The 57,671-nt window shown below is 70.8% G+C and carries 44 protein-coding genes (2 of these 44 cut by a window edge); 28 read left to right on the top strand and 16 right to left on the bottom strand.

Translation table 11 applies throughout. The annotated features are described in order from the left end of the window. The 5 genes from G6O68_RS11685 to G6O68_RS11665 form a co-directional block, all read left to right on the top strand. A protein-coding gene (locus G6O68_RS11685) for a peptidylprolyl isomerase (protein WP_165247855.1) crosses the window boundary here: on the top strand, positions 1–556 show its end. Its footprint begins 1,247 nt before the window's first position; 556 of the gene's 1,803 nt are visible here — the last part of the coding sequence; its start codon lies off the left edge, out of view; it ends in the stop codon at positions 554–556. A 172-nt stretch (positions 557–728) separates the two neighbouring features. Beyond that, positions 729–1,055, top strand: coding sequence for a hypothetical protein (locus tag G6O68_RS11680; protein ID WP_206108074.1), 327 nt, complete (start codon positions 729–731; stop codon positions 1,053–1,055). A gap of 36 nt (positions 1,056–1,091) precedes the next feature. Further along, positions 1,092–3,950: a hypothetical protein gene (locus tag G6O68_RS11675; protein ID WP_165247853.1), complete on the top strand. Its 2,859-nt coding sequence runs from the start codon at positions 1,092–1,094 to the stop codon at positions 3,948–3,950. A 131-nt stretch (positions 3,951–4,081) separates the two neighbouring features. Continuing rightward, positions 4,082–5,419 (top strand): phosphomethylpyrimidine synthase ThiC, encoded by a 1,338-nt coding sequence (gene thiC, locus G6O68_RS11670; RefSeq protein ID WP_165247851.1) that lies wholly within the window; start codon positions 4,082–4,084, stop codon positions 5,417–5,419. A gap of 142 nt (positions 5,420–5,561) precedes the next feature. Further along, positions 5,562–7,007 (top strand): glycoside hydrolase family 140 protein, encoded by a 1,446-nt coding sequence (locus tag G6O68_RS11665; RefSeq protein ID WP_165247849.1) that lies wholly within the window; start codon positions 5,562–5,564, stop codon positions 7,005–7,007. A 61-nt stretch (positions 7,008–7,068) separates the two neighbouring features. On the opposite strand, the gene G6O68_RS11660 is transcribed toward G6O68_RS11665, so the two are convergent. The 10 genes from G6O68_RS11660 to G6O68_RS11615 form a co-directional block, all read right to left on the bottom strand. Further along, the gene (locus G6O68_RS11660; protein ID WP_165247847.1) at positions 7,069–8,496 is read right to left on the bottom strand and encodes a neutral/alkaline non-lysosomal ceramidase N-terminal domain-containing protein; all 1,428 of its coding nucleotides are present in this window, start codon (positions 8,494–8,496) and stop codon (positions 7,069–7,071) included. Between the two features lie 49 nt (positions 8,497–8,545). Continuing rightward, positions 8,546–9,715, bottom strand: coding sequence for an ATP-binding cassette domain-containing protein (locus G6O68_RS11655; protein WP_165247844.1), 1,170 nt, complete (start codon positions 9,713–9,715; stop codon positions 8,546–8,548). Positions 9,716–9,739: 24 nt separating this feature from the next. Beyond that, positions 9,740–10,909, bottom strand: coding sequence for an ABC transporter permease DevC (gene devC / locus G6O68_RS11650; RefSeq protein WP_165247842.1), 1,170 nt, complete (start codon positions 10,907–10,909; stop codon positions 9,740–9,742). Positions 10,910–10,976: 67 nt separating this feature from the next. After that, a complete protein-coding gene (locus tag G6O68_RS11645) occupies positions 10,977–12,230 on the bottom strand; it encodes an FtsX-like permease family protein (RefSeq protein WP_165247840.1) in 1,254 nt (417 codons plus the stop codon). Then, positions 12,230–13,318, bottom strand: a complete 1,089-nt coding sequence (locus G6O68_RS11640) for an HlyD family efflux transporter periplasmic adaptor subunit (protein WP_165247838.1) — start codon at positions 13,316–13,318, stop codon at positions 12,230–12,232. Before G6O68_RS11640 ends, G6O68_RS11645 begins: the two co-directional genes overlap by 1 nt. A 246-nt stretch (positions 13,319–13,564) precedes the next feature. Further along, positions 13,565–14,317 (bottom strand): gamma-glutamyl-gamma-aminobutyrate hydrolase family protein, encoded by a 753-nt coding sequence (locus G6O68_RS11635; protein ID WP_165247835.1) that lies wholly within the window; start codon positions 14,315–14,317, stop codon positions 13,565–13,567. Positions 14,318–14,875: 558 nt separating this feature from the next. Continuing rightward, positions 14,876–16,669: a cytochrome b N-terminal domain-containing protein gene (locus G6O68_RS11630; protein ID WP_240911134.1), complete on the bottom strand. Its 1,794-nt coding sequence runs from the start codon at positions 16,667–16,669 to the stop codon at positions 14,876–14,878. Beyond that, a complete protein-coding gene (locus tag G6O68_RS11625; RefSeq protein ID WP_165247833.1) occupies positions 16,662–17,198 on the bottom strand; it encodes a QcrA and Rieske domain-containing protein in 537 nt (178 codons plus the stop codon). The genes G6O68_RS11630 and G6O68_RS11625 overlap by 8 nt, the downstream gene beginning before the upstream one ends. Before the next feature lie 190 nt (positions 17,199–17,388). Continuing rightward, positions 17,389–18,393, bottom strand: a complete 1,005-nt coding sequence (locus G6O68_RS11620) for a DHH family phosphoesterase (protein WP_165247831.1) — start codon at positions 18,391–18,393, stop codon at positions 17,389–17,391. Positions 18,394–18,453: 60 nt separating this feature from the next. Further along, positions 18,454–19,437, bottom strand: coding sequence for an SDR family NAD(P)-dependent oxidoreductase (locus tag G6O68_RS11615; protein ID WP_165247828.1), 984 nt, complete (start codon positions 19,435–19,437; stop codon positions 18,454–18,456). A 351-nt stretch (positions 19,438–19,788) separates the two neighbouring features. Between G6O68_RS11615 and G6O68_RS11610 the strand changes: the two genes are divergently transcribed. Beyond that, positions 19,789–20,952 carry a hypothetical protein gene (locus tag G6O68_RS11610; RefSeq protein WP_165247826.1) on the top strand — a complete coding sequence of 388 codons (1,164 nt, stop codon included), beginning with the start codon at positions 19,789–19,791 and terminating at the stop codon, positions 20,950–20,952. A gap of 123 nt (positions 20,953–21,075) precedes the next feature. On the opposite strand, the gene G6O68_RS11605 is transcribed toward G6O68_RS11610, so the two are convergent. Beyond that, complete coding sequence (locus G6O68_RS11605) at positions 21,076–21,507, bottom strand: hypothetical protein (RefSeq protein WP_165247824.1); 432 nt, start codon at positions 21,505–21,507, stop codon at positions 21,076–21,078. 551 nt (positions 21,508–22,058) lie between these two features. On the opposite strand from G6O68_RS11605, the gene G6O68_RS11600 reads away from it, so the two are divergent. The 4 genes from G6O68_RS11600 (at position 22,059) to G6O68_RS11585 (ending at position 27,847) form a co-directional block, all read left to right on the top strand. Continuing rightward, complete coding sequence (locus G6O68_RS11600; protein ID WP_165247822.1) at positions 22,059–23,801, top strand: hypothetical protein; 1,743 nt, start codon at positions 22,059–22,061, stop codon at positions 23,799–23,801. A gap of 398 nt (positions 23,802–24,199) precedes the next feature. Next, positions 24,200–25,138, top strand: a complete 939-nt coding sequence (locus G6O68_RS11595; protein ID WP_165247820.1) for a hypothetical protein — start codon at positions 24,200–24,202, stop codon at positions 25,136–25,138. Between the two features lie 82 nt (positions 25,139–25,220). Next, the gene (locus tag G6O68_RS11590; protein WP_165247818.1) at positions 25,221–26,363 is read left to right on the top strand and encodes a S1C family serine protease; all 1,143 of its coding nucleotides are present in this window, start codon (positions 25,221–25,223) and stop codon (positions 26,361–26,363) included. Between the two features lie 74 nt (positions 26,364–26,437). Then, the gene (locus tag G6O68_RS11585; protein WP_165247816.1) at positions 26,438–27,847 is read left to right on the top strand and encodes a sigma-54-dependent transcriptional regulator; all 1,410 of its coding nucleotides are present in this window, start codon (positions 26,438–26,440) and stop codon (positions 27,845–27,847) included. Positions 27,848–27,910: 63 nt separating this feature from the next. On the opposite strand, the gene G6O68_RS11580 is transcribed toward G6O68_RS11585, so the two are convergent. The 3 genes from G6O68_RS11580 to G6O68_RS11570 form a co-directional block, all read right to left on the bottom strand. Further along, positions 27,911–28,537, bottom strand: coding sequence for a PEP-CTERM sorting domain-containing protein (locus tag G6O68_RS11580; protein ID WP_165247814.1), 627 nt, complete (start codon positions 28,535–28,537; stop codon positions 27,911–27,913). Between the two features lie 110 nt (positions 28,538–28,647). Beyond that, positions 28,648–31,449, bottom strand: a complete 2,802-nt coding sequence (locus tag G6O68_RS11575) for a S8 family peptidase (RefSeq protein ID WP_165247812.1) — start codon at positions 31,447–31,449, stop codon at positions 28,648–28,650. Positions 31,450–31,876: 427 nt separating this feature from the next. Further along, positions 31,877–33,193, bottom strand: coding sequence for a hypothetical protein (locus tag G6O68_RS11570; RefSeq protein WP_240911133.1), 1,317 nt, complete (start codon positions 33,191–33,193; stop codon positions 31,877–31,879). Between the two features lie 183 nt (positions 33,194–33,376). Between G6O68_RS11570 and G6O68_RS11565 the strand changes: the two genes are divergently transcribed. The 3 genes from G6O68_RS11565 (at position 33,377) to G6O68_RS11555 (ending at position 37,998) form a co-directional block, all read left to right on the top strand. Then, the gene (locus G6O68_RS11565) at positions 33,377–35,359 is read left to right on the top strand and encodes a M28 family peptidase (RefSeq protein WP_240911132.1); all 1,983 of its coding nucleotides are present in this window, start codon (positions 33,377–33,379) and stop codon (positions 35,357–35,359) included. Positions 35,360–35,638: 279 nt separating this feature from the next. Next, complete coding sequence (locus G6O68_RS11560) at positions 35,639–36,895, top strand: hypothetical protein (RefSeq protein WP_165247810.1); 1,257 nt, start codon at positions 35,639–35,641, stop codon at positions 36,893–36,895. Then, complete coding sequence (locus tag G6O68_RS11555; protein ID WP_165247808.1) at positions 36,892–37,998, top strand: ABC transporter ATP-binding protein; 1,107 nt, start codon at positions 36,892–36,894, stop codon at positions 37,996–37,998. The genes G6O68_RS11560 and G6O68_RS11555 overlap by 4 nt, the downstream gene beginning before the upstream one ends. Before the next feature lie 11 nt (positions 37,999–38,009). Here the strand turns inward: G6O68_RS11555 and G6O68_RS11550 are convergent, their stop codons facing one another. Beyond that, positions 38,010–39,017, bottom strand: coding sequence for a zinc-dependent alcohol dehydrogenase family protein (locus G6O68_RS11550; RefSeq protein ID WP_165247806.1), 1,008 nt, complete (start codon positions 39,015–39,017; stop codon positions 38,010–38,012). A gap of 198 nt (positions 39,018–39,215) precedes the next feature. Here G6O68_RS11550 and G6O68_RS11545 point away from each other — a divergent pair, with 198 nt between their 5' ends. From G6O68_RS11545 to G6O68_RS11475, 15 genes are all read left to right on the top strand, one after another. After that, positions 39,216–40,922, top strand: coding sequence for a hypothetical protein (locus G6O68_RS11545; RefSeq protein WP_165247804.1), 1,707 nt, complete (start codon positions 39,216–39,218; stop codon positions 40,920–40,922). Between the two features lie 127 nt (positions 40,923–41,049). Next, positions 41,050–42,216 (top strand): glutamine-hydrolyzing carbamoyl-phosphate synthase small subunit, encoded by a 1,167-nt coding sequence (gene carA, locus G6O68_RS11540; RefSeq protein WP_165247802.1) that lies wholly within the window; start codon positions 41,050–41,052, stop codon positions 42,214–42,216. Between the two features lie 112 nt (positions 42,217–42,328). Further along, positions 42,329–43,624 carry an adenylosuccinate synthase gene (locus G6O68_RS11535; protein ID WP_165247800.1) on the top strand — a complete coding sequence of 432 codons (1,296 nt, stop codon included), beginning with the start codon at positions 42,329–42,331 and terminating at the stop codon, positions 43,622–43,624. A gap of 94 nt (positions 43,625–43,718) precedes the next feature. After that, positions 43,719–44,531 (top strand): isoprenyl transferase, encoded by an 813-nt coding sequence (locus G6O68_RS11530; RefSeq protein ID WP_165247798.1) that lies wholly within the window; start codon positions 43,719–43,721, stop codon positions 44,529–44,531. A gap of 99 nt (positions 44,532–44,630) precedes the next feature. Continuing rightward, the gene (locus G6O68_RS11525) at positions 44,631–45,542 is read left to right on the top strand and encodes a phosphatidate cytidylyltransferase (protein WP_165247796.1); all 912 of its coding nucleotides are present in this window, start codon (positions 44,631–44,633) and stop codon (positions 45,540–45,542) included. Between the two features lie 145 nt (positions 45,543–45,687). Beyond that, positions 45,688–46,719 carry a PhoH family protein gene (locus G6O68_RS11520; protein ID WP_165247794.1) on the top strand — a complete coding sequence of 344 codons (1,032 nt, stop codon included), beginning with the start codon at positions 45,688–45,690 and terminating at the stop codon, positions 46,717–46,719. A 161-nt stretch (positions 46,720–46,880) separates the two neighbouring features. Next, positions 46,881–49,121: an HD family phosphohydrolase gene (locus G6O68_RS11515; RefSeq protein ID WP_165247792.1), complete on the top strand. Its 2,241-nt coding sequence runs from the start codon at positions 46,881–46,883 to the stop codon at positions 49,119–49,121. Positions 49,122–49,123: 2 nt separating this feature from the next. Next, a complete protein-coding gene (ybeY, locus tag G6O68_RS11510) occupies positions 49,124–49,651 on the top strand; it encodes an rRNA maturation RNase YbeY (protein WP_165247790.1) in 528 nt (175 codons plus the stop codon). Positions 49,652–49,676: 25 nt separating this feature from the next. Then, positions 49,677–50,969: a hemolysin family protein gene (locus G6O68_RS11505; protein ID WP_165247788.1), complete on the top strand. Its 1,293-nt coding sequence runs from the start codon at positions 49,677–49,679 to the stop codon at positions 50,967–50,969. A 217-nt stretch (positions 50,970–51,186) separates the two neighbouring features. Then, the gene (gene recO, locus G6O68_RS11500; protein WP_165247786.1) at positions 51,187–51,930 is read left to right on the top strand and encodes a DNA repair protein RecO; all 744 of its coding nucleotides are present in this window, start codon (positions 51,187–51,189) and stop codon (positions 51,928–51,930) included. Positions 51,931–52,003: 73 nt separating this feature from the next. Continuing rightward, positions 52,004–53,326: a tetratricopeptide repeat protein gene (locus G6O68_RS11495; protein ID WP_240911131.1), complete on the top strand. Its 1,323-nt coding sequence runs from the start codon at positions 52,004–52,006 to the stop codon at positions 53,324–53,326. Between the two features lie 89 nt (positions 53,327–53,415). Then, positions 53,416–53,979: an LPS assembly lipoprotein LptE gene (gene lptE, locus G6O68_RS11490; RefSeq protein WP_240911130.1), complete on the top strand. Its 564-nt coding sequence runs from the start codon at positions 53,416–53,418 to the stop codon at positions 53,977–53,979. A 26-nt stretch (positions 53,980–54,005) separates the two neighbouring features. Next, a complete protein-coding gene (gene folP / locus G6O68_RS11485; RefSeq protein WP_240911129.1) occupies positions 54,006–54,860 on the top strand; it encodes a dihydropteroate synthase in 855 nt (284 codons plus the stop codon). Then, positions 54,850–56,166: a glutamate-5-semialdehyde dehydrogenase gene (locus G6O68_RS11480; RefSeq protein WP_165247784.1), complete on the top strand. Its 1,317-nt coding sequence runs from the start codon at positions 54,850–54,852 to the stop codon at positions 56,164–56,166. Before folP ends, G6O68_RS11480 begins: the two co-directional genes overlap by 11 nt. A gap of 145 nt (positions 56,167–56,311) precedes the next feature. Beyond that, positions 56,312–56,914 carry a hypothetical protein gene (locus G6O68_RS11475; RefSeq protein WP_165247782.1) on the top strand — a complete coding sequence of 201 codons (603 nt, stop codon included), beginning with the start codon at positions 56,312–56,314 and terminating at the stop codon, positions 56,912–56,914. Positions 56,915–56,990: 76 nt separating this feature from the next. Here the strand turns inward: G6O68_RS11475 and G6O68_RS11470 are convergent, their stop codons facing one another. After that, positions 56,991–57,671, bottom strand: the 3' portion of a protein-coding gene (locus G6O68_RS11470) for a YfbK domain-containing protein (RefSeq protein WP_165247780.1). Its footprint extends 1,941 nt past the window's final position; 681 of the gene's 2,622 nt are visible here — the last part of the coding sequence; the start codon falls outside the window, past its right edge; the stop codon is at positions 56,991–56,993.

Genomic DNA, 57,671 nt, shown 5'->3' with positions numbered 1-57,671 from the left:
CGGGAAGGTCGCCGTCGGCCTGCCCGAGATGCTCGCCTACTACAACAAGCACGTCAACGACAAGGAGAACCACCGCACCGCCGCCATCGTCTGGCGCGAGATCCTCGTCGAGAAGGGCCGCCACGCCACCGAGGCCGAGGCCCGCGCCAAGATCGACGCGCTCCGAGCCCGCCTCGACAAGGGCGAGGATTTCGCCGCCCTCGCCGCCGCCGAGAGCGAAGGTCCCAGCCGGGTCAAGGCCGACGGCGGCCTGATGGAAACCGCCCCGGGGAGCTACGTCGTGGCCGCCGTGAACCAGGCCATCGAGACCCTCCCGCTCGGTGCCGTCAGCGGCGTCATCGAAGGCCCGACGAGCTTCCACGTCGTCCGCGTCGAATCCCGACGCTCCGCGGGCCCGGCCTCGTTCGCCGAGCTGCAGGACGAGATCCGCAAGACGCTGGAGAACGAGAAGTCCGGACAGGAACGCCAGGCCCTCATCGCCCAGATCCGCAAGAAGACGTTCATCACCACCATCTTCGACGGCACCGAGAGCGACCCCCGCAAGCTCGCCCGCTGAGCCCGCCCCCGCCCCCCCGCCCGCCTCGGCCGTCGTCCTCTCCGCCGACGCCCGATCCCCCGCATCCCCATCCCTCCCGCCGGTCGCCGTTGCCCTGCAAGTCCCGGGCGGGTATCGTGTCGCCGGCCTCGGATCGAAGGTCGAGCCGAACCGCAAGGGGAGTCCCGCTCGGATGGAGCCGCCCAGACGCTTCCGCTATCGGCCGGTCTGCTCCGCGCCCGGATGTCGGGAGCCGGCCGTCTACAAGATCGCCGCTCCCTGGAGCGACGGCCCCCGACGCGAGCTGAAGAACTACGGCCTGGCCTGCGCGATCCACCGCGACGCCCAGCTGGCGCGAGGCCGGTCCCACCGCGACGGCCTGAAGCTCGAGGTCGGCGAATCCATGGGCGACGTCCGCCTGTTCCGCCTCGACCCCGACCGACGCGACACGGAACTCGACTGCGTCGGCGACGAGGCCCCCCCGGAGCCCGCCGACGTCCCGCCGACCGCCCCCGCCTGATCGAAGCCCTGCGACGGAACCCGGAGAACTTCAAGGATGACGTTCCGACCGCCCCGCCCCCTCCTGCTCCCGCTGGCGATCGCGCTCGTCCTTGTCGCGAGGACCGCGGCGCCCGCCGCCGAGCCACCGCTGGGCCCCGTCCATCTCCCCAGGGAATGGCAGGACCGATTCTGGGCGACGCCCCAGGCCCAGACGCTCCTGAATCTCTGCCCGAGGCAACTCGCCGATCTCGTCCCGGTGCAGTCGGGCCTGAAGTTCTGCGCCTGCCCGGCCTGCGGCGCCCCCGAGCGGAGCGACCCCCTGGCCTGGTCGATCGAGAAGCCGAAGGACGTCGAATGCCGCAGGTGCAAGGAGACCTTCCCCAACCCCGCCTACCCGCTCCCCAACAAGGCCGACGGGCTGATCCCGACCGAGAAGGTCGAGGTGCTCCCGGGCGTCTGGCACATGTACCCCTACCACCCGGTCGTAGTGGAGAAGGCCGAGTACGCCGACGAGCGGCTCTACATCAACGCCAAATGCGACTACGAGGCCCGCGCCTACCTCTCGAAGGCCGCCCTCTACGCGGCCGTCCGCTGGCATGAGCAGGAGCCCGCCGAGCGCGATCCCTTCCTCCCCCAGATGGCCGCCGTCATCCTCCTTCGGTTCGCCCAGGTCTATCCCCAGTACGCGATGCACACCGACCAGCCGGGGGTCGCCAAGCAGTTCCAGCCCGCCCGCGTGCCCCCCCCGTACCGCCGAGGATTCCAGACCGGCAAGTGGGAGTGGAACGGCAGCCTGGAAACCCCGATGAACCTGATCCTGGCCTACAGCCTGATCCGCGACGCCGCCGACTGGGCCGAGGCCGGACGCCTGCTGGACTGCGCAGACCCCAGGCGCGTGATCGAGGACGACTTCTTCCTGGCCTCGGCCGAGCTGGCGAGCCGCCAGCCGGACGACTTCACGGAGGAGTCGCTGCACGTCTACCGCGGGCTCCTCGGCGTCGGCCGGCTCGTGGGGAACGAGGTCATGGTCCGCGAGGCCCTCTCCCGCGTCGACGAGTTCACCCGCCGGGGCTTCTACCACGACGGCTTCTGGCGGACCGCCGACGTCGTCGGCCACCGTCGCGTGCTCGGCCTGCTCGACGGCTGGATCGACGGCCTGGCGGCCGGCCGGCCGGCCCTGGGCGGCGGACGCGAGGCGGACGCGACGGCCGGCAAGGCCGCGCTCCCCATGATCGACCTGGCCCGCGCCGCCGCCTCCGCGGTCCCCTCGCGGCCCGCGGACCGCGACGTCCAGCGCGTCTCCTGGCCCGTGGAGACCGGCTACGAATCGAGCCGGCGGCCGATGCTGCTGGGGGGCGCGGGCCTCGCCCTGCTCTCCGTCGGCGAGGGGCCCCGATCGCTCGACGTGGAGCTGCGAGGCCCCGACGGCCTGACCGACCGCCGCTCGGCGCGGCTCGCGTTCCGGCTGAGCGCGGGGGGCGTCCCGCTGATCGACGACCTCGACGAGCGGCCCCCCACGGCCAACGGCTGGGACCTGGCGACCGCGAGCCACAACACGGTGGTCGTCGACGGCCTCAACCAGCGCGAGACGCCCCAGGCGGCCCGCATCCCCACCCTCGGCAGCGACTTCAAGTTCTTCGCCGCCGACCCCGACTTCCAGGTGGTCACCGCCTCCGACCGCTACGCCTATCCGATCTCCACCAGCCGATACCGCCAGACCGTCCTGGTGAGCGGGTCGGCCGACCGCCGCTTCGCGATCTCGATCTTCGAGGTCGACGGCGGCCTCCAGCACGACCAGATCTTCCACGCATCGGCCGGCGTGGGGGCGTCGTGGCGGCCGCTGGGCCGCTCCTCCCCCGCGGCGGGGAGCCTGCTCCCCCCCTCGATCGCCTTCCTCCCCAAGGCCCGGCCCGAGGAAGGGCGTTGGTTCGTGCAGTCTTACGGCGAATTCCGGCCCCGCCTCCAGGCCGCCGTCTCGGGGCCGACGCAGGTCGAGCTCGGCGTGTCGAAGCCCGCGTCGGACGCCCAGCTCGCGAGCCTCGGCGGCCCCGGTGCGGCGGGCCAGGCCCCCGCGCTCAGGCTCCACGTGCTGGGCGACTCGCCGTCGACGCTCATCACGGCCGACTCCGCCGACGCCCCCGAGGCCCCGGGCGAGGCGTCGACGGCGACGCGCTCCAGCCTGATCGTCCGCCGCCGCTCCGAGGCCGGCGACGGCCTGCGCACGGTCTTCGTCACCGTGTTCGAGCCGATCGAGCCGGGCGTCGCCCCGCTGGACCGGGTCGGCCGAGTCGAGTCGATCGGCGAGGCCGTCGTGCTCCTGATCGACTCGCCCCACGGGTCCGAGCACCTGATCTTCAACAGGACGGCCGGCACGACCATCCGGGTCCAGCTCGCGAACGGCCGGTACGTCTCGACCGACGGCCTGGCCGTGCGGATCCGGGGCGACGAGGTCGTCCTGGCGGGCGGCAGCTTCGCGGAGGCGGCGGGCAAGCTCGTGTCTCACAAGAGCGTCCGCGGCGCGATCACCGAGGCGACGCGAGGCGTCGGCGAGCGGGGCCGTGGCTGGTTCCTGACGCCCGACAAGCTCCCCGAGGGCCTGGCGGTCGCCGGCCGCACGCTGTTCGTCGAGCACGGCGACGGCGGCGTCCACGCGTGGACCCTGGACTCGATCGAGCCGACCCCCGAGGGGACGCGGCTCCACGTCCGCGAGGAGCCCGGATTCCGCATCGACCCCGCGACCGGCTCGGCCGAGTATTACCAGTATCCCCTCACGACGAGCCCGGGCCCGCACAAGTTCCGCCTGGCCCAGATGTCGCGGAGCCCCCGCGAATCGGTCGGCGGCATCCCCAGGCCGGCCCTCGGCGCGACGGCGCGGCGGACCGGCCCGACCGGTCGTCGAACCGCCGAGAATTGACCGCGAGCTGGACGCCGGTCTACGATGGGAGGAGCCCCGTCACCCGGCTGGGACGGGTGCCCCAGCAGACCTGACTCGGACCGACCGGCCCCCGGGATCGCGACCGAGTGATTCGGAGAGGACCTTGTACGATGACGCAGATTGAACTGGCGCGACAGGGCGTCGTTTCCCCCGAGATGGAGCACGTCGCGCGGCGCGAGGGGCTCGACGCCGAGACGGTCCGCTCGGAAGTCGCCCGGGGGCGGATGATCATCCCGGCCAACACGGTCCACCTGGGGCTGGGCCTGGAGCCGATGGCCATCGGCATCAAGGCGAAGTGCAAGATCAACGCCAACATCGGCAACTCGGCCGTCACCTCCGACGTCGAGAACGAATTGGCCAAGCTCAAGCTGGCCGTCGACCTCGGCGCCGACACGGTGATGGACCTCTCCACCGGCGGTCGCATCGACGACATCCGCCGGGCCATCATCCAGGCCAGCCCCGTCCCCATCGGCACCGTTCCGATGTACCAGGCGATCCAGCAGGTCAAGAAGGTCGAGGACCTGACGGCCGACGACCTGCTGGCGATGGTCGAGCACCAGGCGAAGCAGGGGGTGGACTACATGACCCTGCACGTCGGCATCCTCCGCGACTACATCCCGCTGACGGCGCACCGCCTGACCGGCATCGTGTCGCGCGGCGGTTCGCTGATGGCCCAGTGGATGATCGCCCACAACAAGGAAAACCCGCTCTACACCCACTTCGACGACCTCTGCGACATCATGCGGCAGTACGACGTCTCGTTCAGCCTGGGCGACAGCCTCCGCCCCGGCTCGCTGGCCGACGCCTCCGACGCAGCCCAGTTCGCCGAGCTGAAGACGCTGGGCGACCTGACCCGCCGCGCCTGGGAGCGGGGCTGCCAGGTCATGGTCGAGGGCCCGGGGCACATCCCGATGGACCAGATCGCCATGAACATGGAGAAGCAGGCCGTCGAGTGCAGCGAAGCCCCCTTCTACGTCCTCGGCCCGCTCGTGACCGACATCGCGCCGGGCTACGACCACATCACCTCGGCCATCGGCGCGGCGCTCGCCGGCTGGCACGGCGCGAGCATGCTCTGCTACGTCACCCCCAAGGAGCACCTGGGCCTGCCCGAGGTCGAGGACGTCCGCCAGGGGGTCGTCGCCTACAAGATCGCGGCCCACGCCGCCGACCTGGCCCGCCACCGCCCCGGCGCCCGCGACCGCGACGACGCCCTCTCCAGGGCCCGCTACAGCTTCGACTGGGAGGAGCAGTTCCGCCTCTCGCTCGACCCCGAGACCGCCCGCCGGATGCACGACGAGACCCTGCCGCAGGAGGCCTTCAAGACGGCCGCCTTCTGCAGCATGTGCGGCCCCAAGTTCTGCTCGATGCGGATCTCCGAGGACATCCGCAAGCACGCGTTGGCAACGACCTCGCTCGTCCAGCTCGAGCCCGTCGCCGCCGGTTCTTGAAGTCGGGCCCCGGTTCGCGTAAAACGTGCGGAAACGACCGAGGGGCCGACGGGACGCATCCTGTCGGCCCCGCGTCGCGCGCCGATCGCGACGCGGCGCGTCCCCTCTCCTCCGCACGGCCCCGGGCCGGAAAGCCCCGCTCATGAGTCGCCTCCCCTGGCTCCTGCTGCTGGTCGCCTCCCTCGCGACAAATCCTCCGGCTTCCACGAGGGCCGACGAGCCGCCCCGCCGGTTCCCGACCCAAGTCAGCCCCGACGGCCGATCGCTGCTGGCCGAGGACGGGAAGCCGTTCTTCTACCTGGGCGACACCGCCTGGGAGCTGTTCCACCGCCTCGACCGCGAGCAGGCCTATCGGTACCTGAAGGACCGCGCCACGAAGGGCTTCACCGTCGTCCAGGCCGTGGCCCTCGCCGAGCTGGACGGGCACTCCACCCCCAATCCCTACGGCCATCTGCCGCTCGTCGACCTCGATCCGGCCCGGCCGGCGGTGAAGGACGGGCCCGAGAACGACTACTGGGACCATGTCGATTTCATCGTCGACCGCGCCAACGCCCTCGGCCTGACGATCGGGTTCCTGCCGACCTGGGGCCGCTACTGGCACGACCCGGTGAAGGACGGCAAGCCCCTGTTCGACGCCGAGAACGCCGCGAAGTACGGCGAGTGGATCGGCAAGCGGTACGGCGGCAAGGGGGTGATCTGGATCCTGGGGGGCGACCGCAACATCGAGAACGACGCGCAGCGCGGGATCGTCGAGGCCATGGCCCACGGGCTTCGACGCGGGGGCGGCGTCAAGCGGCTGATGACGCTCCACCCGACGGGGGGTCAGGGCTCGTCGCAGTGGTTCCACAAGTCCGACTGGCTGTCGTTCAACATGCGGCAGAACGGCCATAACACCGACTACACCGGGACGTACGACCACACCAAAAGGGACTACGACCTGCAGCCCCGCAAGCCGGTGATCGACGGCGAGCCGCTCTACGAGGCGCATCCGATCTCGTTCAAGGCCGACCGCAACGGCCACTCGATCGCCGCCGACGTGCGTCGGCCGCTCTACTGGAACCTCTTCACCGGGGCCTGCGGGCACACTTACGGCCATCATTCGGTCTGGCAGATGTGGCAGCCCGGCCGCGCCCCGATCAACAACCCCCTCCTGCCCTGGAGCGAGGCCCTGGACGACCCCGGAGCCGGCCAGATGCAGCACGGACGCAGGCTGATCGAGTCGCGTCCGACGGCCAACCGCATCCCCGACGACTCCGTGATCGTAACCGACCGCGTGGCGACCTCCGTCCCCGGCGCCGGTCGCTACCGATTCGTCGCCACCCGCGACCGCGACGGCTCCTACGCCATGGTCTACGCGCCGATCGGCCGGGCTTTTTCCGTCCGAATGGACTCCATCAAGGGCCCCACGGTGCGGGCCTGGTGGTACGACCCTCGGACCGGGAAGGCCGAGTCGATCGGCGAGTTCGCCAACCAGGGGGAGCGCCGGTTCATGCCCCCGGCCCCCGGCGAGGGCCTCGACTGGGTTCTGGTGCTGGACGACGCCTCGAAGAACTACCCCCCGCCGGGGCGGCCGCTCGCGGGCCGTTGAGGGCCGTATGCGAGAAGCCGCGACCCGACGCACCGTCGGGTCGCCCACTCCCGCGGGACGCTCACTTCCGCATCGAGGGCAGCAATGACTCGGGCACAGAGAGGAAGTCGGGCTCCGGGGTCGCGGAGGTCCGCCTGTAGCCCTCGCCGACGAGGCCCTCGACGGTCCCGATCACCAGATCCTCGACGGCCGGGGTATAGCGCGAAGGCCAGCCGTAGTAGATCTGCGAGAAATCGGGCTCGTAGCCCCCCTCGGCCAGCACGCGTCGCGAGGGGATGTAGCCGGGGACGTCGTCACTCCAGCCGTTGACCCAGAGGCGGGTCCAGTCCAGCTCGCGCTTGAGGCGGACGGCGTAGTCGACCGTGACCTCGCCGGGCAGGAAAACGATCGCCAGGTCGTCGCCGAACCGCCAGGTGGTGATGGGATACGGGACAACCGTCGGCAGCCTGCCGTCGCGGTCGAGTTGCGCGAGCATGCGCCTGGCGTGCCGGCCCTCGAAGCCCTCGCGCTTGGCCTCGCGTTCCCAGTGGGCGCGGTCGTGGGTGGTCTCCAGCGGCAGCTCGATCGCCTTCCGGACGACGTCGGGGGCGGCCTTGAGCGGGGTGAGGGACGAGCCGGCCAGGCGCGTGACCTCGGCGGCGATCGCGCGGCCGTGGCGTCGCGACAGGTCGAGGTTGCCGGTCGGCTGGGGCCCGACGTCGGCGCCGCAACCGATGGTGATCAGGGCCGTGGCCCCCGGCGCGGCCTGCTCGATGTCGGTCGCGGCGAAGCCGGCCCAATCGCCGCCGACCCGGTTCTCGCTCCCGGCGCTGGTGCAATGGCAGGCGTAATTGGCCCAGACGGCCACGAGCTTGCCGTCGCGGCGCGCGAACAGCGCGGGCATGCTGTGGTCGACCGGGGCCTTCTCGGCGAATCCGAAGCCGACCCACTTGCCGTCCTTCATCCAGCGGCGATTGCCGCCGAACGTCGCCCGCCCCTGCCCCCACGAAAGCTCGGCGGGGCTGCGGTCGCGGACGGCCTCTAGCGCGACCTCGACGATCTTCTCGGTCAGCCATTTCGTGTAGGCGCCCGTACGCCCGTGCTCCTCGGGCGTGTCCCGCCCCTCCCAGATGAGCGGGGCGTAGCCGTCGAGCGTCGGCGAATTGTGGGTGTGGGTGGAAGCGACGACGAGTCGGGCCGGGTCGAAGCCCCCCTTCTCGCCCGCGAGGCGACGGACCTCGGCGACGACCGTCGCGGGGACGCCGCAGTTCTCGACCGCGACCAGGACCACCGGGTCGGCGTCGCCGATGGCCAGCGCCCGCGCCGACAGCGGCGCGTCGACGGCCTTGTGCTCGCCGACGCGGTGGCCGTAGCCGGCGAGCAAGGTCGGGTGCGTCGGCGTGACGTCGACCTTGGCGACTCCCACCGCGACGGCGTCGGCGGCCTCCGCGACTTCCGGGGCTGGGATCGGCAGCAGTAGGGCGGCGAGCAGGACTGACGCTCGGTTCATCGGCGAACCCTCGGGTGTGAATTCCAGGGTGCGGTGGGACGGGACGCGCTCAAGGAGCGGACGGGGAAGACGGCTGGGCGACCGGCGAGGCGCCGGCCAGGATGCTGCGGATGCGGGTCTCGAAGGACTGGTCCTCGGCGAGAGCGTGGAGGAAGTCGTCCTTGGTCAGGACGTACAGCTCCATCTCGGTCCTGGCGGTGACGGTCTCGGGCACGGGCATCTTGAAGTAGGCCGAGATCATCCCAAAGCTCTCGCCGTAGCATTTCTCCTCGTCGAACTGGCCGTCCTTGTAGGCGTCGGCCACGCCCGAGCCGACGACGAAGAAGCGGTCGCACTCGTCCCCCTGACGAACGATCGTCTCCCCGGGGACGCGCGCCTCGACGGTCATGGCGTTGGCGATCCTCGAGAGCGTCGCCTCGGAGAGGCCCTCCAGCCAGGGGGTGGCGGCCAGGGCGCGGACGATCCGCACGGCGACCTTGGTCAGCGAGTTGGTGACGATCCGGCCGCCGATCATGTTGACGATCCGGTCGGCCTTGTCGATAACCCGCTGGTCGTGCGTGACGAGGAGGATCGTGGTCTTCGTCGGGCCGTCGGCCAGGCCGCGGAGCAGGTCCAGGACGATCTGGCTGGACTTGGCGTCGAGCGAGGCCGTCGGCTCGTCGGCCAGCACCAGTCGGGGCTGGTTCACCAGCGCCCGGGCGATCGCCACCCGCTGCTTCTGGCCGCCGGACAGCTCGGCGGGGCGGTGGTGGATGCGGTCGCCGAGCCCCATCTTCGTCAGGATGTCGACGCAGCGACGGTCCATCTCCTCGGCCGACGCCGGCTTGAGGGCCGTCGCCATCCGGACGTTCTCCAGCGCCGAGAGCGAGGAGAACAGATTGTGCTGCTGGAAGATGAAGCCGACGTCCTTCCGGAGGTCGACCTGCTCCCCCTCCCCCGCCTTCGACAGGTTCTTGTGCAGGACTTCCAGGTAGCCCTCCTGCATCTTCCGGAGCGCCCCGATGAGGGTCAGAAGGGTCGACTTCCCGGACCCCGACGGGCCGGTCATGATGACGACCTCGCCGCGGCTGATCTCCAGGTGGTTGTCGAACAGGACCTGCGTCCGCGTCTCGCCGGCGCCGTAGGCGTAGTTCACGCCCACGGCGCGGATCACGACGTCGCCGCCGGCGGGCAGGTTCACGGCCCGGGTCATGGTCGTCGTGAAGGTGGCCGAACTCATGCTGGTTTCCTCGATCGCGAAGCCTTAGGCGAAGAGCTGGGCCGGGTCCGCCGAGATCAGCCGACGCGCCGCGAATGCGCCCGATCCCAGGCACATCGCGATCGTCAGGGCCAGGATCAGGTACGGATTGTTGCGGGGGACGTCCATCGGCAGGCCCGTCAGCCGGTGGACCCACTGGAACAGGAAGAAGCTGACGGCCAGCCCCGCCGCGTAGCCGAGGAGCGCCAGATACAGCGCCTGGGTCAGCACCACGCGGTAAAGCGCCGCGTTCGAGTAGCCGATCGCCTTGAGAGTGGCGAACTCCGGGAGCCGGTCGCTGATGTCGGAATAGAGCACCTGGTAGCAGATGACCGAGCCGACGATGAACCCCATCACGACGCCGATGTAGAACACGGTGCCGATCGGGGCCACCTTGTCCCAGAAGTCGCGCTCGCGGGCGATGAACTGGTCCAGGGTCATGACGCGGACGTCGGGCGGGAGGGCGGCGGCCACGGCGTCGCGGACCCGGCGGGGGTCGGCCCCGGGGCTGGTCCGCAGCACGCCGACGTGGACCCGGCGGTCCATCAGCGACGGGCCGTCCAGCTCCGGGAACGCCGCCATCATGTTGCGGTCGCTGACCACGAGGTTGCCGTTCGTCTGGACGTTGATCCCCAGCGAGAACGTGCCGACGACCTCGAATCGCTTGCCGGCCAGTTCCGAGACCTGTCCCGCCCGGAACTCGCCGAACTGGTCCTGGCGCGATCGCTCGTCGGCCATCGCCGTGTTCGGGCGACTCCAGAGGTCGCGCGCCGCCTTCAGCTCGGGGAGGTCCAGGACGTCGTCCTCCGGCGGGTAGCCGACCACGCAGACCCTCGCGTCGCGCCCGGTCTCGGGATTGCGCCAGTACGAAGACCGGGTGACGGTGTAGAGCGGGCTCGACGAGGCCACCCCGGCCACCCCGCGAGCCTGGACGATCCGCTCCAGCGGGAACGGGAACGGGACCGACAGCGTGTACAGCGTGCGGCTGACGAGCACCACCTGGCCGTCGATCCGCTCGATCACGTTGACCATGCTGTCCAGGATCGACTTGCGGAAGCCGTTCTCCATGAACATCAGGGTCGTCGCGAAGGCGACGCCGGCGACCGACGCGAGCAGCCGGAGCTTGTGCTCGGTAAGGTTGCGCCAGGACAGGGGGACGTGGCGGCCAAGCTGCATGCGATGAGTTCCGTCGACGGGGACGGGCGGCCGGCGCCGCCGGGGCGTTCGGTTTCCGATCGAGGATTCAGAACAGATCGGCCGGCTCCGCGGCCCGCAGCCGGTTGACCGTCAGGCCCCCCGTGACCGCGCCCACGGCGAGCGCCAGGCCGAACGAGAGCGCCAGGTTCTGGCGCGTCAGGACCATCGGGATGCCCGCCAGGACCTCGGTCGCCCGATAGACGACCGCCGCGATCGCGACGGCGACCGCGAACGAGATCAGCATGTAGAGCATCGACTGGAAGACCAGGATCCCCGCCAGACGGAGGGTCGAGTAGCCCATCGCCCGCAGGGTCGCGTACTCCGGCAAGTGCTCGCGGACGTCGTTCGAGAGCACCTGGTAGACCACTACGGCCGCCACGCACATCGCCACCAGGACGCCGATCGCGAAGAGCTGGCCGGTCGAGGTCTGGTTCACCCAGTGGTCGACCTCTTCCTCCAGGATCGCCTCGCGCGAATCGACGCGGACGTCCGGAGGGAGGGCGTCCCGCAGCCGAGCCACGGTCGCTTCGACGGTCCCCGGCTTGACCTTCAACAGCCCGAAATTGGTCGTCTCGCGGGACTCGTAGCCGCAGATCCGCACGAAGTCGTCGTCCGAGCAGAGCACCGTCGAGTCGGCGGCGAAGCCTCGGAGCATCGAGAAGCCGCCGACGATCTCCACGGCCGTATGCTCCAGCTCCCAGTCGTGGTAGCGGTCGCGCACCTGCCAACCGAAGTCGACGTGGGATTGCTCATTCAGGAGGATCCGGTTCGGCACCCGCAGCCTCGCCTTGTTGACCTCGATCGACTCCAGGATCGGCGACCGGAACGGCGGATGGTCGAGGTCGAACCCCATCACGTAGAGCTGCCGACGCTGCAGCGGCCGAGGCGCGTCCGCTCCGGCCAGCCAACGCGTCAGCGCCCCGGGCGAGGGCGCCGAATCCGACGGCGGGTCGGAGAGCGGGTTCGGGGGACATCGCCAGAGGGCGAAGGTCGCGTAGAGCGGCGTTGCGGCGACGACCGTGTCGAGCCCCTCGGCCTGGCGCAGCCGCTCCAGCGGCAGGAAGCCCGGACCGTAGAACTGCTCGAATCGCTGCGAGGTAAGCAGGACGTCGAAGTCCAGCACGTCGAAGTTGTTCGTGGCCGTGATCCGGACCGCCTGCAGGAAGCCGAGCTGGAGCAGCACCATCGTCAGCGAGAAGGCCGCCCCCGAGATCGCGGCGAGCGACCGTCGGCCGCCGTGCGCCACGTTCCTCCAGGCGAGCGGAGGGTTCCGGAACCCGAGGCGAGACGTCAGCGACATCAGCCCCCCCCGCCGGGGGTGATTTCGACCTCGGCCTCCAGGTTGATCAGGCGGGCGGCCTTGCCGGGGTCGTCCAGGGCCACCCAGACCTTCACCACCCGGACGTCCTTCAGGGCACGGGGGTCGATGCTCGCGGCCTGGTTGCGGCCGACCAGCGAGCCCACCTTGGTCACCTTGCCGGCGATCGTCTCGCCGCCGATCGCGACGGTCGCGGCGTCACCCTCCTTGATCCGGAGGACGTCGGCCTGGAAGACCTCGGCGACGGCCACGAGCGCCGAAACGTCGCCCATGACGAGGAGCTGGCCCGAGCCGACCTCGCCGGCATGGCCGATCACGTCCAGCACCTTGCCGGCCCGGGGGGCGACGACCTGGGTCTGCTCCAGGCCCGCCTTCGCCAGCTCGACCTGGGCGGCGGCGAGCTGGAAGTCGGGGTTCTCGTCGCCGAGCTGGGCGTCTTCCAGTTTCCGCTTCTCGGCGGTCAGCTCGGCCTCGATATCCAGGAGGCTCTTGTCCAGCTCGGCCTGCGTCGTCTTGGCGAGGAGCTCGACGTAGCGTCCCCCCTGCTCCAGCTTGGCGGGATCGGCGGCGCCCACGAGCGATCCGACGTTGTACAGGGGGGTGGCCTTGTCCAGGAGCTTGCGGAGTTCCCCGGCCAACTTGGCCGCCGCCTGGACCTTGGGACCGTGGGTCTTGTCGAACTGCGAGCGTTCCAGGTTGATCTCGTCACGGCGCGATTTCCGCTTGAACTCGACCTGCCGCTGCTGCAATACCGCGAGGGCGAGTTGCGCCTCGGCCTGCTTCCGCCCCTCGAGGATCGCCAGGACCTGGCCGGCGGCCACCTCGTCGCCCGGGGCCGTTTTGATCTCGTCGATCCGCTGGCCGGGCCGCGAGCCGACGGTGATCAGCCCGGTCGCGGGCTCGATCCGGCCGAGGGCGTGGACGCTCCCCTCCGTCGAGACCGACGCCGGCGAGGTCTGGGCGTCTAGCCTGGTCGGCAGGGCTGCGAGAGGGGCCAGGATCGCCGTCAGGAGCGCGGCGACGCTCGCACGAGGCCGGGGCCGGCGGTCGCGGGGTCTTGGTTCCGTCATATCTCAAGCTTCTCCGCGCGGATCGGGGCTCGGGACGACGACGGCCGGCGGACCGGCTTCGGGCGCGTCCTTGGGTCCAACGGTGCGATCTTAGCGCAAGCGACGCGCGCCGTCCACGCCCCGACCCCGCGAACTTCACCCAGTGCAAGCCGCGCGCCGGGGCGGCCTTCGAAATCGAAGCGGCCTCGCGCCCGATGAGAGGGGCGCGAGGCCGTGGCAAGGGAGCTTCGAGACCGGCTGCGGGGCTCAGCCCACGCGGGCGAGCGTCGGCGCGGCCTTGGCGTCGCGGGCGGCCTCGACGAAGGCTTCCATGAGCTGCATGTCGAGCGAGATGTGGCCCTCGTTCTCGGGGTGCCACTGGACGCCGACGACCCACCAGCCCGGATCCTTGCCTTCGTAGGCCTCGATCAGCCCGTCCGGCGCGAGGGCCGCGATGCGGAAGCCGGGGGCGAGCTTGCGGACGCCCATGTGGTGGTAGCTGTTCACCCGGACCTCGCCCGGCCCGTAGATCTCGGCCAGGCGGGTCTTCGGCCGCATGGTCACCGTGTGACGATGGGCGCCGCCGTGGGGATCGTAGTGCGGGATGCACTTGGGCAGGTCTTCGGGGAGGTGGACGAACAGGCCGCCGCCGGCGACCACGTTCAGCTCCTGCATGCCCAGGCCGATTCCCAGGGTCGTGATCTTCTCCTGCTGGACCAGCTTGCAGAGCAGCCGGTCGGACAGCTCGCGACGCTCGGACATGACGGTGACCGAGGGGTGGGGCGCCAGGCCCATCTTGCGGGGGTCGAGGTCGTCGCCGCCGGTCAGCACCACGCCGTCGAGCTTGTCGAGGATCGGGAGCATGTCGCTCTCGCGGGTGAACGGCGGGATCATGATCGGCAGGGCGCCGGCGGTCATCAGCGCGTCATAGTAGCCGGTCTGGGCCAGGCTGTGGGGGGTGCGGCTCTTGCCCGAAGCCCGGAGATCCATGTTGATGCCGATGAGCGGTCGGTGGTTCATGGCGGAATCCCTTCCGAAGATGTTTGGTGGCGAGGCGGAATCCGTTCCCATCCTCACGAGGCGCGCCGAGGCCTGGAGCCGTCGGGACGCCCTACGGAGGACCGCGCAGTTGCGAGATCGACGAAGGATTGGCGGAGCCGGGTCGACGTATCGACCAGGTCTCGAAGCGAGGACCCTTTCAGGTCGTCGGGTGTATCGGGTGGGCCCGTTGGGAGAGGGGGGGATCGCCTGTTCCGAACTCTGCGTTCCCCTCCGTGGGCCGAGCGTTCAAGGCCGGTGGAGTCTAGCGATCCCACCACCCCGATATCAAGCGATTTTCCCGGCAAATCGCCGGTTTACGTTGAATTTGCGGACCCGATCGACCGACGGGAAGCCGGGTATGCCAGGCCCCCTCCGCGACACGTGTTCAAATGCCACCGAGTCCGCCGCCGGTCGACGCCGAGGTCTCGCCGCCCCCGTCATTTTGGGAACCTGAAGTCCCCCGCCCGGTGGGAAGCTCGCGGTCGGATTTCGAGAAAGGACGCGGGGCGCGCCGAAGCCGACGCGCCCCGCGAGGGTTCAGGGCCGGGGGGCGGCCGGGGCCTCGGGCTTGAGGTAGTCGCCCTTGATGTAGCGGACGATCATGCTGAGGTCGGACTCGTTCAGGTCCTCGGGGGCGGCGGCGGGCATCCGCTGCTTCTCTTCCAGATAGCCGTAGAGCGCCGCCTCGCCCGGCTTGCGGATCATCCGCTTCATCCAGCGCGGGGAGCCCCACGCGAAGAGGTCGGGGGCGTCGCGGAGGCCGCCTTCGGTGTAGCCGTCGATCAGGTGGCAGGTGCCGCAGTCCTTCTGGAAAAGCTCGTTGCCCGGATGGTCGACGACGCCCGGCGTGTTGAGCCACTCGTCGACCGTCTGGTCGGCGGGAATGCTGGCGAACGACGCCACGAACTCCGCGACCTGGTCGAGCTGCTTGGCGTCGAGCTTCGAATTCTGCTTCCATTCGGTCATTCCGTCGCACTCCGGCGACTTGCCGAAATAAGCGTCGGCGTCGGGCTTCTCCAGCAGGCCGCGGATCCAGGCGTAGGAGCCGAAATCCTTCAGGTCGGGCGCCGACTGCTCGCCGGTCCCCTCGCCCCCCAGGCGGTGGCAGCCCAGGCAGGTCTTGTCGAGCAGCTCCGCCCCGCGCGTGAGCGGGTCGAGCCGCATCAGGTAGCTGGACCCCTCCGGCGGGACTCCGAAATCGGGGTGCGAGGCGAGGAACAAGGCCCGCTCGGTCGATTTGTCGGCCTTCTCGCGGGCTTCCTGGAACTGGGTGCTGGCCATGTCCTCGCGGAACGACTCGAGGGTCAGGTAGCCGGCGCCCCCCGCGAGGGCGAAGACCGTGGAGCAGACCAGGAAGTGCAGCGGCTTCGAGGGGAGGACCTTGTCCAGCAGGGGGAGCAAGGCCAGCGTGGTCATGAGCGCTCCGGGGATCGCGATCGAGCCGACCCACTCCAGCCTGCCCGGGAACAGCTTGAGCATCTGGAAGAGGAACCGGAAGAACCACTCCGGCCGCGCGGGGTAATCCGAGCTGGAAGGGTCGGCCGGGGCGTCGAGCGGGGCCCCGCCTTCCCAGAACACCAGGCCCACCATCACGCCCAGGATCGCCGCGACGGCCAGCGAGTTGCGAAAGGTCTGGTCGGGGTGGTAGGTCGAGGGTGCCCCTTCCGGGGGCGGGGTCGGGTTCGCGGGGGCCTTCAGGCCGTGTCGATATCGGAGCGCCAGGTGGGCGCCGAGGCAGACGGCCAGCAGCACGGGCAGGATCCCGACGTGCAGGCCGTAGAACCGCGTGACGGTCTGGTTGCCGTATTCGGATCCGCCGACGACCACGGTCTTGACGTAGGGGCCGAGGACCGGGGCCCCCCCCATGATGTTGGTGACGACCTTGGTGGCCCAGTAGCCCTTCTGGTCCCAGGGGAGCTGATAGCCGGTGTGGCTGAACGCCAAAATCAGCGTCATCAGGGCCAGGCCGAGCCACCAGTTGACCTCGCGAGGGGCCCGGTACGCGGCCGTGAAGAGCACCTGGAGCAGGTGGACGAGGAGCAGGACCATCACGGTCTGGGCGCCGAAATGGTGGAGCCCCCGGATGAACCAGCCCATCCACATCTGCTTCTCGATGTAGAAGACGCTCCCCCACGCGGTCGAGGAGGAGGCGCTGTAGGCGGTCATCATCATCAGGCCGGTGAAGGCCTGGATGAGCAGGATGGCGAGCAGGGCGGAGCCGCAGACGTAGCCCCAGCGGGGGCCGGCGGGGAGGGGCTCGTCGCGAAGGGCCCGCAGCCGGCCGTTCAGCCCGGTGCGGTCCTCGAACCAGTCGACCAGGAGTTTACGCAAGGGGGATCTTCTCCTCGGCGAGGGTCCGGAAGCGCTGGAATCGGACGCGGACCTCGGGGTCGGCGTCGTCGCTCAGCTCGACGTCGAGCCGATCCATGGGCCGGGGCGGGACGTGGTTCTGCGGCGTCCCGTCCAGGGCGAAGGCGCTGGTGTGGCAGGGGCAGATGAAGCTCTTGGCGTCGCCCGCGAGGTTGATCGCGCACCCCAGGTGGGGACACTCGGCGGAGTAGGCGATCACCGGGGGCTCGGCCCCATCCGGCTGGCGGACGAGCCAGACGGAGCCGGCCGGCTCCTTGGGATACTTGACCCAGGCGTCGACCTGGTCGCGGACCACGCCGAAAGACTGCGGCACGCCGACTTTGAGCTGGCTGAGCGGGACGAGGCCCTCGAAGACCGGGGCGTCGGCGCCGGCGGGCGAGGCCTTTCGCAGCGGGTTGAGGAGGAAGGCGGCCGCGGGCAGCGCGACCGTCAGCTTGACCAGGGCGCCCAGGGCCTTCGTCCCCAGGCGGTGGAAGTCGCGTCGATTCATGCGGGGGGCCTCTTCGTGGTGGGAGGGCGCGCAAGGGCGCGTCGGCGGCGCGGACGCCGATCGGCGGCCCTCGCGGGGGCGGCCTCGACGCCCGGCGGTCGGCGGGCCCGGCCCTCGGCGGTTCGCCTTGGGCCGGGTGCGGGCTGGCGTGCGCGCGGCGGGGACGCCGCGACGCTCGCGATTCCGGAGACTATCGTGACGCGCCGACCGAGGCCGGATCAAGGGCCTTGCGGATCGCGGCCAGCAGGCGGTCGAGGGCCGTCGAGAGCGGCCCCTGCACGGTCAGCCCGGCCGCCGCCTTGTGGCCGCCGCCGCCGAACTCGGCCGCGATCCTGGCGCAGTCGGCGCCCGCACGCGACCGCAGCGAGGCCTTCACGGCCCCCCGGGGCAGCTCCATCATCATCAGGCCGATCTCGACCCCGGCGAGGCTCACCGTGTAGTCGATCAGGTCCTCGGTGTCGTGCGGGATCGCGCCGGTCCGCTCCAGGTCGTCGAGCGTGACGGTCGCGTAGGCGACCCGGCCGCCGAGGTCGGTCTTCATCCCGGCGAGGAACTCGCCGGTGAGCCGAAGCCGGCTCAGCGTGTTGCGTTCGAACAGGTCGCGGTAGATCCGGTCGATCTCCGCGCCGGCCTCGATCAGCTCGGACGCGGCCAGCAGCGTCGAGGGCCGGGTGTTCGGGTGGCGGAACCAGCCGGTGTCCATGGCGATCGCCGTGAAGAGGCCGGTGGCGACCTCCTTCGTGAACGTCCCGCCGAGCGCCTTCACGGCCTGCATGACCAGCGTGCCGGCGGCCTCGGCCGAGGTGTCCTTGAGGAAGATCGCGCCCAGGTCGTCCTGGCTGACGTGGTGGTCGACCACGACCATCGGCCCGGGGAAGGCCCGCAGGAAATCTGCCATGTCGCCGAGTTGCGACCAGGCGGACAGGTCGAGGATGATCGCGACCTCCCGGTCGTCGAGGCTCCCGGCCGGAAGGCTGCCGAAGTGCTCGAAGAACGTGCCGTCCGGGTCGAGGTAGTCGTACCGGGGTGGGGTCCGGCTGGTGTTGACGACCCGGACGTCCTTCCCCTTCTGGCGGAGCAGGCCCGCCATGCCGACCTCGGACCCCAGCGCATCGCCGTCGGGGCGGATGTGGGCCGTGACCAGGAATCGGTCGTACTTCTCCAGCAGGTCGGCGAGCGGGGTCCAGTCGATCATCGTCGGGCTCGATCCAGGGGCTTCGGTTGGGGTGTTCTCGCCTCGGCTCGGGCGTCGGCCTCAGGTGGTGTAGACGTCGGGACGGAAGCGGTCGAGATGGCCGCGGATCCATTCGACCGTCTCGGCCAGGCCGTCCTCCAGGCTATAGCGCGGCTTCCACTTCCAGAGATCCTGGGCCAGCGCGGTACCGGCGAGCAGCCGCTCGACCTCGCTGGCCGGCGGCCGGAGGCGGTCCGACTCGGTCTCGACCTCCAGCGTCCGGCCGAGGATCGCGCCGATCCGGTCGACCAGGTCGCCGATGCTCACGTCCGAACCTCGCCCGACGTTCACGACCCGTCCCAGGGCCGCGTCGCACGAGGCGACGGCCACGAACGCCTCGGCCGTGTCCTTGACGTAGGTCAGGTCGCGGCGGGGGTCGAGCCGGCCGAGCTTCACCACGGGCCGGGTGAGCGCCTGGCTGATGATGGTCGGGATGATCGCACGGGCCGACTGGCGGGGGCCGAACGTGTTGAACGGCCGGAGCACCGACACCGGCGTCCCGAACGACCGGAAATAGCTCTCGCCGAGCGCGTCCGAGGCGATCTTGGTCGCCGCGTAGGGGGACTGCCCGCGCAAGGGATGCTTCTCGTCGATCGGGACGTACTGGGCCGTGCCGTAGACCTCGGAGGTCGAGGTCAGCACCACCCGCTCCAACGCCTTCGATCGCCGGCAGGCGTCCAGCACGTGCGCCGTGCCGTTGACGTTCGTTTGCACGACGTCGTAAGGGTTCTGGTACGAGTACGGGATGGCGATCAGGGCGCCCAGGTGGAACACCTGCTCGCGGCCTTCGACGGCCCTCGCCACGGCGTCGGGATCCTTCAGGTCGGCGCGGTGCACCTCGATCTCGGCCTGCATCTCCTTCGGCAGGTCGTCCAGGTGCCCGCGATCGTCGCGGCCGTTGTAGCGCACCAGGACGCGGACCCGATGCCCAAGGCTCACCAGCCTTTCCGTCAGATGGCTGCCGATGAACCCCCCCGCGCCGGTGACCAGGACCGCCTTGCCCATGTGTCGTTCACTCCCTCGCCCGGCCGTTCGTCGCCGGGGCGTCCACGAAAGCTGAATGGGAACCCATCTTAAGGCGTCCCCTGCTTCTTGACCACGCGAACCCGGGCGCAATCATCGCAACCCGCAACGGCTGCACCCATCCGAAGCCCCAGGACACCCTGAAACCCGCACCCAGAACGAAACCCCTCATCAAGCCAGGCTCGCTATTTTCTCGATACTCCGTAAAGCGAGAAGGGAACCCCGTCGATACACCTTCCATAGGAGCCATCATCAAACACTCTTCTTGCTGACTTCCGGAATCGCATGGGAAAGCGGCAAACGATGAATCCGACACGACCCGGAGAACGACCGATGACGCTGCGGCTTGTCTTGGTCAGCTTGGTGGCGGGATTGGGCCTCGGCCTCCCCGCCTGGCCGAAGATCGAAGGTTGGGTCGACTCCACTCAGAAATGGATGAACGCCCGCCTCGCCGAGATCGACGTCCGGCGGGGGGAGGAGAAGCAGTACGTGGTGATCCACGACCTGCTGGCGGCGGAGATGGAGCGGGCTCGCGCCGCCCGCCTCGCCCGCCGCACCCGTACGGTCGAGCCGCCGGTCGCGCCCCATATGGCGACGATCGCGCTCCCGCACCCGACCTCCCCCCGCCACCGAGCCGAGATGCTCGCCGGACGGCCCGCCACGGCGGCCGTCGCCCTCACCCTCCCCTTCGCCCTCCCGAAGCTCGACGACTTCCTGACGGCCGCCGGCTCCTCGGTCGCGACGACCGAGCCCGAATCGGCCCCGGAGCCGGTGGTCGTCGCCGCCCGGTTCGACGATCTGGCCCGGCTGGCCTGGGACCGCTTCGGCGACGCCGGGACGCGGCTCGCCGAGGGCATCGTCCAGGGCCTCCGCGACGCCGAGGCCCGCGAGAGCCTGGACCTGGCCTTCGCGGCCCTGGAGTCCTCCGACAACCTGTACTTCGACGGCGAATTCGCCCTCCAGTCCGACGTCGCCCCCGCCCCCGAGCCCGAGCTGGTGGCTGCCGCCGAGACCGCTCCGGCCCGCGTGGTCGAAACTCCGGCCGCGCCCGCCCCCCTGCCCGGCTTCGAGGTCCTGGAGCAGAGCGCCGACCTCTACTTCGCGGCCCCGCTCGTCGACGAGTCGGCCCCCGCTCCCGAGGCGTTCGCCGCGGCCCCCGCCCCGGTCGCCGAGGCGGCCCCCCTGCCGAGCGTCGCGGACGCCGGCGTAGTCGCCCTGCCGGACGACGTCTTCGCCCCGATCGCCCCGGTGATCGCCGGACTCGCCGAGGCGGCACACCTGCCGACCGTCGCCGACGCCGACTTCGCAGCTCTGCCGGACGACGTCTTCGCCCCGGCCGACCCGATGGTCGCCAGCCTCGCCGAGCCCGAACCCACCGTTCCTCCCGAGGTGAATCGGGCCGTCCGCCTGACCCGCGAGGCTCTCGGCGCCTGGGTGAACGTCCTCACCGGCCCGGCGGTGGTGACGGCCTCGCACACCGCCTCCGTGACCCGCTGAACCGCACCGGGCGCCGATCGTTCTCGCCAGATTAAAAACGCGGCGGTCGCCGGGTGACTCTCCCCGACGACCGCCGCGTTCGACGTTTCGAATCCCGAGGCTCGACGCCGGCGGATGCTGGCCTCAGGCGTCCTGCTCCACGCGACTGAACAGGAGGAGGCTGGTCTCCTCGTCAAAGACCGGCGGGGGGGCGTCGTCGACGGCCTTCCGGTAGCCGAGGCCGACGGCGACCTTGATCACCTCCGCATAGGAGGGGAAGGCCTTGCCCGACAGCTCCTTGAACCGCTGCATCGCGTTCATGAACTCCATCTCATCGTCGGTGTACTGCTTCTCGAACGTCGTGGGGTCGATGCGCTTGCGGCGCTCCTTCTTCTCCCGACGCTCGGCGGGCCGGGCGGGCCTGGGCTCGGCGGGGACTTCGGCGCCGCCCCGGACGCGGAACGGGCCGCGACGCTCCTTGCCGAGTCGTCGCTCGTGGAAGACCGTGTTCGCCGGGTAGGCGGAGAAGTCGAACGGGGCTTCGGCCGGCTTCGGGTCGTCTGTGGTGTCGCTCATCGGGAAATCTCCGGCCGTCCCGCAGGGGGGACGGCGAGGCTCGGTTCGGGAGGGCGACGACCGACTCGGCCGCGTCTTCGCCGGATGAGAATCTAGTAGGACGGCCGTGTTGCCTTGTCAAAATGGGCCGAGAGGGACTGTCGCGGCGGGAAATCGCGCGGGTGGATCGAAGAAACTCGGGGCCGGATTCGTCTTGATGGGGCGCAGGTCGCGCGCGGCTGCGGGTCCATTCGCCTCCCCCGGTTTGGCCGCGCCGGAAACCGTGTGGCATAATGGTTGACGACGAACCGAACGAAGCCAGCATCGAACCGCCTCATGGGACTCCCGAGGAACCGACGAGGATCAGCACCACCCAGGGGATGCGATCGGCCGCGGGGCTCCCGGGTCCCGTGCGTCCATCCCGGTCGGGCCGGGCCGAGTTCAACCCGGATCGCCAAGGCGTCGGCGTCCCGCCGTGTCGTCGGCGATCCGTGCAAACGCGACGAGTAAACACCTACAGCGCCCAGACCGGTCGTGGCGCCGGTGATCCCTTCTGCTGGAGAGCATCGATCATGTCCCGAACCGCGAGACTGTGGAAAGGCGCCGGGCTGCTGACCCTGGGCGGCGTATTGCTGTCCGGGGCCGCGTCGCGCGGCGACGATGCCCCGCCGCTATCCGAACAACTGACGGACCTCGGCCGGCAGGCGCTGGCGCAGGGTGCCGGCGGGATGGCCCGCTCCTTCTTCCAGAAGGCGCTGGAGATCGACCCCGACAACGCCGACGCCGTGAAGGGCCTCGACGAGGCCAAGGCCGCCCAGGACCGCCTCTTCAAGGTGGCCCTGCAGGACGCCCCGGCTCCTCCGGCCCCCGGCGTCGCCGAGACCCTCCCCGCCCAGCCGGCCCAGCCGACGCCCCCCGCCGAGCCGGCCCAACCGACGCCCCCCGCCCCGCCCGACGCCGGCCCCAACAGCCGGGCCACGCTCGAGGAGTCGGACCGCGCCGACGCTATCGCCCGCCAGCAGCTCACCAGCGACGTCGAGCAGCGGATGAGCGCGGCCCGCGAGATGGTCCGCAACGGCAATCCGGAGGCGGCCCTCGACACCCTCCGCCTGGCCCAGAACGTCGTGCGGTCGGCCTCGAACGTCCCCGAGAGCGTCCGCAACCAACTCGACCGCCGCATCCAGGCCCAGTACCTGTCGACCATCCGCGACGAGGAACGCATCGTCTCCGAGCGGATCGAGCGTCAGCGGGTCGAGTCGGCCGCCGAGCAGCGCAATCGCGGCCTGTCGCAACTGGTGGCCAACCAGGAGACCATCAAGGCCATGATGAACCAGTTCGACACGCTGATGGGCGAGGGCGTCTACAACTCCCTCTACAACGGCGGCATGGGGAACATCGGCCTGTCGACGGCACCGTTCTACGACGCCCGCCTGCTCGCTCAGCACGCGCGGTCGCTCATGCACAAGGGCACCCTCCCCTATAGCGACGAGAGCCCGGCCCCCTACGCCGGCATGTTCGTCTCCACGACCATGGGCTTCCTCTCGCAGGAGAAGCAGTTCGAGGAGCTGAAGGAATACCGCTTCATGCTGACGATGCAAGACGTCGCCCGCGCCGCGGTCCCCTTCCCCGACGACAAGATCATCGAGTATCCCGACGCGGCCCTCTTCCGCAGCCTCTCCGAGCGCCGGATCGCCCGCTACGGCAAGGCCGTCGACGTGTTCGACCGCGACCCCAAGACCAAGCAGATCCTCGCCAAGCTCGACGAGCCCCTGGCGATGAACTTCCCCAACGAGACGCCCCTCGAGGACGTCCTCAAGTACGTCAAGCAGGCCACCCAGACCCCGGCCGACAACGGCATCCCCATCTACGTCGACCCGATCGGCCTCAATGAAGCCGACAAGACGATGACCTCGCCGGTCTCGCTCGACCTCGACGGCGTGCCCCTGAAGACCACGCTCCGCCTGATGCTCCGCCAGATCGGCCTGACGTACACCGTCAAGGACGGCTTCCTGATGGTCACCTCGCAGGAGTCCGAAGACCAGCAGACCGAGATCCGCGTCTACCCCGTCGCCGACCTCGCCCTCATCCCGATCTCGCTCATCTCGGGCGGCGGCGGCATGGGTGGCGGTATGGGCGGCGGCATGGGCGGCATGGGCGGCGGCATGGGCGGCATGGGCGGCGGTATGGGCGGCATGGGCGGCGGCGGCATGGGTGGCATGGGCGGCATGGGCGGCGGTATGGGCATGATGTCCATCCCGGTCGTCCCGACCCAGGACGACCCCGCGGGCGCCCTCATGCAAAAAAAAAGCAACTGACCCCGTTTGGGGCCGGATCCAACCGGCCCGCTAACGAAGCTCCGCGGGACCAGCCCGGTCGCAAGCCGGCTGGTCCCGCTGGCGTTCCCGAGAAGAACGCCGGCCCCAAGGTCCGCAACGCCCCCACCTCCCCCGGCCGCTCGGCCCGTGACGGGCTCATCCCGATCACCGGCGGCCCTGCGAACGCCAAACCGGCCCCCGGCGGCAACGACCCCTACGCCTACTGGTCGGAATACTATCGCAAGCACGACGAGACGCCCGACCAGCTTCACGAGACCGTCCGCCTGCTCAATCGCAGCGCCAGCGAGAGCGAGGAAAACGCCGCCGCCCTCGCTCGCGAGGTCCACGCGGCGATCCTCGGCTACCTGCAGCACCGGCCCAAGAACGCCGAATTCTGGATGTATGAGGCGCTCGCCCTCGCCATCGAGATGAACGGCGGCAAGCCGGCTGACGTCGAGAAGGCCCTCAACTACGCGGCCGACCTCGCCCAGCGCTCGCACAACCCCAACCACCTCGTCAGCGCCGCCGACAAGCTCCTGCTCAAGGGGTTCACCGACCGCGTCGGCCCCCTTCTCGACGAGGCCGCCGAGAAGGTCCCCCACCGCGCCGAGCCGCTGGCCATGTCGATCAACCTGGCCCAGAAGACCCGCGATCCTCAGAGGATGGCCGAGTCCATCGCCAGGCTCCTCTCGCTGGGCTGGCCCGGCCAGGATGAGTATTTCCGCGGCGAGAGCCGCAAGCAGGCCGAGATCCTGGCCAAGGCGCTCACCGAGGAAGCCCGGACGGACGAGGCCGAGAAGCTCCTTGCAAGCCTCCCCGCCGCCGAGGCCCGCGACGTCTACATCCGCCTGACCTGGGACGGCGAGGCGGACTTCGACCTCGTCGTCGAGGAGCCCCTGGGTGCCACGGTCTCCTACTCCATGCCGCGCTCCGTCTTCGGCGGCGCCCTCATCAAGAACGGCCTGGGCAGCCGCCCCGAGGAGATCTACGTCTGCCCCCGAGGCTTCGACGGCGCTTACACCGTGCGGATCATGCCCATCGCGACCGACCCCGCCAAGCCGACGACCCGGCTGACCCTGGAGACGATCACCCACGAGGGGGACGCCGCCGAGGAGAAGAAGACCGTCACCCTGGCCCCGAACGACCCCCAGGCCAAGCCCGTCGTCGTCATCCTGAAGGGCGGCCGCCGCACGAAAGCTCTCCCGTTCGTCAGCCCCGGCATCCTCCGCCAGTCCGTCGAGGAGAAGCTAGGCGCCGGCTCCGACAAGGGCGAGGCGCCCAAGACCGATGCCGGCAAGCCCGAGACGAAGCCCCGAGACCTGATCCCGATCCGTTGACGGCCGTTGCGAACGACCGCACGCCCGCGATAGGCTCGATGAGGCGGGCGTCGACCCTGCCGATCGGAACGGAGCGATTCTCATGCTCACCTCGAAGATTGGTCGTCGATGGGCCCTGGCCCTCGCGATGATCGTGGCCCCGGCGGTGGCCCCGGCTCAGGAAGCGGGCCCGAACTCGCGGGCCGAGGCGATCCGCCGGGCGGCGGCGAAGGTCGGCCCCTCCGTCGCGGCGATCCGTGCGGTCCGAAACCCGATGCGCGATATCGCCGGACCGTCGGGCGCGGGGGTCGTCGTGGACGCCGGGCGAGGGCTCGTCGCCACCACGGGCCGGGCGTTGTTCGGAGGTTTCCGGGCCGAGGTCGTCCTGTCCGACGGCGAGCCCCGGCCGGTCCTCCGCGTCTTCCACGCCGATCCGGCCGGAGAGCTCCTCCTCCTCCAGGTCGACCCGGCGACGCCAGGGCTCGTGGCTGCCGAATTGGGCGATTCGACCAGGCTGCAGCTGGGTGACGATCTCTTTGCGATCGGACGCTCGCCGGAGGGCCGGATCCTGGCGACGGCCGGCATCGTCGCCTCGAGTCGCGACCGTGACGATCCCGGCTCCGAACTCGCGTCGTTCCCCATCGACGCGATGGTGGCCGTCGAGAACGCGGGCGGCCCCGTCCTCGATCGCGAGGGCCTCACGGTGGGGGTCGCCGTCCCGATCGAGGGGCCGTTCGTCCTCGGCAGGCCGCGTGGGAGTTTCACGACGGCGATCCCGTCCGCCCGCATCCGCGCGGCGATCGCCGATTTCGATGAGGGGGGAGGTCCTCCGAGGAGCTATCTCGGCGTCCTGCTCGGCCCCGACCGGCCGCTCCCGGCGGCCCGTGGCCTCGACGCACCCGGCGCCCTGGTGATCGGGGTGGCGAAGGAGAGCCCGGCCGAGCGTATCCTGCTGCGTCCCGGCGATCGGATCACGGCCGTCGACGGCCGCGACGTCCCGGATTCCCAGGCGTTCCAACGCGCGATCGACCGGAGGCCGGTCGGCGACGAGGTAACGCTGACGGTGGTCCGCGGCGACGAGACCCTCTCGATCAAGGTCCGCACCGTCCCCCGACCGGGCGCCTTTCTCCCCTCGCCGCGGCCTCCCGGGCCGCCGTCGCCGGCCGAGAGCGACGAACCGAACGCGGAATCGACGCCGAAAAACGGACGAAACGAGGGGACGGATCTTCCCAAACCCCTGCCGTAGCTGCGAAAATCGTCGGCGACCGGACCGTCCCGCATGGAATCAGCGCACCACGACGACGGCGGAAGGATGGACCCATGAAACGCCGGATCCTCACGGTCGACGACCAGAGACTGAGCTGCGATCACCTGCGGCAGATTCTGGAGCCCGAAGGCTACGAGGTCGAGGCCGCCTACGACGGCGCCACCGCCCTCGAAATGCTCCGCGAGAAGGTCTTCCACCTGGTCGTCACCGACCTGAAGATGCCCGACATGAGCGGCTTCGACCTGCTGTCCACGCTGCGGGAGCGGCGTGTGCCGGTGGGCGTCGTCGTGGTCACGGCCTACGGCGACACGTCGGAGGCGCTCCAGACGATGAAGGCCGGGGCCGACGACTTCCTGCGCAAGCCCTGCGACGCCGACCACCTGCGCCTCGTGGTCGAGCGGACTCTCAAGCGTCGCCACCTCGTCGATCACCTGGCTCAGCTGCGCAACCAGCTCCGAGGAAGCTACAGCTTCCACACGATGGTTTCGCAAAGCGCCAAGATGCGGCGCATCTTCGACCTGATCCAGCAGATCGGCCAGGTCGACTCCACCGTCCTCATCCACGGCGAGACCGGCACGGGCAAGGAGCTGGTCGCCCAGGCGCTCCACGCCGTCAATACCCGACGCAAGGGGAAGTTCGTCGCGCTGAATTGCGCCGTGCTCAACGACTCACTCCTGGAGAGCGAGCTGTTCGGGCATGAGAAAGGGTCGTTCACCGGCGCCGAGAAGCGCAAGATCGGCCGGTTCGAAAAGGCCAACGGCGGCACCCTGCTGCTCGACGAGATCGGCGACATCTCCCCGGCCATGCAGGTCAAGCTCCTCCGCGTCCTCCAGACCGGGACGCTGGAGCGCGTCGGCGGCGTCGACCCGATCAAGGTCGACGTCCGGATCATCGCCGCCACCCACAAGCGGCTGGAGGACGAGGTCAAGGCCGGCCGCTTCCGCGCCGACCTGTACTACCGCCTCAAGGTCGTCCTCATCGACCTGCCCCCGCTCCGCGAACGGAAGGAAGACGTGCCGCTGCTCGCGATGCACTTCGTCGAGAAGCACGCCTCCGCCGCGAACCCCATCTCGGAGATCGACGCGGCGGCGATGCAGGCCCTGCTGAACCACCACTGGCCGGGGAACATCCGCGAGCTGGAGAACGCGATCAAGGCCGCCGCCGCGATGGCCGAGGGCCCGGTGATCCACCGCGATCTCCTGCCCGAGACCATCGTCCCCCGCACCCCGGCCGCCGCCCACGCCGGCTCCAACCTCATCGACATCGACGTCCGGCTCCCCGAGTTGACCGAAGAGCTGATCGGCCAGGTGGAACGCGAATACTTCCAGCGCGTGCTCTCGGAGTACAACGGCAACGTCGCCCGCTGCGCCCGGCACAGCGGCCTCTCGCGCCGGAGCGTCACCCAGAAGCTCCAGAAGTACGGCCTCGACCGCCAGGACTTCAAAAAGCCCCGGTTCGAGTGACGCGCGAGAGCGGCGGCGGTCGCTCGATCGCGCCGCCCCCTCGGCCCTGGACCGTGCTTCGGCTCAACCCGCGACGACCACCGGCCGCCCCCGCCGGGCGACGGCCGAGGCCGCGGCGACGGCCAGCAGCCCCATCGCCAGCGACGAAGGCTCCGGGACCGCCACGTCGGCCGGCCTCACGGTGATGCGGGCTGTCGCGACGTTGGCGGGGTCGAGCACGTCCCCGTTCAGCGTCGCGAAGTCGGGCGACTGGGGGTCCAGGTCGGCCACGCTGACGACCGTGGTGCCCGCTGCGAGGCCGGTGAAGGTCAACCGCGCCAGCAGGAGAGGCGTCGACAGGTCGTCGAAGCCCGTCAGCGAGGTCAGGCCGATCGTGATCGCCGACGGGCCGTCGAAGTCCGCGTCCGCGACCCAGTCCAGGAGGTAGGCGATCGACCCCAGGTCCACGCCGAGGATCCCGGCGGGATCGCCGAACGACACCCGGACTCCCGCCGAGAAGAGCGGGTTGAGCGCGTCGACCTGAGGGCCCGTCCCGTCCTGGCTCAGCAGGACGTCGACGACGATGACGTCCCCGACGTCGACGACGGCCGAGGAGGGCTCCAGGGTGAGGAACAGGTCGGCCCGGGCGGCCCCGACCGGGAAGCAGGCGAGGAAGCCGAGAGCGAGGGCGGACGCACCGATCAATCGCATGGGGATTCATCCTGGATGAAGATGGGACGAGGACGGTCGGCGGGAGGACGAGAGGATGAGGGCCGAGGCCGCGTCGCCGACGTCCGCCGACGACGCGACCTCGCGGACGGTCAGACCGGGAGCCGGCGCTTGCGGAAGTTGGCCGTGAAGGCGGTTTGATCGAGGAGGTCGATGTCGCCGTCCCCGTCGGAGTCGAAGATCGAGGCCGACGGCGACGTGGGGTCGACGCCGAGCGCCGCGGCCCGGAAGGCCAGGAAGTCGACGGCGTCGACCAGGCCGTCGCCGTTGGAATCGCCGAAGAATCGGTGGAACGCCACGGTGCCGACGCTCCCACGGACGCCGATCGACCCGGCGTCGATCGGATTGCCGGCGTCGTCGAGGATCGCGGCCCCGTCGACCCGCAAGGTGTATCGGCCGTCGGGCAACGAGCCCCCCTGCAAGGCCGAGGCCTGGAAGGTCAGCACGATGCGGGTGCTGCCGTCCGGACGGACGACGAACGACGGGACGACCGGCACCACGGCGCCGTCGCCGGTCCGCGTGAGCGTGAACGCCGAGGCGGGCACGGTCGCCAGCTTGCCCGCAACGTCGATCGTGATCGACCGGATGCGCGAACGTTGCGCCGTCCCGTCGTCGACGAGGAGGTCGACGGCCTGCGAGAGGGCCGTCAGCTTCACCGCGTCGAAGGCGAACCCGCCGCCGCCGTACGAGCGGTCGCCGACGTGCTGGAACTTGATCCGAACGTCGGCGCCGAGGGTCAGCCCAAGGCCCTCGGCGATCGCCGAGAGGTCGAAGCTTCGGGCCTGGTAGGTCGACGTGGAGTTCGCCCCCGTGAGGCTGATCAGCCGGTGCCAGTTCACTCCGTCTATCGAGAAGGCGACGCCGTCGGCGGCGATCCGGCCGGTGAACGCGGCCGGCATCGGCTCGTCGCCGTCCCCGGCCTCCTTTTGCCGGAAGTCGAGCTGCACCCCCTTCCGACCGGCCAGGTTGACGTGCAGCACGGCCTCGCTGAGGCCGAACAGGCCGTTGACGCTCGAATCCATGGTCAGGTGGTAAGACCCGGCCGAGGGCCCGTTCGCCGGGGTGACGAGCATGCGGGCGGCCCCTGCGTTGTACGTCTCCCATTGCACGCCGAGCGCCCGGGATTCGAAGCCGTCGAGGACGCTCGGGAAGGCCGCGGCGGGGTCGCCGAAGATCGCGTCGAAGGCGTTGATCAGCCCAAATCCCGTCCGGGAATCGAAGCCGATCCCGCTGCTTACGAGGTCGTCCGCGGTGGAGGTGAGCCGGTCGTAGACCTGCTGCGCCGTGAAGTCCGGCCGGGACTGCCGCAGCAGCGCGGCGACGGCCGCGGCGTGGGGCGCGGCGGCCGAGGTCCCGAAGAAATTCGGGCGGCCGTTGCCGTCGGCGTCGAAGCCGAAGAAGGTCGTGTCGGCACCGTCGATCGACGTGACGTCGGGCGTGGCCCGGACCTCCGGGGCGGCGAGCCGGGCCCCGTCGGGCGCGAACAGGATCGTGTTCGGGCCCGCCGAGGTGTAGGACTCCGGATTGAGCTGGTCGAAGAACGGGGCCGCCCCGACGGAGAGCCCGGCCGCCGACGAGTGCGGGATGACCGTCGAGCTGTTGGTGGGGAAGTCCACCACATTGATCGCGCCGAAGTTGTTGGCGCCGTAGTTCACCCACTTGACCCGGCCGGGATCCGGGCCGTCGAACTTGTTGATCAGGATGTCGTAGGAACGGGTCGATCCCGTCGTGTTCTGGTAGCTGAACAGCTCGCTCGGGGTCTGGATCGCCGGGTTGTCCGCGGCGGAGCCGGCCACGATGGTGTTGGTGGCGGCGTCGATCAGGTAGATGTCGAGGTCGGTGTCGACGCCGTTCACGGTATAGAACGGATCGTCCCACTGCAAATTCAGGATGAGGGCCTGACCCGGGCCGAGCGTGATCCGCTGGCGGGTGTCGACCCCCGCGCCGGGGTTGAAGTCGTAGAAGCTCCCGGAGTACTGGAAGTCGGAGCCGAAGGCGGGCGTGGCGGATTCGTACGACTGCGTCCCCAGGTTACCCGCCAGGGCGAAGTAGGCCACGTCGCGATCCGCGACGACGTCGTCGATCGCCTGGGCGATCGGGCCGTCCTGGAACAGGGGTTCCTCGAAGTAAAAGACGTCGTCGGTGATGACCGAGGCCCCGAAGAAGTCGGGGTCGGCGAGGGCCCGGATCAGGTCGCCGAACGCCCCCTGGCCATAGAACGCCGAGGCGAACGCGAGCGGCGAGCCGGGGGCCAGGTCGTGGACCAGCTCGGCCATGGCGCGACCTTCGTCGGAACTGCCGGCCGGGCCTTCGAGGAGGTTGACCACGCCGGCCGGCAGGTCACCGGAGGCGACCCCCGCCGCATAACCTCCCCGTTGGTTGAAGCTGTCGCTGAGCACCCCGACCTTCACGCCGGCCCCCGTGAGCCCGACCGGGGCCGTGTTGCGCACGCGATCGGCCTCGAGGACGAAGTCGGCCTGGCTCGTGACGGCGCCGGCCGCGGTCTGCGGCCGGGCGATCGCCGAGAGGCCCAGGAGCCCGGACGCGGCCAGCGTCGTCGCGTCGACGAGCGAGGCGATCGGCAGGAAGCCCTCGACCAGGTGGAGGGCCGGCATCGACGACAGCACCTGGAAGCCGAGCCGCTGCAGATCCGGCGTCAGCCGGCCGACGTCCGTCGCCGTGACGGAGACGGCGACCCGGCCCTCGGCGTCCCGGAGGATCGGCAACGGCTGGGCGTCGATGATCTGGGCCGGGCTCACGCCGACGGGCGCCGCGCGCGACGCGGCGACGAGGCTCGCCAACTGGCTCGACAACCGCTGCACCTGCGCGTCGGGCCTTCCCAGGAGTTGCGCCGTCAGCAGCGGAGTGGACCGGGGCAGGAGCCCGCCGGCCATCAGCCGGCGGTCCTCCAGGACTTCGGTCCGGGGGGACCAGGAGACCGGGCGACGGGTCCGCCGACGAGGTCGACGCCGATCGTCTTCCGAATGGTTACGCAGCAAATGGCCACCTCATCGAAGGTCCGTCTCGGTGATGCCTCGAACGCCTGCCCCGGCGCTCCCGCGATCTCCCCGCTTGCCGGGAGAGGGTCGTCTTCGACTCCAAGCGCGGTAGCATGCCGGCAACGGACGGACACAATGAGCGAGACGTTCGGCTAAGTCAACAAGCAAATCGAAACTTTCGCGATTCATGCCGCCCCGAACCATCCCAACGATTTCTTTACGCGCGCGCAGGGCGATGCGACCTCGGATCCGGCAGACGGCCGGACCCGCGGGAGGCAAGGTTCGAGGTGGGCTCGACGACGGCAGCCGAGGCGGCTGGGCGTCAAGGCAACGGCACGTCCTCGAACGTGAAGTCCAGCGGCACGGCGACGACCCGGCTCGGCGTCTCATAGACGAGCTGGTAATCCCCGGGCTCGCCGGGCACGTCCACGAACAGGTACTCGAACCCGAGCCGGCCGCCGTCGCTGCCGGTGTTCGAGAAACCCCCGTTCTGTTCGAACCTGGACCCGTCGGCCTTCTGAAGCCAGAGCCGGTTGTTGAACAAGCCCTGTCGGTAGCTCTCGAAAGCGGGCCCCTCGCCGGGGTAGCTCAGGATCACCCCCACTTTCCAGACCTGTTCGTCGACTTCCACGCCCTTGCAGGTCACCCCCACGTCCCCCTGCTGGATCGTCCGCTCCTCGGAGAGCTTGGGGAAGCGGAAGGTCTTCACGCCGGCGGGGAGGGTCATCTCGGCCTGGACGCGGAACGAGGCGAGGCGGATCGCCGACCGCTCGGGCGCCTCCAGGTTCACGTTCACCTCGGCCGACGGGTTCTCCGGTCGGAGCACCACGTCGCTCGACTCCATCGCCACCTGCGGCTTGATCGGACGGCCCTGGTCGTCCTTGACCTCGATTCGGTCGGCCTTGAGCGCCAGCAGCATGGGGCGGATCCTCGGCTCCCAGGCGATCTCCAACGCCGCGTTGGCGGCCGAGGCCCCCGCCTTAAAGTCGCGCATCTGGGTCAGTTGCCGCAAGGTCACGCGGAAGGGGCCGACGTAACGAACCGGAGCCCCCTCGCCGGCGTTCGCCGCGCGGGGCTCGGCGGCGATCACGCCGATCGAGGCGTCGCCGGTGAACGGGGTCGTCGCCACCCCCGCCTTACGGGCCACCTCATCGAGGGCCTCGAGGAACGGGACGCCGTCCAGGTCGAGGTCGAACGACGGGTTGGTCGCCTCGGCGCCGAACTGCTCGCGGAGGTCCGTGATCGGGTTGCCGGTCTGCTTCTGGAGCTGGAGGAGGGCGTCGCTGAGCCGGACTCCCTGCGCCTTGAGCGTCACCCGCGAGGGGGCCGAAGGGTCGTCGCTCGGCCCGGCCTCGCGGATCGCCTCGCGGACCCTCGCCAGCCGCTCGGCCCGCTCCTTCGGGACGTCCGCCTGGTCGGGCAGCAGCGGCAAGGCCCTGGCCCCGAGCTTCTTGAGCGCGGCCTCGGCCGCGTCACGGGCCTCCGGGGCGCCCGAGTCCAGCCGCTCGACGAGCTGCAAGACCCGGTCGCGGAGCGCCGCGTCCGACGCCTCCTGACCGACTGCGAGACAAGCCCCGGTCGCCAGGAAGAGCGCCGGGAGCCACCGCGAGAACCGCCGACGACCGTTCGTTGCGATCATGCTGTTCGAGCCTCCCGCCGCACGCGACAACTGTCCTAGATCCGCCGGATTTCAGTCTAGCCGCCGACCCGAGCGGTTGCAACGCGGCGGGGGCCGGCCGGGAGACGGCTTGACCCTGCCGGCGCGGGCCCCGAGAATCGACGCATCCGAGGACGAACGGGACGTCGAGAAAGGAACGACCGGATGATGAGGCATCGCGCGGGGGGGCCGGGGCGGTTCATGGAAGTGACGGGCCTGGCGGCCCTCGCCGGGCTGACGCTCGGGCCGGCGGTCGTCGGGGCGCGGGCCCAGGCGCCGGTGGGCAACGGCGGGGGCGACTCGCCCGCCGCGGTGACCGCGTCGACCACCTACGTCTCGCCGGCCGAGGCCCGGCTCAAGCAAGACGTCTCGTTCCTCGCCGACGACGCCCAGGAGGGCCGCGCCCCCGGCACCAAGGGCATCGAGGCCTCGGCCCAGTACATCGCCGACAGGTTCAAGGAGCTGGGCCTCCAGCCCCCTCCCGGCGAGGACGGCTACTTCCAGAAGTTCTCGATCACCGGCCAGCCGCGCCTCGGCGAGCCGCTGGATTTGATCGTCAAGGGACCGGGGGACGCCTCGATCCAGGGGGCGCCGCGCACCGACTTCAACCCCCTGGCCATCGGCGCGACCGGCTCGGCCGACGCGGCCCGGATCGTCTTCGCCGGCTACGGCATCACGGCCGACCGCCCGGAGAAGAACCTCGCCTACGACGACTACGCGGGGATCGACGCGACCGGCAAGGTCGTGATGGCCCTCCGTCGCGAGCCCGGCCTGAACGACGAAGCCAGCCCGTTCGACGGCAAGAAGACCAGCGACTTCGCCACGTTCCGCCACAAGGCGACGAACGCCTTCCAGCACGGCGCGGCGATGCTCCTGGTCGTCAACGACGCGGCCGGCCTCGGCGCCGACCGCGACGCTCTCTTGAATCTGGGCTCGGCCGGGCCCGAGACGCTCGCCCGACTGCCGATCGTCCACGTCACCCGCGACTTCGCCGACCGGATCCTCAAGGCCGCGGGCGAGCCGCCGCTGGCCGAGTTGGAGGCGGGCATCGAGAAGGATTACAAGCCCCTCTCGCGCGAGCTGAAGGGCCTGAGCGCCACCGGCCGGGTCGCGATCGAGCGGCCCGGCGTCGAGACGAAGAACGTGATCGGCGTGATCGAGGGGGCGGGGCCGAGGGCCGGCGAGACGATCGTGGTCGGCGGCCATTACGACCACCTCGGCCGGGGCGGTCTGATGTCCGGGTCGCTCTCGTTCTTCTCGTCCGACATCCACAACGGCGCCGACGACAACGCCTCGGGCACCGCCCTGGTGATGGAGCTGGCCCGCCGGCTCGCCGCCCGTCGCGACCCGCCGCCGCGCCGGGTCGTCTTCGTGGCCTTCTCGGGCGAGGAGCGCGGGCTCCTGGGCTCGCAGTACTACGTCGACCACCCCCCCTTTCCCATCGAGTCGACGGTCGCCATGTTCAACTTCGACATGGTCGGCCGTATGGACGACAAGAAGGAGCTGACGATGATCGGCACCGGCACCTCGCGCGGCTTCGACGCCCTCGTCGACGCCCTGGGGGCGGAGTCGGGCATGAAGATCAAGAAGGTCGCCGGCATGACCGACGGATTCGGCGGCAGCGACCACCAGTCGTTCCACGCCAAGGACGTCCCGGTCCTCTTCGCCTTCACCGGCATCCACTCCGACTACCACCGGCCGAGCGACGACTGGACGAAGATCAACTACGCCGGCATGGCCTCGATCGCCGACTACGTCGAGCTGTTGCTCCTGGAAGTCGTCCGTCGGCCCGGCCGGCCCGAGTTCGCCCGCGCCCCCGCGCCCAAGCACGGCGCGACCGCCTCGCAATCGGCCTCGACGGGCATGAGCGTGACGCTGGGGGTCATGCCGGATTACGCGGACGAGTCCAAGGCCGGCATGAAGCTCTCCGACGTCCGCGAAGGCGGCCCCGCCGCCAAGGCCGGCATCAAGGGGGGTGACGTCATCGTCGGCATCGGCGGCAAGCCGATCGGCACCATTTACGACTACATGGAGAGCCTCGGCCGCTACAAGCCGGGCGACTCCGTGGACGTCCTGGTCAAGCGCGATGGGAAAGACGTCAACCTCCGCGTCGAGCTGGGCAAGTCCAACGCCGCGCCCCGGCAATAAGATCTCGAAGCCGGGCCGGCGCGACCTCAAAGGACCTCGCTCATCGTCCTTCCCCCCTCGTGGGGGAAGGTGGCCGAAGGCCGGATGAGGGGGCGCCTCGAAAGGCCGTCGCTCATCCGTGAAGTCGGCCTTGATGGTCTCCCACCAGGGGCGGAGGGAAGTCGGGAAGGCCGACGGTCGGTCGCTTCGTCCGCCTTGATGGTCCCCCTCATCCGCCCCTTCGGGGCACCTTCCCCCACCAGGGGGGAAGGACATACGGAAGTCGACCCGGCGAGTTCCATGATCTTCCCCGCCCCTTCGATCCGTCGATGGTCTCCGGCCGCGCTCGCCGTGCTGGCCTGCAGCCTCGCCGGCTGCATCGAGGAGAGGCCGCGTGATGACGCCTTGCGCATCGCGACGGCGTGGCCGCGCGCCGAGACTTCGGCGATCGCGAGGGAGTTCGCCGACTGGCTCCGCACTCAGCCCGACGCCGTCTCCGTCGACGCCGCGTCGATCGCCTGGATCGAGTCGCCCGAGCAAGGGCCGATCGACGCCGACGCGCGGCAGCCCGACCTGCTGCTCGGCGGGCCGATCGGCGCGTACGCCCGGCTGGCCGCCGAAGGAGCGCTGGCGAGCCTGAGCGACGGCTCGCCGCGCCCCTACTGGGTCGTCGCCCGGCGATCGGCGGTCGACCTGCCGCACGCGACGGCCTCCTCGTCCCGACTGGTGCTGGCCGATCCCCGCGTCGATCCGGCGACCCGGGCCTGGTGCTTGCAAGGCGAAGGGTCGGAGCCCTGGCGGACGCGTTACGCGCACCTGGTCGGGCTCTACGGCGAGACCTCGGCGCCAGCCGGCTGGCGCTCCGGCTCCGCGCGGGCGGCCGTCCGGCGGGGGCGGGCTGATCGAACGGTCGTTTCCGAGGATTCGCCGACCGCCACATCGGCCGAGTGGCTCGAAGGCGCGGCGATCCCCGTCGACGCCCGGCGTCCCCGCGCGGCGCGGGCGTTCCTGAACTTCCTGATCGAGCGGAGGCAGGGCGAGGCCGGGCCGAGGTTCGAGGCCGCGTCCATGGCCCGCGCCGGGGCCGACGCGGAGGACCTCGCGGCCGACCTCCTGGGGGCGACGCTCGTCGACGCGCAGGAGGAATTGCGAATCGCCGCGGCCGCCGTCCGCGATGCGGGCTCGCCGACCTGGGCCGTCGACCTGCTGACCCAGCCTCCCCCCTGGCCGCCGGCCTCGGTCGATAAGCTGCTGCGCAAGGAGGGCGAGGCGGGCCCCGCTCTGGTCGAGACGCTGATCGGCCAGGTCGCCCCCGCGCCGAGCCTCCGCCTCTGGCTCGCGCAGAGTTGGCTGAAACCCCGACGCGCCCTCGACCGCGAAATCCTGGCCGACGTCGCCGAGGCCGACGGCGGACGGCTGGCGCGCGAGCCTCGATTCCGGTCGTGGCTCAGGGCGGAATGGACGCAGTGGGCCCGGCAGCGTTACCGTTGGGTGGCGCGACTGGCCGCCTCGGGCGCCGCGCCGGTCGTCCCCCCGCCCTTGCCGAGCGACTCATGATCCGCGTCATCGCCGAAGGTCTCGTCAAGCGTTACGGCCGCGTCGCGGCGGTCGACCACGCGTCGCTGGAGCTTCCGCCCGGAGAGCTGACGTGCCTGCTCGGCCCGTCCGGGGCGGGGAAGTCGACTCTCGCCCGGCTCCTCGCCGGACTGGAATCGCCCGACGACGGCGAGATCTACCTCGGCGACCGCATGGTCCAGTCGCTCCCTCCTCGCGAGCGCGGGGTCGGCATGGTGTTCCGCGACCACGCCCTCTGGCCGGCCCTGTCGGTGCGGGACAACGTGGCTTATCCGCTGAAGCTCCAGGGCGTCCCCGCCCGCGAGCGGCGACGGCGGGTCGACGAGGCCCTCGCCTCGCTCCGGGTGGACACCCTGGCCGACCTCCGCCCCGCCGCCCTGACGGCCGGCCAGTCGCTCCGCGTGGCGCTGGCCCGGGCCCTGATCGCCCAGCCCGAGCTTTTGATCCTCGACGAGCCCCTCGCCGGCATCGAGCCGCAGGGCCGCGACGAGGCCTGGGACGAGATCCGCCGGGCCCGCGCCGAGGCCGGCCTCACGACGCTGCTGCTGACCTCGGCCGCGCCCGAGGCCCTCGCCCGCGCCGACCGCCTCGCGGTGATGGACCTCGGACGCATCCTCCAGAGCGGGCCGCCCCAGGAGCTGTACGCCCAGCCGGTCGACGTCTTCGTCGCGCGGCTGCTCGGCCCCACGAACCTCCTCCAGGGCCAGGTCGACGGCCTCAGCCACGACGCGTCCCGCCGCGAAGTGGTGGTGCGCACCCCGGTAGGTCGCCTGGTCGCCCGCTCCAACCTGCCGTCGCCCTCGGCCTCGACCCCGGTGACCGTCTCGATCCGGCCCGAGTCGCTGGCCCTCGGCCCCGGAGTCCCCTCCGACGCCAACCGCTTCCCGGCGACCATCGAGCGGATCACCTTCCAGGGCTCGACCCGCCGCATCCTGCTGCGAGGCCCCGGCGACTGGCCCGTCACGGCGCTGGCCCTCCAGAGCCAGTCCGCCCACGTCCGGGAAGGCCAGGGCGTGACGCTCTCCATCGCCCCGGAGAACGTCACGCTCCTGCCCGGCAAGTTCGCCGTCGGCGGCGGGTCGTAGCCGGGGTCGGGTCAGACCTTGATCACGATCTTCCCGAAGTGCGACGCCCCCGCCATCAGCCGGAGCGCGTCCGGGGCCTGGTCGAACGCGAAGACCTGATCGACCACCGGCTTGATCCCGTGCGCGACGATCGCCCGGTTCATCGCCTCGTACATCGCCCGCGATCCGACGAACACCCCCTGCAGGCGGATCCCGCGCATCAGGATCGGCGTGGGGTCGAACTGGCCGGCCCCCGTGAGCACGCCGATGAGGGCGATCGTCCCGCCGGTCCGGACCGCGCGGACGGACTTCGGCAGCGTCCCCGAGCCGCCGACTTCCACCACCAGGTCGACGCCCCGGCCGTCGGTCAGGTCGCGGACGGGCTTCTCCCAGTCCGGCTCGGTCTTGTAGTTGACCGTCTCGGAGGCGCCCAGGGACCGGATGCGTTCGAGCTTGGCGTCGCTGCTGGACGTGGCGATCACCCGCATGCCGGCGTGGCGGGCGAACTGGGCGGCGAAGACCGAGACGCCGCCGGTGCCGAGCGTCAGCACGGTGCTCCCCGGCTCCAGCCCGCCGGTCTCGAACAGCCCGTGCCAGGCGGTGACGGCCGCGCAGGGGAGCGTCGCGGCCTCCTCGAAGCTCAGGGAATCGGGGATCTTCACGAGGCTGCACTCGGGGAGGACGACCTCCTCGGCCAGGACCCCCTCCAACTCGCCGCCGAGGGCCGAGGCCGACTTCTCGTCGTCGAGCGGGCCGTCGACCCAGCGGGCCATGAAATTGGCCGAGACCCGCGTCCCCGGCTCGAATCGCACGGCCCCCGGACCGTTCGCCACCACCTCGCCGGCCGCGTCGGACAGGGGGATGCGCGGCAAGCGCATCTTCGGGTTGTAGATCCCCTTCGAGATCATCAGGTCGCGGAAGTTGATCGACGCGGCCGCCACCCGGACGAGGACTTCGCCGGGCCCCGGCGTCGGGCTCGGCTCGTCGCCGAGCTTCCATCCGTCCGGGCCGCTGAAATCGTGCAATCGGTAGACCTTCATCCTCGCCTCCCTCGTCAGGACCAATCGCGGGCGGGGCCGCCGCCCTCCCTTTCAGAGTAGGGTCCGGGTCGAAGGCCCGCGAGCCCCCGTCGGCCGGTGTCGGCTGGCTGGACGGGCGAAACGCCTGCTAGGATGGGCGGGCGTCGAACGTCGAAGGGGCCGGGCTTCGTCCCAATCCAGCCGTCCTCGGGTGCCGCGTTGATTCGTCTGGTCGCAAGGTGGTCGTCCTCGATCGCGCTGGGGTTGCTCGTCGTCGGCCCGCCCGCCGCGATCGCGGCCTGCGCGCTCGTCGACCTCGGGCCCGACGGCGAACTCCGGGCGACGCTCTTCCCGGTCGCCATCGCGGCGCTCGACCCGTTCGTCTGGACCTGCCTGCGCCAGAGCGCGACGACCGCCGGCCTGGCCTCGCTGACGGCGGTGGTCGTGGGGGTGGTCGTCGGCCGCCTGATCGGCGATCGCGCGTTCCGGCTCCGCCCGGCCGCGCTGGCCCTCCTGACCGCGATCGCTTCGATGCCCCCCGTGGCGCTGGCGATCGGCGCCGCGACGTTCCTGGCGGGGGACGCGGCGGGAGCCTGGTCGGGCCTGGTCGGACGGTCGGGGCCGCTGGCTCGCTTCTGTCCGGCCGATCCGAACTGGCTCGTCTGGTTCGGGGCCGCCACCCTGCCCGGCGCGGCGGCCGGCGTCCTGGCCTACGCGGCGGCCCTGGATCGGCTCGACCCGTCGTGGCGCGACGCGGCCCGGATGGCGGGAGGCGGCGGGACCCGCGTCTGGCGGCGGCTCGCCTGGCCCCTGATCCGGCCCGCGATGGCCCGCGTCGCCGGCCTCGTCTTCGCGATCACGCTGGCCGATCCCGGCCCCCCGTTGATCCTCGGCCTGCGACGGACGCTGGGCTTCCAGGTCGTCTCCGTCGGCTTAGGGCCCTCCCCGTTCCCCCGGGTCGCGGTCCTGGGCCTGCTGGCGCTGCTCGTCTGCGCGGCCGTCCGGGGGGGATTGCGACTCTGGGCCGGGCCGACGCGGCTGGACGACGCCCCGCGACGCGGCCGCGACGAGGCTTCGGCGCGCGTCCCCGCGTCCTGGCCCCGGCTGTTCGCCCTGGCGACGATCCTCGGGCTCGCCTCGGGCCTCGCCGTCGCGCCGCTGGCGGGGCTGGTCGGCATGCTGGGCGACGCGGGGGGCGAGGCGACCGGCCCGGGGACCTTGACCGCCCGCCTGGTCGATCCGACCACGACGCGGATGTTGGGGCGGTCCCTGGTCCTGGGCCTGGGCGTGGCGGCCCTGGTCGGCATCTCGGCTCGCGCGATCGGCCGGCTGGAGGCCGGTGCGGGCGCGGCGGCGGCCGGCCGATTCCGACGCCTCGCCCGGCTCGCCGCCCCGCCGCCGCTGGTCGCCGGCGTCGCGATCCTGGCGTTCGGCCTGCTCATCCGCCACGGCGCGGGGCAGGTCGACGCCCGGACGTCGCTCGCGGCGACCTCACTCCTGGAGCTTCCAGGAGGCGATTGCGGCATGCTCTTCGCGCCGATCCTCGGGGTATGGCTGGCGACGATCTGGGCCCGGCTCGACGGCCGTCGGCCGCCTCGCGGCGGGGGCTCGGCGAGCGCTCGCGATGCGGCGCTGCTGGCCGGGGCGGGGAGGAACAAGGCGCGTCGACTGGCCCGCGATGCGAACGCGGGACGACGCTGGAGGGCCGCGGCGGCGGTCGCGGCGGCGGCGGCGGTGAACGTCGCCCCGGCGGTCCTGCTGGCCTCGTCGCCGCAGGTCGCGACGGTCGGCGCGGGGCTGCTCCTTTCCCACGAACGGCCCGACGGCGGCGCGGCGGTCGCCGCGGCTTTGGCCCTCTTGGCGACGGCGGCGTGCGCGGCCTCGGCGTTCCTCGACCCTCGCGAATCCCCCAGCCAGCCCGGTTGATCCCCGTTCGCGCGGCGAATCGGCTCGACGCCCGGGAGCCGACGCGCCTAGAATCGTGTGGGTCCGAAACGACGATTTTCGCGGGAAACCGGAGGGTGAGGGCCGGATCACGGCCCCGGGAGCGACGATGGGAACGGCGAAACTGGCGCTCGAGGACGGCTCGGTGTTCACGGGCCGCTCGTTCGGGGCGCAGGGCGAGATCGACGGCGAAGTCGTGTTCAACACGAGCATGACCGGCTACCAGGAGATCCTCACCGACCCCTCGTACCACGGCCAGATCGTGGCGATGACCTATCCCCAGATCGGCAATTACGGCGTCAACGCCGAGGACGCGGAGAGCGGCCGCCCCTGGGTGCGCGGGTTCGTCGTCCGGGAGCTGAGCGGCCGGGTGAGCAACTTCCGCTCGGAGAAGTCGCTCTCGGCCTACATGGAGGAGCACGGCGTCCTCGGGGTCTCCGGGATCGACACCCGGGCCCTCGTCCGCCTGACTCGCGAGCGCGGCGCCCTCCGGGGATTCCTCTCGACGACCGACCTCGACGACGCGAGCCTCGTCGCCAAGGCCCGCAAGAGCCCGGGGATGGTCGGCCTGGCCCTCGCCCGCGAGGTGATGCCGCGCGGGACGACGGTCTGGGAGCCCGGCCTGGACCCGGCCTACCAGTTCGACGCCTCCGGCCGAGGGGGGGCCGCCTCCCCCCGCCACAAGGCCGGCGAAGGGGCGAAGCGTCCCCACGTCGTGGCGATGGACTTCGGCATGAAGTGGAACATCCCGCGGCACCTGGTCGACATCGGCTGCCGGGTCACGGTCGTCCCCGGCTCGGCCCCCGCCGAGGCCGTGCTGGAGCACCAGCCCGACGGCGTGTTCATCTCGAACGGCCCCGGCGACCCCCGCCCGCTCGTCGAGGCCACCGAGACGCTCAAGACCCTGATCCGCACCGCCGCCGAGTCGCGCGGGATCCCCCTCTTCGGCATCTGCCTGGGCCATCAGCTGCTCGGCCAGGCCTTCGGCGCCGACACGTTCAAGCTCAAGTTCGGCCACCGGGGCGCGAACCACCCGGTGCGCAACGAGGCCACCGGCAAGGTCGAGATCACCACCCAGAACCACGGCTTCGCCGTCGACCCCTCCACCCTCCCGGCCGACGTGGTCGCCAGCCACGTCAACCTGAACGACCAGACCCTGGAAGGTCTCCGGCACTCCCGCCTGCCCGTCTTCAGCGTCCAGTACCATCCCGAGGCCTCCGCCGGCCCGCACGACAGCCAGTACCTGTTCGACGATTTCCGGGCGGCGATGGGATGAGCCCTCGGCCCGGCGGCCCCGCCTCATTGACGGGGCCGGCCGGGCCGTGTACCTTGTAACTTTACGATACCAAGCGACCGTCGCGGTCGCGGTCCGCTTCGGAGCTTGCGCCGTGGGTTCGACGTGCGTGGTCGGCCTCCAATGGGGAGACGAGGCCAAGGGGAAGATCGTGGACCTGCTGTGCGACGACCACGACGTGGTCGTCCGGTATCAGGGGGGTGCCAACGCCGGGCACACGGTCGTCCATGAGGGGATGACCTACAAGCTCTCGCTGGTCCCGACCGGGATCCTCCGCGAGAACGTCGAGGCGGTCATCGCCAACGGCGTCGTGATCCATCCCCCGGCGCTGCTGAAGGAGATCGCCTCGCTCCAGGCCCAGGGGGTGAATTTCGAGGGCCGGCTGCACATCAGCGACCGGGCCCACGTCATCCTGCCGTATCACCTGGCCGAGGAGCGGCTGACCGAGGAATCCTCATCGGCCGCCGACCACCTGGGGACGACCCGGCGGGGCATCGGCCCATGCTACAAGGACAAGCTGGGGCGGGTCCACGGCGTCCGCATCGCCGACCTCTACCGGCCGGCGGACTTCCGCGAGCGGCTCGCGCGGATCGTCGAGTACAAGAACCGCCTCCTGAACGCGATGCTCCCCGACTTCGAGCCGTTCGACGCCGCCGCCGTGGCCGAGGAATACCTGGGATACGCCGAGCAGCTCCGGCCGTACGTCTGCGACTCCACGTCCAAGCTGCACGAGGCCGTCGCGGCGGGCCGCAAGCTGATGTTCGAGGGGGCCCAGGGCTCCCTGCTCGATGTGGACCACGGCAGCTATCCGTACGTCACCAGCTCCAGCAGCAGCGCCGTGGGGACGGCCCCGGGCTCGGGCGTGCCGGCCCGCTGCATCGACCGCTGGATCGGCGTGGTCAAGGCGTACACGACCCGCGTGGGGGGCGGACCGTTCCCCACCGAGCAGGACAACGAGATCGGCGAGCGGATCCGCCGCGTCGGCCGCGAGTACGGCACCGTCACGGGCCGCCCCCGCCGCTGCGGCTGGTTCGACGCCGTGGCCGTCCGGTACTCCTCGCGGGTCAGCGGGTCGACCGAGCTGGCCGTCATGCTGCTCGACGTCCTCAGCGGGATCGAGGAACTGCAGGTGGCGGTCTCCTACGACCTCGACGGCCGCCGGCTCGACGTCCTGCCGGCGTCGCTCGCCGACCTGGAGCGCTGCAAGCCAGTGTACGAGACCTTGCCGGGCTGGAGCGAGGACCTGACCGCCGCGCGGACCTGGGGCGACCTGCCCAGGGCGGCCCGCGACTACGTCGACTACCTGGGCCGGATCGTCGGCGTCCCGGCGTCGATCGTCTCCGTCGGCCCCGATCGCCGCCAGACGATCCTGGTCCCGAAGGACCGCTGAAGGAGGGATCGGACGCGGCCCGCGGCCTCGCGCGATCCGGCGCGTCGCCGGCGGCATGGACCCCCCCCGGACGGATTGGGCTGAAGGTTTCTCCATGCGAGCAGACGAGCGACCCCCGCTGAAGATCACCGAGGAAGGCCGGGCCCGGCTGGAGGCCTGGGGCCTGAAGCCCGAGCAGCTCCCCCGCCACGTCGCCGTCATCATGGACGGCAACGGGCGGTGGGCGCAGAAGCGCGGCTTCCCCCGGGTCGTCGGACACCGCCGGGGGATCCAGAGCGTCCGCTCGGTCGTCGAGGAAGGGGTCCGCCTCGGCCTCGAACAGCTCACGCTCTACTGCCTCTCGGTCGAGAACTGGAAGCGGCCCCCGCGCGAGTTGCGGTTCCTCCTGCGGCTCCTCCGACGGTTCCTCGTGGCCGAGCGGGCCGAGCTGATGGCCCAGAACGTCCGCCTGAAGATGATCGGCCGTCGCGACGGGCTCCCCGCGGAGGTCCTCGACGAGATCGACCGCACCACCTCGGAGACCGCCGCCAACACCGGCATGATCCTCCGGCTGGCGATCAATTACGGCGGCCGGACCGAGATCGTCGACGCCGCCCGACGGCTGGCCGAGGAGGCCCGCGCCGGCCGGCTCGACCCCGCCGAGATCGACGAGTCGAGCTTCGCCGGCATGCTGGAGACGGCGGGATCGGCCGACCCCGACCTGTTGATCCGCACCGCGGGCGAGATGCGGGTCAGCAACTTCCTGCTCTGGCAGGTCTCGTACACCGAACTCTGGGTCACCCAGACCCTCTGGCCCGACTTCCGCGGCGGCGACCTGCTGCAGGCCTGCGCCGACTACGCGAATCGGGAGCGGAAGTTCGGCGGGCTGCCCGCCTCCTCGCTGGCCGCGGGGACCCCGGCGAGTTAAACTGGGGCCTTCGCCGCGCCGGGACGTGGAGTCGTGGCTCCCCTCGGACGCGCATCTGCGGACGCCTCCCCCCGCTCCCTCTCGCCCCCGCTGGGATCCATGCTGCGCACCCGCGTCGTCAGCGCCGTCCTGATCGTCGCCGCCCTGGTCCTGCTCCTCTACGTCGACCAGTGGCTCGCGCCCTGGTTCCCCCTCTGGTTCGCCCTCTGCGCGCTGGCGATGGGGGCGGCGGCGCGGGAGCTGATCGCCCTGCTGGACGGGTCCCCGCTGCGGCCGTCCGGCGCCGTGGCGGCCGGGGGGCTGCTGGCGATCCTTGCGGCCGACTGGCTCCCCCACGTCACGCGGATCTGCCAGACCGCCGAGCCGATCTCCGGGATCGTCCACGGCCCGGATGCGGCGATCGCCGTGCTCGCCTGGCCGTTCCTGAGCTTCACGGCGGTCGTGATGGCGACGTTCGTGGCCGAGAGCCTCCGCTTCGAGGCCCCGGGGAGATCCGTCGCCGCGGTCGCCGGGACCGTGCTGGTCGTCGCCTACGTCGGCCTCCTGGGGAGCTTCCTCGTGCAGATGCGCTGGCTCGAGGGCTGCAGGCACGGATTGGTCCCGCTGGCGTTCCTGATCGCGACCGCCAAGGGGGCCGACGTCGGGGCTTACACCGTGGGCCGGCTGGCGGGTCGGCGGAAGCTTTGGCCCGCGATCAGCCCGAACAAGACCGTCGAGGGGGCCGCGGGCGGCCTCGCCTTCGCGCTGGCGGCGGCCCTCCTCGTCGAATGGGTGGCCGTGAACCGAATCGGGGTGACCGCCCTCGGATGGGCGGGGGCCGCCCTCTTCGGCCTGGTGATCGGCGTGGTCGCCCAGGTTGGCGACCTGATGGAGTCGATGATCAAGCGCGACTGCGGGCGCAAGGACGCCTCGGCGGCGGTCCCCGGCTTCGGCGGGGTTCTGGACGTGCTCGACTCCCTCCTCTTCGCCGCGCCGGTCGCATACGGTCTCTGGGCCTGGATGGGTCCATGAACGGGATCTCATCTTGATCCGACCCGTATTGTTTTCGATGGGCACATTGATAGCATAGTAAAAGGATGGAACTCAGCCGGGTCGGGCCCGGGCACGCGGGCCGTTTCTCGACGGCGCGGCCGGGCGGGTCGGCGAAAGGGGAGGTATGCCAGAAGTCACCATCGCGCTCGAGGGCCAGAACGAGGAACTCGCAGTCTTCGGCAGTCGCGACCAGCATCTCCGCCAGATCCGCGACGCCCTCGGGGTGAAGGTCCTGGCCCGGCACGGCGAGGTCCGCGTCGAGGGCGAGCCCGGCCGCGTCGAGCAGGCCCGCGAGATCTTCGAGGGCCTTCGCTCCATCTTCCGCACGCGCCGGACCATCCTCGCGGCCGACGTCGCCGACCTGATCGAGAAGGCCGTCCAGGTCCCGGCCGAGCCGGGGGCCGTCGAGATCCGCGAGGGAAACCGCGTGGTCCGGCCTCGCACGTCCGGCCAGAACCGCTACCTCCACGCCCTGCGCGACCATTCGCTGGTCCTCTGCGTCGGTCCCGCGGGGACCGGCAAGACCTACCTGGCCGTCTCGTCGGCCGTCTCCGCGCTGCGGCAGGGCCGGATCAAGAAGATCGTGCTGGTGCGCCCGGCCGTCGAGGCGGGCGAGCACCTGGGCTTCCTGCCCGGGGACCTCGAGGCGAAGATCAACCCGTACCTCCGCCCCCTGCTCGACGCGCTGCACGACCTGATGCCGTACGACCAGATCCGCCGCTACATGGACAACGACCTGATCGAGATCGCCCCCCTCGCCTACATGCGTGGGCGGACGCTGAACGACGCCGCGATCATCCTGGACGAGGGCCAGAACGCCACCGTCTCGCAGATGAAGATGTTCCTGACCCGCATGGGGCAGAACTCGCGGATCATCGTCACCGGCGACGTCACCCAGGTCGACCTGCCGCCGGCCGTGAAGAGCGGCCTAGCCGACGCGGTCGAGCGGCTCGCGAACGTCCCCGGCGTCGCCGCGGTCATGCTCGACCGCGCCGACATCGTGCGGCACCCGCTCGTCCAGGCGATCGTCGACGCTTACGAAGCCGCGGAAGGCCCCCCGGCCGATTACGAGGAACGGATCGGCACCCCGGCGCGGCCCTCGCACCCCCACGCGCCGGCGGCGGACCCGATCCCCCCGGACGTCGACGCGGATTGACGCCATGACCTCCCCCTTCCCACTCCTGGAACGAGCGTTCGTCGGCAAGGCCGACGACCCGCCTCGGATACCGGACGCAGGGCGTTCGGGGCCGCGTGGCCCCGGCGCGGTTCTGCGCGGCCTGCTTCTTGCGCCGGCCGCGGCGTGTCGAGTCGTCATCCATGAGCATCGGTAAACGGCGCCCGAAGCCGAGTCGGGCCCAGTTGCGGTCCTTCCCCAGCGTCTCGCTCCAGCAAAGCCGGATCGCGAAGCAGCGGGCCCGCCTCGTCAGCTTTTCCCTGATCGCCCTCACGGTCCTCGTGACCTCGGCGATCGTCCACGGCTCCGGCCCCCCCTTCGTCTACCGCCTGGGCCAGCGCCCGGAGCGGGAGATCCGCGTCAAGGTCAAGGAGTTCCGGATCCGGAACCAGACCAAGACCAGCAACGAGCGCCAGGCCGCCGCCGACCAGGTCCCCCTGGTCATGATCAACGACCCGGCGCCGATCAAGGACCTGGCCGAGCGGCTCGACGACCTGACCGTCACCATCGCCAAGTCCCAGCGGTTCGAGGACGTGGACCCGATCGTCGTCTCCACCTGGAAGCTCAAGCCCGAGGCCTACCTCGACATCAAGGCGGCGACCGACACCCCCCAGCGCCGCGACAACCTGCACGTCCAGATCACCAAGGCGTTCGCCCCCTTGCTCGACGCCGGCGTGCTCGGCCCCGGGGCCCTGCCCCGGAACGAGGAATCAAGCCGCACCCTCTCGATCCGCGACGAGGGCCAGGCCGCCGACGAGGCCCGGATCTTCCCCCGCGAGCGCGTCGTCCCCGAGCGGATCGTCAAGCAGGACGGGCCGGTCGCCCGCGAGTTCATCGCCGCGTTCACCCCCAGCCGGGTGGGCGAGACCCTCTTCCAGCTCGTCGCCGACCGCCTCGACGGCCGCCCGACCCTCACGTTCGACCAGGAGGAGACCGCCCGCCTCCGCGAGATCGCCCGCGACGCCATCGGCGAACGCTACGACCCGTTCCGCGAGGGCCAGGTGCTCGTCGAGCAGGGCCAGGCGATCGGCGAGGAGCAGCTCATCCTGCTGAGGATGGAGCACGACACCGCCATCGCCGAGCTGACCTTCGGCGAGAAGCTCCAGCGCGCCCTGGGGGTGCTCGCCCTGGTCTCGTCGCTGTTCATCCTGGCCGGCTTCTACGTCGCCCGCCATGAGCACCGGATCGCGTCCGACCTGGGCCGGATCGCCACGCTCTGCGCGCTCGTCGTCCTCTGCCTGGGGGTCGTCCGGCTGCTGGCGAACCAGGCCTGGAACGCCGACCTGATCCCGGTGGCGGCGGCGGCGATGATCCTGGCGATCGCCTACAACCCGAACTTCGGCCTGATGGCCACGTTCGCGCTCTCGATCCTGACCTGCATGGCCCTGGGGACGGGCATCGCCCACTTCCTCATCCTGATGGGGGGGACCGCCGCCGGCGTCCTCGGGCTCAACGACGTCCGGACTCGGACGAAGCTGATCAAGGTCGGGGCCACCTCGGCCGCCGTCTACATGATCCTGACCTGGGCGGCGGGCCTCTGGGAGCATCAGCCGATCGAGCTGATCCGCAGCGACGCCTTCTGGCGCGCCGGCTGGGGCCTGATGGCCGGCTTCTTCATGGGTGGGAGCCTCCCCTTCCTGGAGAACGCCTTCGGCATCGTCACCGGCATCAGCCTGCTGGAGCTGGGCGACAACACCCACCCGCTCCTCCAAGAGCTGGTCCGACGCGCCCCGGGCACCCACAACCACTCGATCACCGTCGGCGCCATCGCCGAGGCGGCGGCCGAGCGGATCGGCGCCAACGGCCTGCTCGTGCGGATCGGGGCCTACTTCCACGACATCGGCAAGATGCTCAAGCCCCACTACTTCGTCGAGAACCAGGTCGGCTCCACGAACCGCCACGCCAACCTCGCGCCGGCGATGAGCACCCTGATCATCATCGGCCACGTCAAGGACGGCGTGGACCTGGGCCGCCAGCACCACCTGCCCGAGCGGATCATCGACCTGATCGAGCAGCACCACGGCACGACCCTGGTGGAATACTTCTACCACGAGGCCAACCGCCGGAACGGCGGCAACCCCGACGCCGCGCTGGTGCAGGAGAGCGCCTTCCGATACCCCGGTCCCAAGCCCCAGACCAAGGAGGCCGGCATCCTGATGATGTCCGACTGCGTGGAGAGCGCCAGCCGGACCCTCTCGGAGCCGACCCCGTCGCGGATCGAGGGGCTGGTCAGCGAGCTGATCGACAAGCGGCTCCGCGACGGCCAGTTCGACGAGTCCGGCCTGACCCTCCGCGAGATCGCCGAGATCCGCGACAGCCTGGTCAAGTCGCTGATCGGCATCTACCACGGCCGCGTGAAGTATCCCGAGCAGAGGACCGCCTGACCTTGGACCCGACCGACGACGACCTGGACTTCGAGGACGACCTCGACTCGCCCCCCCTCCCCGACTTCGAGGTGGAGATCGCCGACTCGCAGGCCCACGTCCCGATCGACCCCGAGGCCGCGCGTCGGCTGGTCGAGGACGTCCTGCGCGGCGAGGGGGCGGCGTCGGCGTCGATCTCGGTCGCGTTCGTCGACGACCCGACGATCCACCGGGTGAACCGCGAATATCTCGACCACGACGAGCCGACCGACGTGATCTCGTTCGTCCTCTCCGACGAAGGGGACGATCGGCTCTCCGGCGAGCTGGTCGTCTCGGCCGAGACCGCGGCGCGGGTGGCGGCCGAGTTGGGGGCCGAGCCCTGGAACGAGGTCGCCCTCTACGTCGTCCACGGCCTCCTCCACCTGTGCGGCTGCGACGACCTGGACGAGGCGTCGGCGGCCGCGATGCGGGCCCGCGAGGGGGCCGCCCTGGCCCGCGTCGGGCTCGCCAACCCTTTCCCCCTGGCCGACGGCCGACGCGTCCCCTCCTGACCGCCCCCACCCCGGAGTCCCTCGCTTGGACGGGCCGAACTCGACCTGGATCGTTCTCTCCTGCGTGCCGCTCGTGCTCGTGCACCTGGTCGCGATCGCCCTGACCGAGGCGCTCCAGTCGTATTCGCGGAGCCGGCTCGAAGAGCTGACCGAGGCCCGCGGCCGCGCCGAGCGCGCGGACGAGATCGCCCACCTGGACGCCCGCACCGAGCGGGCCGCCAAGGCGGTCGCCGTGGCGACCGGCCTGCTGCTGGCCACCGCCGCGGGGGTGGTCCTGGGCCGCCAGGTCGAGTGGTTCCCGCAGGTCGGGCTGGCGACGCTGATCGTCCTGACGGGGCTCGGCGGCTACCTCGCCGCAGGGGCCGCGGGTCGGATCTTCGCCGAGTCCATCCTGGACCGGATCTGGCCCGCGACCGGGCTGATCCGGGCCGCCGGCCTCCCCCTGACCGCCGCCGCGACCGCCCTGGAGCGGCTGGTGGAGTGGGTCGTCGGGACCGACGAGATCGGCAGCCGGCCGGCGAGCGTCGAGGTCGAGGTCCCCGGCGACCTGGAGGACGACGACGACCAGGAGCCCGAGCTTCCTGAGCAGGCGCGCGACCTGATGGGCAACGTGGTCGAGCTGACCCGCACCGTCGCCTCCGAGATCATGCAGCCGAGGTCGGCCATGGTCATGCTGCCGTCCACCGTCTCCGCCCAGGAGGCCGCCGACGCGTTCCGCACCACGGGCCGCAGCCGCATCCCCCTCTACGGCCGCAACCGCGACGACGTGGTCGGCATCCTGCTGGTCAAGGACCTGCTCGACCGCATGGTCGCCGCCGCCCCCGGGGAGGCCGTCGTCCCGTCCCGGATCGCCCGCGAGGCCTACTGCGTCCCCGAGTCCAAGAACGCCTTCCAGCTCCTGGAAGACATGCGGTTCCGACGCGCGCCGCTGGCCGTGATCCTCGACGAATACGGCGGCGTGGCCGGCCTGGTTACGATGGAAGACCTGATCGAGCAGCTCATCGGCCCGATCCACGACGAGCACGACGCGCCCACCGCCGACGACCCGGTCGTCCCCCTGGGCGACGCCGCGTTCGAGGTCGACGCCGGGGTCGAGCTGGAGGAGCTGAACGAGCGTTTCGGCGTCCACCTGCCGACCGACGAGGAGTATCAGACCATCGGCGGGCTGGCCCTCCACGCGCTGGGCCGGCTCCCCGAGCCCGGCGCGAGCTTCCGCCGCGACGGCGTCGAGTTCACGGTGCTCGCCGTCGGCGACCGCTCCATCCGGCGGATCAAGATGAACCTGGAGCCCGCCCCGGAGAACGCCCCCGGCGCGTGAAATGGGACGCCGAAGCGCGCCGAACGAACCCAATTTTCGGCCCCCCTTCGAGCCCCAAAAAATCTTCCCTCGCAAGCACTTCCGTCGATTTGGGTTCGTTCCGGGCCGGCGCGAACGAAGCCGATTCGGGGCGCAGCCGCCGGGGGGGGGACGAACACGGTATAATTGAACAGTACCTTTCGTCTCGGGCGTGGCCTCACGAGGGAGGAGTCGGACCTTGCCCGCGAATCGCTCGCTGGCCCTGGTAGTGCGGACCGTGGACGTCTTCGAAACCAGCCTGGTCGTGACCCTGTTCACGCGCGAGCTGGGGAAGGTGGCGGCGCTGGCGAAGGGGGGGCGGCGGCTGAAGTCGGCGTTCCAGGGTGGCCTTGACCTGCTGGGCGTATCGGATATCGTGCTGCTGCCCAAGGCGTCGGAGTCCCTCGATCTTCTGACCGAGGCCGCGCCCGTGGAGCGGTTTTCCTGTCTGCGCCGCGATCTGGCGGCCCTGTATGCCGGCTACTACATCGCCGAACTGCTGACCGACCTGACGGACTACCACGACCCGCACCCCAAGCTGTTCGACGCGGCGAGGATCACCTTGCGGCATCTGGGCGACCCGGGTCTGCGGGCGCGACGCGTCCTGAGGTTCGAGCTGGCGTGCCTGCGGGAGATCGGCCTGATGCCGCTCCTCGACCGGTGCGCCCACTGCGGCGAGCCCCTGGGCGACGAGGAGGCCGTGGCGTTCGGGCCGGCGACGGGGGGGACCCTGTGCCCGGCCTGCCGTCCCGGCCAGCCCCACGTCATCACGGCCTCGCGGCGGACGATCGAGGGGCTCCAGGCCCTCGCCACCCCCGGAGACGCCTGGCGCGAGATGGGGATGTCGGGCTCGGAGCTCGCGACCGTCCGGCAGACGGTCGGGGCCGTCGTCAGTCACGTCCTGGGCCATCGACCGCGGGTCTGGCCCTTCCTGGGAGTCTGAGCCGATGAACCCGGCACGAAGGATCGTCGGCCCCTCCGCCAACCGTAACCCCGGGATTCGAGAACGAGGACCCATGACCCGATCGTCTCGAATGCAGGCCGCCGCCAGGGCCGCCGCCGTCGCCCTGATCGTGGGATCGGCGGCCGGCTGCCAGAGCTTCGCCGTGCCCTTCGCCCAGTGGCGGTCGACCTACGACTCGGGCCTCGCCAAGCCGATCGGCGAGGCCGAGCTGGCCCGCGCCAAGACCGAGAAGGTCGCCGACAGCGACACCCTCCTCAAGCGCTGGCTGAGCCCCCGCGACCCCTCCGCGGGCGCCGACAAGTCGACCGACGACCGCGACCCGTCGGGCAAGGTCCTGGGCTCCAACGGCTGGTCGCCGTTCATGAAGCCCAAGCTCGACCCCGACGCGCAGAAGGAGCTGGACGACGCCTTCGCCCTCTACGAGGCCGGCAAGCTCGCCGAGGCCGAGTCCGCCTTCGCCAAGATCGCCAAGGCCCGCAAGGAATCCGCCTGGGGCGAGAAGGCCCAGTTCTACGTGGCCGAATGCCAGTTCCACCGGAAGAAGTACGTCGCCGCCCACGAGAGCTACGAACGCCTGGCCGCCGACTACCCCGGCACCCAGAAGATGGACGACGTGGTGAGCCGGGAGTATGCGATCGCCCAGATCTGGCTGGCCCAGAGCGACCCCGAGGCCAAGCCGGATCAGAAGCTCCCGTGGTATACCCACTGGAACGGCGGGCAGCCCCTGATCGACACGCGGGGGATGGGGCTCAAGGCCCTGGAGCACGTCCGCCACCACATGCCCGACGGCCCCCTCGCCGACGACGCCGTGATGCAGATCGCCGACTATCACATGGAGAACGCCGACTACGAGACGGCCGCTATCTACTACGACGAGATGATCGCCACCCACCCAAAGAGCCCGTTCCTGCACAAGGCCCACCTGGCCGCGATCGACTCCCGCATGAAGGGCTACCTCGGCCCCGCCTACGACGGCGAAGGCCTGGAGAAGGCCCGCGACCTCGTCCGCCAGACCATGGCGACGTTCCCCGACAAGCAGGAAGAGAACGAGAAGCTCTTCCACACCCTCGACCTGATCAACGACCAGGACGCCGAGCGGGCCTACAACGTCGGCGCGTATTACAAGAAGATCGGCAAGGTCGCCGCCGCCGAGTACTACTTCGGCAAGATCCCCCAGCGCTGGCCCAACAGCCCGTGGGCCGTGAAGGCCAAGACCGACCTGGCGTCGCTCGCCAAACTCCCCCGCAAGTCCTCGCTCCCCAGCAAGATGCTCACGCAACCCAACGCCACCGACCCGTACTACAGCGCCGGCGGCGGCATGGGCGGGATGGGCGGCGCGGGCGGCATGGGGATGTCGCCGGGCGGCATGATGTAACGCATTGAAGAGAGCCCACGGACGACTCCGGCCCCTCGCGGAACTCACCTCCGGGCCGGGCCCAGGATGCCCAGGAAGAGGCGGAACCCATGCTCGCACGTCACCCCCGATCGACCCTCGCCGCGCCGGGACGGCGACAGGCCGCCGCCTGGGCCATGCTGGCGATCGTCGGCCTGGCGGGGGGCTGCGGCTACAACTTCCGCGCCCCCTACGACAAGAGCGTCCAGACGGTCTACGTCCCGATGTTCAAGTCGCAGACGTTCACCCGAGACGTCGAGAAGATGCTGACCGAGATGATCCAGAAGGAGATCGGCCGCCGCACGCCGTACCGGATCGTCGACAGCCTCGAAGACGCCGACACGATCCTCAGCGGCGTCGTGAACTTCGCCGACAAGAACATCGTCGTCGAGAGCCCGTTCAACCTGCCGCGCCAGCTCACGCGGACGGTCAACGTCAGCGTCAACTGGCTGCACAACCCGCCGACCGCCTCCGAGAAGAACCGTCAGCCGACGATCATCTCGGAGACCGTGAACTTCGTCCCCGAGATCGGCGAGACCTCGATGACGGCTCTTCAGTCCGTCTGCCAGAGGCTGTCCGCCCAGGTCGTCGATATGATGGAGCAGCCCTGGTACACCGAGGAAGACCTCCGCTGACGGAGCGATCGAGAGAGACGTCCATCATGAAAGCCCGATGGGAGGCCGCCGGCCGCCCCCTGCTCGTCGACGACGTCCCCAAGGTTATGGGGATCGTCAACGTCACCCCCGACAGCTTCTCCGACGGCGGCCGCTGGTACGGCGTCGACGCCGCCGTGGAGCACGCCCTGAAGCTCGTCGAGGACGGGGCCGACATCCTCGACGTGGGGGGCGAATCGACCCGGCCCGGCTCCGAGGTCGTGCCCGCCGAGGAGGAGATCCGCCGGGTCGTCCCGGTGATCGAGCGGCTCGCCGCCGCCGTCTCCGTGCCGATCTCGATCGACACCATGAAGGCCGAGGTCGCCCGCGAGGCCGTCCGCGCCGGGGCCTGCATCCTCAACGACGTCTCGGGCCTGCGCGACGAGGCGATGGCCGCGGTCGCCGTCGACTCCGGGGCCGCCGTCGTGGTCATGCACATGCAAGGCACGCCCCAGACCATGCAGGACGACCCCCGCTACGACGACGTCGTCGAGGACGTGCTGGCTTATCTCGCCGGCCGGGTCGCCTGGTGCGAGGCCGCGGGGATCCCCCGCTCCCGGATCGCGGTCGACCCGGGGATCGGCTTCGGCAAGACTTACGAGCACAACCTGGCGCTCTTGCGGAACCTCGATCGATTCGGGACGCTGGACTGCGCGGTGCTGCTGGGCGTCTCCCGCAAGGGGACGCTCAAGACGATGACGGGACGGGGCATGGACCAGCGGCTGACCAGCTCGGTCGTCTGCTCGCTCGCCGGCTGCACGCTGGGGGCGGGCGTCGTCCGGGTCCACGACGTCGGCCCGATGGTCGACGCGATCAAGGTCTGGGGGCTCGTCAGGGGTTGGAAGGGGACGGATGATGTCTGAGGCGGCGACGGCGGTCGAGACAAAGGGGCTGGGGTCGGACGGGGGGAAGGCGGACCTCGATTCGCTCTGCCGAGGGCTGGCGAGCCGGGCGAAGGCGGCGGCCCGCGAGCTGGCGACGGCGGGCCCCGGCGCCAAGGACGCCTGGCTCGCCGCGGCGGCCGAGGCCCTCGCGGCCCGTTCCAACGAGATCCTCGCGGCCAACGCCCTCGACGTGGAAGCCGCGCCGGGGATGGGGCTCAACGCCGCGGCCGTGGACCGCCTGACGCTCAACGCCAAGCGGATCGGCGAGATGGCGAAGAGCCTCCGGGAAGTCGCCGCCCTCCCCGACCCCATCGGCGAGGTCGTGCGGTCGAGCCGACGCCCCAACGGCCTGGACGCCGTCCAGGTCCGCGTGCCGCTCGGCGTGGTCTTCATGATCTACGAGAGCCGCCCGAACGTCACGATCGACGCCGCCGCCATCTGCATCAAGAGCGGCAACGCGGCCATCCTCCGGGGCGGCAAGGAAGCCATCCACTCCAATCGGGCCCTGCACCGCGTCCTCGCCGACGAGCTGGCGCGTTGCGGCCTCCCCGAGCACGCCGTCCAGCTCGTCACCACGACCGATCGCGAGGCCGTCGGCCGGCTGCTCGCCCTGCCCGAGTTCATCGACCTGGCGATCCCGCGCGGCGGCGAAGGGCTGATCCGCCGCGTCGCGGCCGAGGCGAAGATGCCGGTCATGAAGCACTACAACGGCATCTGCTCCGTGTACGTCGATGAGGCCGCCGACCCCGAGGTCGCCACCCGGATCATCGTCAACGCCAAGGCCCAGCGCCCGGGCGTCTGCAACGCCGCCGAGACCCTGCTCGTCCACCGCGAGGTCGCCGAGAGCTGGCTCCCCGGGGCCGCCGAGGCCCTCAAGGCGGCCGGCGTCGCGATTCGCGCCGACGAGAAAGCCCGCGCGATCCTCCCGGACGCCGCCCCGGCCACCGACGCCGACTGGGACACCGAGTTCCTGGACAAGATCCTGGCGGTCAAGGTGGTGGACTCGCTCGACGAGGCGGTCGCCCACATCGCCCGCCACGGCTCCTCGCACACCGAGGCCATCGTCACCCGCGACCTGGCCGCCGCCCGCCGGTTCGTCGCCCGCGTGGACAGTTCCGCCGTCATGGTCAACGCCAGCACCCGGTTCAACGACGGCGGCCAGCTCGGACTCGGGGCCGAGATCGGAATCAGCACCGACAAGTACCACGCCCGCGGCCCCTGCGGGCTCGTCGAACTGACCTCCACCAAGTGGATCGTCTACGGCGACGGCCAGGTCCGCGAGTAGGCCGGGCCGTCCGGGCCGCTCGGGCCGTTTGCATCGATGCTCTCGAAATGTCAGAATCGCTCCCGGTTCGACAACCGGGATTTGCGCGGCAAGACTCACTCTTGTACGTCGCGAACGCGAGACCAGACACCACGAGGGCGATGCGATGAAGGCGCGAAGATCGCGGGCGATCCGTCCCGGCGGCGAGGAGATGGAGGGTCGCCTGCTCACCGCGGCCCTGCCCTCGATGCGCGCGGCCCTGGCCGAGCGGGCCGTCCAGCGGGCCCGGCCGGTCAACCCCGCGCTCCGGCCCCCGCCGCGACGGGCCCCGGGCGTGCCCGTGCCGGGCCCCAACGGCCCGACGACCACCATCGGCGCGGGCTTCCTCGGCAACCAGGGCCCCCGGATCGGCCGGCCGACTCCGCCGGCGCCGAATATCCAGTTCGGCCTGATCACGATCACGAACACCACGAAGGCGACCATCACCTTCAGCGCGTCGGCCTCCACCGTCGAGGGAGGCCGGTTCTCCGATTTCACCCTCAAGCCCGGGCAGAGCCAGGTCTACTACGCGCCGTTCGGCGGCCCCTTCAACAGCGCCCCGACGTTCCAGGTGAGCTTCGACACCGTCGAGCGTCGGAGCGTGATCCAGCTCGCCGAGGTCGACACCGTCTACGCCTCCTCCCGCTGGGTCCCGACCGACCCGAGCCTCGGCCGCCCCTACGCCATCATCGCCGACGCCGGCGGCCTGAACGTCGTCCCCGTCGCCTGATCCAGACGCGCAAAGGGCCGGCCGCCCCGTTGCGGGAGCGGCCGGCCCGGATGTCGCATCACCAGACTCTTGCCGGTCAGGGTTCGACCGGCGCGGCCAGCGCCGGCACGCCGAGGTCGCGGGCCTTCTGCACCAGGCCCAGGAACTCCTTGCGGTAGCCCGAAGGGTCGTGGGCCAGCGTGGGCGAGGCCAGCTCGATCACGCCGGAGTAGGTCAGGGTGCCGACCGACGGCGAGCGCCGCAGCAGCATCCCGAACGCCGCCACGGACGAGGCGAACTTGAAGTCGTCCGAAGCCTCGGAGTAGTCCAGCCCCCGATCCGCGACGGGTCGCTCGATCAAGGCGCTGACGTTCCCTTCGGGCTTTTTGTACCGCAGCCGGACGACGAACGAGTCGGCCGAGGCCGCTTCCGCCGGCCGGTCCTCGGCCTGGGCCGGGACGATCTCGTAAAGCGCGGTGACGTGGTGCCCCGCGCCGATCTCGCCGGCGTCCTTCTGATCGTTCGCGAAGTCCTCGTTGGCCATCACCCGATTTTCATAGCCGACGAGCCGATACGCCTTCACCTGCTCGGGCTTGAATTCGACCTGGATCTTGACGTCCTTGGCGATCACGTCGAGCGTCGCGCCCATCTCCTCGACGAGGACCTTGTGGGCCTCCTCGGGGCCGTCGATGTAGGCGTAGTGGCCGTTCCCCTTGTCGGCGAGCTTCTCCAGCGTGCCGTCCTTGAGGTTGTCCATGCCGAACCCGAGGACGGTCAG

It is taken from the genome of Paludisphaera soli, assembly GCF_011064595.1.
In the GTDB taxonomy this organism is placed as follows: Bacteria; Planctomycetota; Planctomycetia; order Isosphaerales; family Isosphaeraceae; genus Paludisphaera; species Paludisphaera soli.
Note: the sequence above shows the minus strand (reverse complement) of the source record. Positions and strands in the feature narration are given on the sequence as shown.

Coding starts and splice junctions, on each gene's coding strand:
- G6O68_RS11680 (WP_206108074.1), top strand. CDS start 729: ATGGAGCCGCCCAGACGCTTCCGCTATCGGCCGGTCTGCTCCGCGCCC.
- G6O68_RS11675 (WP_165247853.1), top strand. CDS start 1,092: ATGACGTTCCGACCGCCCCGCCCCCTCCTGCTCCCGCTGGCGATCGCG.
- thiC (WP_165247851.1), top strand. CDS start 4,082: ATGACGCAGATTGAACTGGCGCGACAGGGCGTCGTTTCCCCCGAGATG.
- G6O68_RS11665 (WP_165247849.1), top strand. CDS start 5,562: ATGAGTCGCCTCCCCTGGCTCCTGCTGCTGGTCGCCTCCCTCGCGACA.
- G6O68_RS11660 (WP_165247847.1), bottom strand. CDS start 8,496: ATGAACCGAGCGTCAGTCCTGCTCGCCGCCCTACTGCTGCCGATCCCA.
- G6O68_RS11655 (WP_165247844.1), bottom strand. CDS start 9,715: ATGAGTTCGGCCACCTTCACGACGACCATGACCCGGGCCGTGAACCTG.
- devC (WP_165247842.1), bottom strand. CDS start 10,909: ATGCAGCTTGGCCGCCACGTCCCCCTGTCCTGGCGCAACCTTACCGAG.
- G6O68_RS11645 (WP_165247840.1), bottom strand. CDS start 12,230: ATGTCGCTGACGTCTCGCCTCGGGTTCCGGAACCCTCCGCTCGCCTGG.
- G6O68_RS11640 (WP_165247838.1), bottom strand. CDS start 13,318: ATGACGGAACCAAGACCCCGCGACCGCCGGCCCCGGCCTCGTGCGAGC.
- G6O68_RS11635 (WP_165247835.1), bottom strand. CDS start 14,317: ATGAACCACCGACCGCTCATCGGCATCAACATGGATCTCCGGGCTTCG.
- G6O68_RS11625 (WP_165247833.1), bottom strand. CDS start 17,198: ATGAATCGACGCGACTTCCACCGCCTGGGGACGAAGGCCCTGGGCGCC.
- G6O68_RS11620 (WP_165247831.1), bottom strand. CDS start 18,393: ATGATCGACTGGACCCCGCTCGCCGACCTGCTGGAGAAGTACGACCGA.
- G6O68_RS11615 (WP_165247828.1), bottom strand. CDS start 19,437: ATGGGCAAGGCGGTCCTGGTCACCGGCGCGGGGGGGTTCATCGGCAGC.
- G6O68_RS11610 (WP_165247826.1), top strand. CDS start 19,789: ATGACGCTGCGGCTTGTCTTGGTCAGCTTGGTGGCGGGATTGGGCCTC.
- G6O68_RS11605 (WP_165247824.1), bottom strand. CDS start 21,507: ATGAGCGACACCACAGACGACCCGAAGCCGGCCGAAGCCCCGTTCGAC.
- G6O68_RS11600 (WP_165247822.1), top strand. CDS start 22,059: ATGTCCCGAACCGCGAGACTGTGGAAAGGCGCCGGGCTGCTGACCCTG.
- G6O68_RS11595 (WP_165247820.1), top strand. CDS start 24,200: ATGTATGAGGCGCTCGCCCTCGCCATCGAGATGAACGGCGGCAAGCCG.
- G6O68_RS11590 (WP_165247818.1), top strand. CDS start 25,221: ATGCTCACCTCGAAGATTGGTCGTCGATGGGCCCTGGCCCTCGCGATG.
- G6O68_RS11585 (WP_165247816.1), top strand. CDS start 26,438: ATGAAACGCCGGATCCTCACGGTCGACGACCAGAGACTGAGCTGCGAT.
- G6O68_RS11580 (WP_165247814.1), bottom strand. CDS start 28,537: ATGCGATTGATCGGTGCGTCCGCCCTCGCTCTCGGCTTCCTCGCCTGC.
- G6O68_RS11575 (WP_165247812.1), bottom strand. CDS start 31,449: ATGGCCGGCGGGCTCCTGCCCCGGTCCACTCCGCTGCTGACGGCGCAA.
- G6O68_RS11570 (WP_240911133.1), bottom strand. CDS start 33,193: ATGATCGCAACGAACGGTCGTCGGCGGTTCTCGCGGTGGCTCCCGGCG.
- G6O68_RS11565 (WP_240911132.1), top strand. CDS start 33,377: ATGATGAGGCATCGCGCGGGGGGGCCGGGGCGGTTCATGGAAGTGACG.
- G6O68_RS11560 (WP_165247810.1), top strand. CDS start 35,639: ATGATCTTCCCCGCCCCTTCGATCCGTCGATGGTCTCCGGCCGCGCTC.
- G6O68_RS11555 (WP_165247808.1), top strand. CDS start 36,892: ATGATCCGCGTCATCGCCGAAGGTCTCGTCAAGCGTTACGGCCGCGTC.
- G6O68_RS11550 (WP_165247806.1), bottom strand. CDS start 39,017: ATGAAGGTCTACCGATTGCACGATTTCAGCGGCCCGGACGGATGGAAG.
- carA (WP_165247802.1), top strand. CDS start 41,050: ATGGGAACGGCGAAACTGGCGCTCGAGGACGGCTCGGTGTTCACGGGC.
- G6O68_RS11530 (WP_165247798.1), top strand. CDS start 43,719: ATGCGAGCAGACGAGCGACCCCCGCTGAAGATCACCGAGGAAGGCCGG.
- G6O68_RS11525 (WP_165247796.1), top strand. CDS start 44,631: ATGCTGCGCACCCGCGTCGTCAGCGCCGTCCTGATCGTCGCCGCCCTG.
- G6O68_RS11520 (WP_165247794.1), top strand. CDS start 45,688: ATGCCAGAAGTCACCATCGCGCTCGAGGGCCAGAACGAGGAACTCGCA.
- G6O68_RS11515 (WP_165247792.1), top strand. CDS start 46,881: ATGAGCATCGGTAAACGGCGCCCGAAGCCGAGTCGGGCCCAGTTGCGG.
- G6O68_RS11495 (WP_240911131.1), top strand. CDS start 52,004: ATGACCCGATCGTCTCGAATGCAGGCCGCCGCCAGGGCCGCCGCCGTC.
- lptE (WP_240911130.1), top strand. CDS start 53,416: ATGCTCGCACGTCACCCCCGATCGACCCTCGCCGCGCCGGGACGGCGA.
- folP (WP_240911129.1), top strand. CDS start 54,006: ATGAAAGCCCGATGGGAGGCCGCCGGCCGCCCCCTGCTCGTCGACGAC.
- G6O68_RS11480 (WP_165247784.1), top strand. CDS start 54,850: ATGATGTCTGAGGCGGCGACGGCGGTCGAGACAAAGGGGCTGGGGTCG.
- G6O68_RS11475 (WP_165247782.1), top strand. CDS start 56,312: ATGAAGGCGCGAAGATCGCGGGCGATCCGTCCCGGCGGCGAGGAGATG.